Raw genomic sequence first — 57,671 nt, 5'->3', positions numbered from 1 at the left:
CCAATATTGCATCAGTCAAAATTGAGGGCCGTCAGCGTAGCCCTGCCTATGTTGAACAAGTAACTAAAGTATGGCGTCAAGCAATCGATCGCTATAAAGCAAATCCACAATCATTCCAGGCGGAAAAAAGCTGGATGGATACGCTGGGTTCTGTTTCAGAAGGAACACAAACCACGTTAGGTGCTTACCACCGTAAATGGCAATAACATAATACTAAGTCTACCGTTATGTTAATTATCAAGAAATATTGATTATAAAACATATCACATCTTGATTTTTTATGTACTCTACAACTTAGGTTATGCCATTTTTATTAAATGAAAACAGATTTAAGATAAATAAATTATAGTGAGCAAAACTATGAAATATGCATTAGGACCAGTGCTTTATTATTGGCCTAAAACTGAAACCGAAGCCTTTTATCACGCAGCAAAAGAGAGTGAAGCTGACATTATTTATATGGGTGAAACGGTTTGTACAAAACGCCGAGAAATGAAAGTTCCCAATTGGCTAGAATTAGCTAAAGAAATCGCTAAATCTGGCAAGCAAGTGGTGCTTTCAACATTGGCTTTGCTTGAAGCCCCGTCAGAATTAAACGATTTACGACAACTAGTCAATAATGGAGACTTTTTGGTGGAAGCCAATGATTTAGCGGCCATCAATATTGCTCAAGAAAATAAATTACCATTCGTTGCTGGCCCTGCTATTAACTGCTATAACGCCTTGACTTTAAAATTATTACAAAAGCAAGGTATGGTACGTTGGTGTATGCCGGTTGAACTTTCACGTGATTGGCTAAATAATGTTCTTAAACAATTTGAGAGTTTAAATATTGAAAAAAACTTTGAAGTGGAAGTCTTTAGTTATGGTTATTTACCTTTAGCTTATTCCGCACGTTGTTTTACCGCTCGTTCAGAAGATAGACCAAAAGATAAATGTGAAACTTGCTGCATCAAATATCCTGTTGGTCGTGAAGTGTTTTCTCAAGAAAAGCAAAAAGTTTTTGTACTAAACGGTATCCAAACACAAAGCGGCTATTGTTATAATTTAGGTAATAATTTAAAAGAGATGAAAGGATTAGTTGATATTGTGCGAATATCGCCATTAGGACTTGAAACACTCGATATTGTAAAACAATTTAAAGCCAATGAAGATGGCTCTAATCCACTGCATATTGAACATAAACGCGACTGTAATGGTTACTGGAATGGTATTGCTGGACTCGAACTTAGCCAATAAAGATTTTACACCAAAGCAGTTTAGGGCTGATTTTCCAGCACTAAATAGTAATAGTGTATATCTTGATTCCGCGGCAACTGCTCTTAAACCTCAGGTAATGGTGGATGCCACAGTAGCCTATTATGCACACAACACTGCGACCGCCAAACGCAGTTTGCACCACGATGCGTTGCAAGTAACAGTGGCTATCGATAAAGCACGACAACATGTTGCTAATTTGCTTCATGCAAGCAATAACACTGAAATTATCTGGACTCGTGGTGCTACCGAATCAATTAATTTAATTGCTCAAAGTTATGCTCGCGGTGTATTACAACCTAATGATGAGATTATTGTCAGCGAATTAGAGCATCACAGTAATTTAATACCTTGGTTAATTGTGGCTAAACAAACTGGGGCTAAAATCATTAAATGGTCTGCCAATATAGATGAATTATTATCACTAATATCATCAAAAACTAAAATTGTAGCAATAACCCATATGTCAAATGTAACTGGATTTTGCCCAAATTTAGCTACAATTAGCCAAATAGTTCATCAATATAATGCTATTTTAGTAGTAGATGGCGCTCAAGGAATTGTCCATCATGATATTGATGTAACAACACTTGATATCGACTTTTATGCTTTTTCAGCTCATAAATTGTATGGTCCTACGGGACTGGGTGTTTTATATGGTAAACAAACATTACTTGAGCAAATGTCAGTTTGGCATGGCGGTGGAAAAATGCTAAAAAGCACCTCATTTGATGATTTTATTCAAGAAGATATACCTTATAAATTTGAAGCAGGCACACCCAATATAGCTGGCATTGTTGGCTTTAATGCAACACTTGATTGGTTAAACAATTGGGATATGAAGAAAGCAGAAAATTACACAGAACAATTAGCCCATTATACTAAATCACAGCTAAGCAAGCTGTCGAATCTACAATTTTACAGTGTTGAAAACAGCCCAATCATCACATTTAATATTAATCATATTCATCATAATGATGTAGCGATTTTACTGAGCGAGCAAAATATTGCGATTCGTACTGGCGAACTGTGCGCTCAACCTTTAATGAATAAATTGGGTTGTCATGGGGTTATTCGTCTATCATTAATGCCATATAATAATGAGCAAGATGTAGATGCTTTTATTTTGGCATTACAAAATGCAATTGAAATTTTAGCCTAATTTTATACTGAAACGTATAGTTAACCTGAAACTTTTTTACAAATAGTTAATTATTTATAGGTCAATATTATGCTATCACAGCAAGACTTAACCAAATTATTTTTACAGCAACATAATTGGCAAGATCGCTACCGCCAGTTAATTGTATTAGCAAAACAATTGCCGCCAATGCCTGAAGATTTAAAAACGGATGAAAACCAAGTCAATGGTTGTGAAAATCGCGTTTGGCTAACTTATCAAAAGCAAAACGATAATACCTTTATATTTCAAGGTGACAGTGAAGGACGCATCGTTAAAGGGTTACTGGCAATTTTAATTATTATTGCTAACCACAAAACAGCAAAAGAAATTGCCGCAATTGATTTTCAATCTTTATTAAACCAGTTAAAAATTACTGATGAGCTAAGTCAATCGCGTTTACAAGGCTTGACTAAACTAATTGAGTATATTCAATCCGTTGTATAAAAAAAGGGGGTTATCTTCCCCCCTGTTTTACTAAGATTATTGCTAACTGATAACGTTGTTGATTAATTTTCAATATAGGTAAAAAGTGTGATCACTTTTTTAACGCCATCGACTTTACTAGCAAGCTGTGCAGCAGCTTTACCATCTTCTGGTGTCACAATACCAATCAAAAATACTTCCCTATTTTCAGTTACGACTTTAATGTTGCGTGCTTTGGTTTTCGCATTCAATATTAGCTGAGATTTAACTTTTGTTGTGATCCATGTATCATTGGTGATAGTGCCTGCACTAACGGGTTGACCAACTCGAATTTGATTGTAGACTTTTTTTACACCTTCAACTTCATAAGCTAGGCTTTCGGCCTTTTCAATTTGCTCACGACTGGCTTGACCCGTTAAGATAATATCACCGCTATACGTACTGGAAACGATACGTGCTCCAATAAATTGAGGACCATTATTTTTAATTTTCATCCCCATACGTGAATTTAAGGTAGTATCGTCAACTTGTGTGCCCGCAGTACGAGGGTCGGTAGCAACTTTTGCAGTAGCTGTAGCACCTGCGCCAATTACTGCGGCGGTAATACAGCCTTGTAACATTAATGCGCCTGTTATTAACATAGCTATTAAGGCAGCTCTCTTCATTATTACTCCTTACAATTTATAACATTGTAATCAAATACTAAAAATCGTTGTTATTATGCCTTTTTGATAATGATTTGCAAAACAATTTTGTGTTTTACACTATGATAAAAACCAATAACAATAATCGAACATAAATTATTTAAAAATTGTGTTATTTTATCACTAATAACGGTTACTTTTTTTGATACAATCTAATGTCATCAATATGGTGGAATATATGTAATTATCGGAATTAAAATATGAATCAAGATAGTATTGATTGGCTATATGGATTGTCCGCGCCAATGGTTGCTTTAAGCAAAGATAATGGTGCAAGTTATACTTCAGCATACTTTATTCCCGAACGGGATTTTGTAGATTTGAACGAAAGTTGGGGGGATTAATTCTCGCGAAACTCTACTTAATTGTGTTTTTGATATGGTTGATGATGGACATGCGACACTATTATCTCACTATTATTCAAGATACTGTCGATCTTCCGAAGCTGATTGGCGTAATTACTGCCAAGATCAAAACGATTATCAAAAAGTCCTAATGAAATTTGTTGAACAAACTTTTTGTGTATGCGGTATTGGTGGCATTCGTAGTTGGGATTATGCACGTATGGGATATATACTACGAAATGGCACAACCAACAAATATATTACCGAAGAGGAAGCGCTATGGATTCTTACAAGAATTGCTTCACGTTCTCAATATTTTTATAAATCTTGGCATAACTACTTTGCTGCTTGGTCAGTTGGATTTCAATTTTGGGAATCAATTAACAATAAAGAAGATCTTGAAGCTTTACGTTGTGAATTAACCAGAGCATCGCAAACGCGCACCATGAAAATATTAATTAACGACGAAGATTCACCTTGCAATCGCCTACCTTGGTACATTGATATTGAAGAACTCGAAAAACCTGAATCATTAAGGGAGTATGATTGGTCATGAGTACAAATTTTTGGGAATTATTAGGCATCGAACAAACTACAGATACCGCGCTTATTCGTCAAGCATATCGTGAAAAGCTACCCTCATATCATCCAGAAACGGATCCTGATGGATTTAAAGCATTGCGCGAAGCTTACGAATCAGCAATAAGTTATGCAAAGTCGCCTGAAACAGCTGTTGATACAACAACTCAACAATCGGAAAAAGAATCAGTACCACAACTAACAGAAGAACAAATTCAAGCAAATGAAATTTACAACGCTTACCAAGCTCTATTAGAAGATCCTCAACGCTGTTATAAAGTAGATGAATGGCAAAAATTTATTGGTTCATTTTATGATTACCCAATGTCGGTTATTGATTCAGTCAAGTGGCGATTACTAACTTTAAGCTATGAAACAACAAATATCTCAGAATCATGTGTCAAAATTCTAGCTGATAATTTACGTTGGCGTCAGCAATTAATGACACAGTTCACCGATGACTTTCAAATATATGATAGTTATTTAAATCACATCGATCATGGTGATTTATTTGATTACACGTGTTTGCCTACAACCAACAAAGCATTACAAAATGCTACCATTGATTATATTTATTCTATTAAATGGATATATTGGGAACGTAGACCTGACGACGTTTATATATTCCTATCACAAGATACTGTCTTTTATCTTCCTGATGATAAAAAACTTATGCTTGAATTTGCTTTTTGGCATAGTGAAGCAAATATGAAAAATCAATTTATCTTGGATTATGCTTTAAAATGCATTGCTGAAAATGATCAAGGTGAACAAACTATTATCGATTGGAAATATATTGCTGCCATTCAATATACTTTGCTTGAAGACAAACATAATGCATTACAATTTTGGTTAGATCTATATTATTCTGGGCATTATCAAGAAAAAGCAGAAAGTTGGATAGCAGGTTGGTGCGTCTATTTTGAAAAAGATTACTTCCCTTTATTAATTATGGCGTTAAATAACAGCCACTGTATTGACACCGATAAAACAGAAATTTATCTACACACCATTCCGCAATTAACCACAACCACAACAGCACGATTAGCAGGAATAGATGATATCGACAGCTATCCAAAAGAAATTGTTGATTTTGTCAATTGGAGTCTAAGCGTAAACTGGAGTTACCGACAAGTTCTATCGATATTATTACGCGATGACGGTTCACATCGATTATATCGATTATATCGGCATGCTGTGATGTTGCGCCATGGTAACGAAATTCTGTTACAAGAAATTTTAGATGAGCAAAGTAATGATCCATTTGAACAATTTATTTTGCATCATTTAAAACGCCAAGCACGACAACATCTTACATGGCTTAAACAACTCTCACCAATACAAGAGTTTAAAGCATGGCTATTTGATGATGATAAAAATGCCCTGTTACCAAAAAAATTCGATCCAGATGAAGAAGGTGAGCTGGTTTTATATGGTCGTTTATGGTTAGATAGATTTCAAGAGCTCCCTGAGGTTGCTAAATTACATTTATATCATAGTTTTCATTATTCAAATATGGAAATGTTTGATTGGGCTATGTATTTAGAATTCATGAAATATTACTTATTGCCCGAACCACCAAATGCATCAACAAAAATGAATAATAAAAATGCGTATTGGCAATGGTTTCATCATTGTTTATTAGTTTTAGCTATCGTTAACCAACCGATTAATGTCGCTATATATCTACAGCAAGAAAATAATAATTTTACTATTAAGGATGATGACAAACTTAAACCGTTAATAGAAATATTTAAACATGGTAATTGGCAAAATGAAACTGAACTTTACAACCTAATTGATAATGACAGCAAGCTCATTAATTGTATTTTAAACAATTATCCAGATTCAATGGAATGGTTTATTGATGATCCTGACTATATCGATTTTAATAATTTCGAACAAAAAATAGAACAATTATGGACACCAAAATTAGCTAAAAAAAATCCAGTTTATGTGATATTGCTATATCTGATTGTATTAAACAAACCCGAGCAAAAAGCCAAATTAGATCAAACGTTACAAAAACTGGTTGGTGATAATAAAGATCTGAAAAAGATAGCAAATGGTTTAAAAAATAATTGGAGTTTTCCTTTATCGGTTAACAAAAATAGATACCACTATACTAAACAAGTAGACGAAATCACATCACTTGCTGAACGCTTATCTAATCAATACAGCGTATGCGATGATGATGAACTAAAAATGTTAGATGAATTTAAAAATGATAGCGATAACGATTTAGTATTACGACTCTGTGCGGCATTACTTTTGGCAAAAAATACTGAAAATCAAAAATGGCTTGAGTCACAATCTCTACCTCAAAATAAATGGTGGCAATTTTGGCGTTGGAATGGACGTACCAATATACAGGGCTTTATAGTACAGTTAATTTTATCGATTACGATGCTTATGTTTTTAGATAAAAATAATTTTGATAATATAACAAATTATGTCATTTTGATATTAGTAGCAATTAATACACTTTTTGCTATCAAACGACGTATCAACGACACAGATAAAGGACAACCTTTATATTTTGTTGCAACAATATTTTTGCTACCACTATTGTTATCACCATGTTGGCTTTCAGAATTAAAAAAAATCAATCGCTATGGACCACCAATAGAAAAAAAGACTAAGGAAAAGTAAATTACACAAAAAGCCCCCTTTTGATTCGTATAAAAGGGGGAAAAGTGATCTAATAAAAATCTATAATGGTTAACGATTGAGTTCTTGTAGATTTGCTTCAATTTCACAGCGCATTTCATCAATTTCTTCTGAATTTTGCTGATTTAATACCTCAATAAAAGCTTCAATGTACGACCCAATTAATGCTCTTTCATCACCTAATGATTGTGCCCATGCTCGCTCTAACCTAGCTAATAAGGTCCGATTTGGCATCTCATCACGAGGATGAACTTTGAGTGATTTTAATCGTTCATGGCTCTCTTGTTTTTGTTTATCAGTTAAACCTATTGGACTATGATCAATGACTTTTCCATGTTTAATACCTGTTTCAAGAACAACTACATCAACTTCTAACAAACCATTCAAATCATAACTAAAACGAACATCAATACCTTGTGTTTTCTCCATCGGAGTTACAGGCACTTCAAACTCATCTATCAGCACATTATTTTCTACGCGTGGACTTTCACCTTGATAAACCGCAATGCCAATAATCTTCTGTTGTGGATGCACCGTATAAAAAGTTTTTACTTTCGAGGTCGGAACAATGGTATTTCGCTCAATAATCGGTGCAAATAATCCACCAACATTACCTGAACTACTTTCAATACCTAACGTATAAGGACATACATCAGTTAAAATAACTTCTTCTATATCAGCATTACGTAACCGACAAGCAGCTTGAACAGCAGCGCCTTGTGCCACAATCGTGGTAGGATTAATATGACGATAAGGCAATTTGCCAAATAATTTCGTTACCAGCTCACGCACCACACCGAGTTGTGATGAGCCACCGACTAACACAATATGTTCAAGCTGGTTAGGCTTTAAGCGCGCATCATTTAAGGCTTGTTCAATAGGCGAACGTAAACGATTAAGAAGTGGTAACCATAGCGTTTTGGCTCGATTTTCATTTAAGGAAAACTCCCACTGCTTATCTTGCCAAAACCAAGTTAATTTGTGTAATTCATCACCACTTAACTTACACTTTAATTGCTCCGCTAAATCTAATAAACGTGCATAGTCATCAACGGGTATATCCTGTTGTTTAAGATTCCAATCACTTAAACAGGCTTTAACCAGTTCATCGGTAAAATCTTCACCACCTAAATAGTTATCTCCGGCAGATGCATGTACTTCAATAATTGGCAAAGCATATTCCAGTACGGTCACATCAAAGGTACCGCCACCTAAGTCAAAAACTAAAGTATTACCTGATTGCTCTTCATGTAATCCATATGCCATAGCTGCTGCAGTTGGTTCATTTATTAAACGTACAGCATTTAAACCAGCTAATTCCGCAGCAAAACGTGTTTGTTTGCGTTGTTCATCATTAAAATAAGCAGGAACAGAAATCACTACATCGTGTATTTCTTGTTTTAAAAACGCTTCGGCATCGGCCTTAAGAGATTTTAACACCATGGCAGAAAGTTCGGTTGGCGTAAATTTCTTGTCACCTAATTCAAATACTTTATTAGAGCCAAGAAAGCGTTTGAATGCAGCTGCACTTCGACTTGGATGCGTTGTTAAGCGAGACAATGCAGCACGCCCAACTAAAATAGAATCATCATCATCAACACTTACTACTGATGGAGTGACAACTTCGCCGATTGAGTTGGGGATAAGTATTGGCTTACCATCTTGCCAGACACAAATTAAACTATTAGTAGTACCTAAATCAATTCCTATGGGGTGATGCATAATTGGTTTGTTCTCTTCTTATTATTAAAGTTAATATCAACAATATTATATAGTTAATACTGCTCAAGGTACAATTTTATCAAACACTAAAATATTCAATTTGCCTTAACTCATTATTTTATATATGTCTAAAAATTAGACCACCAAAAATTATAATTACTATCTGTATCGATTATTCTCAATAAATAACCATTAAACCAATCGTCATTTAAAAATTGACACTAATAATTATCTTTATTTTGCATATCAATAATTTGACTAATTAATTGACCGTTAGCTAATCTGGTTGTGATAAGCTCACCAACGTTTACTTGTTCAACACGACGTACCACCGTATTTTGTTGATTGGTCGTTACAGAATATCCTCTTTCTAATGTCGCAAGTGGACTAACACTATTAAGTTGCGAGGTTTGTAAGACAAATTGATGTCGTGACTGGGTTATTTTTTGCTGAATTAAATTAATAAGTTGCTGACGTTTCTGGCGAATCATCTGACTCAAGTAGGTAATATTATTTTGTGGAGATAGCCGTAACAGTTGTTTATCTAAAAAGTTATGGCGATTTGACTGTTTGAGTAAATATTGCTGCATATTTTCATATAAAGCATGCTGGTAAGATAGTAATCGATTTAATTTTTTTGCTAGTTTGGCTTGTGGATGTTGGGTTTGCAATTGGTGACGCCACTTATTGAGCATTTCACGACGTCGAGTCAAATAATAATCCATTGCCATAGATAAATGCTGTTCTTGAACTTGAATCCGTCTAATCTGATCTAAGCAATCGCGACTAACTAATTCCGCAGCCGCGGATGGAGTAGCTGCTCTGACATCAGCGACAAAATCAGCTATGGTAAAATCAATTTCATGCCCCACTGCACTGACAATTGGCAATTGGCTAGCAAAAATCGCTCTTGCGACTACTTCTTCATTAAATGACCATAAATCTTCGAGTGAACCACCACCTCGACCAACAATTAACACATCACATTCTTGACGAGTATTAGCAATTTGAATCATTTTAGCGATCTGCGCAGCAGCTTCTGTGCCTTGTACTTGAGTTGGATAGATAATTAAATGCAAACTTGGATCTCGACGTTTTAAGATCTGACAAATATCATGTAATGCCGCCCCAGTTGAAGAAGTAATAATGCCAACAGTACGAATATTTTCAGGCAATGATTGTTTATAAGTAGATTCAAATAATCCCTCTTCAAATAATTTTTGCTTTAATTGTTCAAACTTTTGTTGCAACAACCCTGCACCAGCAGGTTGGATTTTATCAATAACAAGTTGATATTCACCCCGTGCTTCATAAAGCGTAACCGTTGCTCTAACCAATACTTGCTGGCCATTTTGTGGTGTAAAACCAGCGCGAAAATTACTATTGCGAAACATGGCACAACGAACTTGAGCTGTATCATCTTTTAAGGTGAAATACCAATGTCCAGAAGCGGGGCGAGAAAAATTAGAAATTTCGCCCATCAGCCAAATTTGACCAATAGCATCAGCAAGAATATCTTTCACCATTTGGTTAAGATCTTTAACCGATAGAATTGAACTATTGTGCTGCATACTATTCCTCTATTATTATACTGTTACCTATTTAAGCTAAATCAAATTGAGCCCAAATTGGCGCATGATCAGACGGTTTTTCCATAGCGCGGATATCATAATCAATGCCAGTTTGTTGGCAATGCGCCATCAACTTTTCACTTGCTAAAATCAAATCAATTCTTAATCCAGTATGGGTATCAAAGCCTTTAGAACGATAATCAAACCAGGAATATTCCTGTTTTGTTGGATGCTCATTACGATAAGTATCAACAAACCCAAGTGACATTAAATTGTTCATCCACTCTCGCTCTTCAGGTAAAAATGAACATTTACCAGTACGCAACCAACGTTTACGGCTATCGTCCGAAATACCGATATCTAAATCGGTTGGACTAATATTCATATCGCCCATAATCAAGCAAAGCTGATCACTTAATTGATGTTGCTTTAAATAATCAATCAAATCTTGATAAAATTTACGTTTCGCAGGGTATTTGATTTCATGATGCAAACTTTCACCCTGCGGAAAATAACCATTAATTATGGTTAACTCACCTTGCTTGGTTGGCAACTGAGCGATAATTAATCGGCATTGTGCATCATCGCTATCAGTAGGAAAACCACATTGTACTGAAAGTGGCTTTTGCTTAGTTAACAGAGCCACACCATAATGCCCTTTTTGTCCATGATAATTTAAGTAATAACCAAACTGCTCAAGCTCCTCAACTGGAAACTGATCATTATGAACTTTGGTTTCTTGCAGACCTATCACATCTGGTTGGTGCTTATCGATAATGGCGGCTAATTGATGGATTCGAGCCCGAAGACTATTAATATTAAAAGAAATAACTTTCATGATGAATTTATTGTATTGGAATTAAGGTTGCAATAGTCCCATCCTACCAAAAATACGTTATACTGTTAAGCTATTACAGAAACAGTTATCATTTGTGAGAAAAGGAATAACCGAATATGTCTACGGAATTACTTGCCTTGCGCGATAAAATTGATGAAGTCGATAAATCAATTTTATCTTTAATTAATAAACGATTAGCTTTAGTCGCCGAAGTTGGCGATGTAAAAAGCAAACACGGTATTCCTATTTACGATCCTAAGCGTGAAGCAGAAATGTTAGCCCAAAGACGAAAAGAGGCTGAAAATATTGGTGTATCATCTGCTTTAATTGAAGATATATTACGCCGTTTAATGCGTGAATCATACATAAGTGAAAATGACAAAGGTTTTAAAAAGGTCTATACCGGTTCAGGTTCTATCGTTATCGTTGGAGGTAATGGACAAATGGGTAGATTGTTTGCTCGTTTGTTCACCCTGTCTGGTTACCATGTTAAAACTTTAGGTTCTAAAACTATGCATCAAGCAGCCGAAATAGTTGCTGATGCAGCGGCTGTGATTGTGACCGTACCGATTAACAAAACTTGCGAAATCATCGATCAATTGCCGCCATTGCCTAAGGATTGTATCTTAACCGATTTTACCTCAATAAAAGTTAAACCGCTTGAAGCTATGCTCAAAAAGCATCCTGGTCCTGTCGTTGGACTGCACCCAATGTTTGGTCCTGATGTACCAAATTTAGCAAAACAGATTATTGTCTATTGTGAAGGGCGTGAGCCAGATAAATATCAATGGTTAATTGAACAAATGCGCATTTGGGGGGCCAATTTATGTGCAATTGATGCCAAAGAGCATGATAAATGTATGTCATTTATTCAAGCTTTACGCCATTTTACCTCTTTTTCATATGGCGTAAATTTACAGCGAGAACAAGCCGATTTAGAACAACTGATTGCGTTATCCTCCCCTATTTATCGATTAGAATTAATGATGGTAGGTCGATTGTTTGCACAAGATCCGGTGCTTTATGCCGATATTATTATGGCATCTGATGATAACATTGAACTAATCAAACGTTATTATCAATGTTTCGGAGAAATGGTGAAATTAATTGAGCAACGCGACAAAGTAAAATTTATTGAGAATTTTAATAATGTCACCGAGTGGTTTGGTAATTATGCTCAGCGCTTTATTAAAGAAAGTCAGGTTTTACTAAAATTTGCTAATGATAATCGGGAATGATTTTATACTGAAACGTATAGTTAACCTCAAACTTTTTTACAAAAAAGCTTATAAACAATACGTCTAGTTAAAATAATTTTTAAATTACGATTTTATACTTAAGAAGTAGGCCAACAATAAAATTTAGTGTGAGGGAATAAAATGTCTAATCGAAAATATTTTGGCACTGATGGGATTCGAGGCAAAGTTGGAGAGTACCCTATCACACCAGATTTTGCGCTTAAACTAGGGTGGGCAGCAGGTCGTATACTTGCTAAAGATGGGGTAAAAAAAGTATTAATTGGTAAAGATACCCGTATTTCTGGTTATATGCTTGAATCAGCACTTGAAGCGGGATTTGCTTCGGCGGGTGTTGCTACTGCGTTTACTGGTCCCATGCCAACTCCAGCTATTGCGTATTTAACACGAACATTTAGAGCTGATGCTGGCGTTGTTATTTCAGCATCACATAATCCATTTTATGATAATGGTATTAAATTTTTTTCGACCGAAGGCAAGAAACTCGATGATGCAATCGAATTAGAAATTGAAGCTCAGCTTGAAAAAGAGATCGACTGCGTTGAATCCATACAACTCGGACGTGCAAGCCGAATTACCGATGCGGCAGGTCGTTACATTGAATTCTGTAAAAGCACCTTTGATCATGATTTGAGTTTAGCCAGTTTAAAAATAGTCGTCGATTGTGCTAACGGCGCCACTTATCACATCGCTCCTAAAGTTTTACGTGAACTTGGTGCAGATGTGATAAAGATAGGCTGTGACCCCAATGGCGTTAACATCAATGATAATTGTGGTGCAACAGATATTAGAGCATTGGCCAAATGCGTTATTGATGAAAAAGCCGATTTAGGATTTGCCTTAGATGGCGATGGTGATCGCATTATCATGGTTGATCATAAAGGGCGTAAAATTGATGGTGATTTAATTATTTATATTATTGCTCGTGAAGCATTAAGACAAGGTCAATTAAAAGGTGGCGTTGTTGGCACATTAATGAGTAATATGGGACTTGAAATCGCACTTAAAAATTTGGGTATTCAATTTGTACGCGCTAAAGTTGGTGATCGTTATGTACTTGAAAAAATGCTTGAAAAAAATTGGCGCTTAGGTGCTGAAAACTCTGGTCACGTTTTATTATTAGATAAAACTACCACTGGTGATGGTATTATTGCGGGTTTACAAGTATTAGCCGCAATGGTACGCAATAACATGTCATTAGCTGATTTATGTAGTGGCATGACCATGATGCCACAAGTATTAATCAATGTTCGATTTGCTGAAAAACACGATCCATTAACAAACCTTGATGTCAAATTAGCCATTGAACAAGCCGAAAAACAACTTGGTATTCATGGACGTGTTTTAATTCGTAAATCAGGAACAGAACCACTTATTCGCGTCATGGTTGAAGGTAGTGATGCTGCTGAAGTACAAAAACTGGCAGAACAAATCGCTGAAGCAGTTAACGCATCAAATTAGCTTATTTTATCCCTATTAATTTGGCGATTAATAGGGGATTATTTCTACTAAAGTGACATTATAAAGTTGCTATTCTTTACACAAATTTAGTAAAAAGTGTCTAAATTCTTAATTTTGTTAATCAAAGGTTGACTTATTATAGGCAATTAGGTTTAAAATAGTAGCTTCGAATTATTACAGCGATTGCTTATATCTTTATTAAAAGAGATGTAAGCAGTATTTTTAAATTTTAGGAATAAGGTAAGAGGGTTTTATGTCAGTTTCCTCTCCAGCTTCACCACAAGCTTATATCAAGCATCATCTTGAGAACTTGCAAGTAGGTTCTGGTTTTTGGACCTTTAATCTGGACTCGTTGTTCTTTTCAATTGTACTTGGTGTTATCTTTTTATGGATATTTCATCGCGTAGCTAAAAAAGCTACCAGTGGTGTACCAAGTAAATTGCAATGTGCAGTAGAAATGCTCTTTGAATTTGTTAATAACACCGTTAAAGACATGTTCACTGGTCAAAATAAACTCATTGCGCCGTTAGCCTTAACTGTGTTTACTTGGGTATTTTTGATGAACTTAATGGATCTCATTCCAGTAGACTTTTTACCTTACGCTGCACAATATTTAGGTCTTTCACATTTAAGAGTCGTCCCTTCTGCAGATGTCAGTATCACAATGTCAATGTCATTAGGCGTATTTATTCTTATCGTAATCTATTCAATTAAATACAAAGGTATTTCTGGATTTATTAAAGAATATACACTTCATCCTTTTAATCATTGGGCATTTGCGCCAATCAATTTAATCCTTGAACTTGTTAGCTTATTAGCTAAACCAGTTTCTTTAGGACTTCGACTTTTCGGTAATATGTATGCAGGTGAACTTATCTTTATCTTAATTGCTGCACTATTACCTTGGTGGTCACAATGGGTACTCTCATTACCTTGGGCCATATTCCATATTTTAATTATTACGTTACAAGCTTTTATTTTTATGGTGTTGACGATCGTCTATTTAGCAATGGCATCGGCAACGGAAGATCACTAATTTCAATATTTTTTTGATAATAAACTGGAGTATATAATGGATAGTATGTTATTTGTAGCCGCGGGCATAATGATGGGATTAGCTGCAATTGGTGGTGCAGTTGGTATTGGATTACTAGGTGGTAAATTCCTAGAAGGTGCCGCTCGTCAACCTGAATTAATGCCTATGTTACGTACCCAATTCTTTATCGTTATGGGCTTAGTTGATGCAATTCCAATGATCTGTGTGGGTATTGCACTTTATGTTATTTTTGCTGTTGCCGGTTAATAAACTTTTAAGAGGAATCGTCTCATGAATATGAACGCAACTCTCCTCGGCCAAGCAATTACATTTGTATTGTTTGTTTGGTTCTGTATGAAGTTTATTTGGCCACCTGTTATTAATGCGATTGAAAAACGCCAAAAAGAGATAGCAGACGGTCTCGCTTCAGCAGAAACAGCAAAAAAAGATTTGGAATTAGCCAAAGCAAATACATCTGACATAATGCAACAGGCTAAGGTAGAGGCTAATGCAATTATTGAGCAAGCAAACAAACGCAAAGCTATCATTCTTGAAGAAGCACAACAAGAAGCGATCCGCGAAAAAGAACGTATTGTTGCTCAAGGACTTGCCGAAGTAGAAGCTGAACGCAAACGCGCTAGAGAAGAGCTTAAACAACAAGTCGCTACACTCGCTATTGCCGGTGCAGAAAAAATTATTGAACGTTCTGTTAATGAAGCCGCAAATAGCGACATCATTGATAAACTCGTAGCTGAATTATAAGGAGAATAGAGCAATGGCTGACTTAATTACAATTGCTCGTCCTTATGCTAAAGCCGCTTTTGATTTTGCGGTAGAAAGAAACAGCATCGAATCATGGCATAAAATGTTGGTATTAACTTCTCAAGTAAGCAAAGATGCACAAGTAAGAAGTATTCTAACATCTGATATGAAAACTGATTCGGTGGCTAATTTACTCATCAACATCTGTAAAGATGTATTAGATGAGTTTAGCACTAATTTTATTAAAGTTATGGCTGAAAACAAACGATTATCACTTCTTCCTGAAGTTTTAACTTTGTTTGAACAATATTGTTTAGATAAAGATGCTCAAGCAGATGTTGATGTCATTTCGGCTAATGAGCTAACTAGCGAACAACTTAATAAAATTTCTATCGCTGTCGAAAAACGTTTATCACGAAAAGTAAAACTAAAATGTCATATAGATAAATCGCTCATTTCTGGTTTTATTATTCGTACGGGCGATATGGTTATTGATAGTAGTATCAGAGGGCGTTTAAATCGTTTAAATGACGCTCTACAGTCTTAAGGGGACTGATAATGCAGCTAAATTCAACTGAAATAAGTGAACTAATTAAAGAGCGGATAGCTCAGTTCAATATTGTGAGTGATGCTCACAATGAAGGAACCATCATCTCAGTAAGTGATGGTATTCTTCGAATTCACGGATTAACCGATGTAATGCAAGGCGAAATGATTGCATTACCTGGTAATCGATATGCAATGGCATTAAACCTAGAACGAGACTCAGTCGGTGCGGTGGTTATGGGACCATACGAAGACTTATCGGAAGGGATGAAAGTACAATGTACTGGCCGTATTTTACAGGTACCCGTTGGTGATGGCTTATTAGGTCGTGTTATCAATACACTTGGTGAACCTATCGATGGCAAAGGCTCAATTCAACATGACGGATTTTCGCCGGTTGAAGTTGTCGCACCTGGCGTTATCGAGCGTCAATCAGTCGATCAAGCATTACAAACAGGTTATAAAGCCGTCGACTCAATGATTCCAATTGGTCGTGGTCAGCGTGAACTTATTATCGGTGACCGTCAAACAGGTAAAACAGCATTAGCAATCGATGCAATCATTAACCAACGCGATTCGGGTGTAAAATGTATCTATGTAGCAATTGGTCAAAAACAGTCAACTATTGCAAACGTAGTACGTAAACTTGAAGAACATGGTGCATTAAAAAATACTATCGTTGTTGTAGCTTCAGCATCTGAATCAGCTGCATTACAATATTTAGCACCTTACGCGGGTTGTGCCATGGGTGAATACTTCCGCGATCGTGGTCAAGATGCATTAATTGTTTATGATGATCTATCTAAACAAGCGGTTGCTTACCGTCAAATTTCGTTATTACTTCGTCGCCCACCTGGACGTGAAGCATATCCTGGTGATGTATTCTATCTTCACTCTCGTTTACTTGAACGCGCTGCTCGTGTTAACGAAGCTTATGTTGAAGAATTTACCAAAGGCGAAGTAAAAGGTAAAACAGGTTCATTAACGGCATTACCAATTATCGAAACACAAGCTGGTGACGTATCGGCATTCGTACCAACAAACGTAATTTCAATTACTGATGGTCAGATCTTCCTGGAAACGAGCCTATTTAACTCAGGTATTCGCCCTGCCGTTAACCCGGGTATTTCAGTTTCTCGTGTTGGTGGTGCAGCACAAACCAAAATAATGAAAAAATTATCAGGTGGTATTCGTACGGCGCTTGCACAATATCGTGAATTAGCTGCGTTCTCACAATTTGCTTCTGACTTAGATGAAGCAACAAGAAACCAATTAAGTCATGGTGAAAAAGTAACTGAATTATTGAAACAAAAGCAATACTCTCCTATGACTGTTGCTGAGCAATCAATTGTACTTTACGCTGCTGAACGTGGTTATCTTGAAGATGTAGAACTTGCTAAAGTATTACCATTTGAAACGGCACTCCTTGCTTATGCCCATAGTCAATATGCTGATTTTGTCAAACAAATCGACGAAACGGGTAATTACAATGATGAGATTGAAAGTAAGTTAAAAGAATTACTTGAAAGCTTTAAATCAACTCAAACTTGGTAAGGGTGAGGTAAAAAATGGCTAATGCAAAAGAGATTAGAACAAAAATTGCCAGTATCCAAAGTACGCAAAAGATCACTAAAGCGATGGAAATGGTTGCCAATTCTAAAATGCGTAAAACACAAGATAGAATGGCAGCAAGTCGTCCATATGCTGAAATGATTCGTGAAGTAATTGGACATTTAGCGTTAGCTCAGATAGGCGCCAAGCATCCTTATTTAGAAGAAAGAGATGTAAAGCGAGTTGGCTATCTTATCATTTCAACCGATCGTGGTTTATGCGGTGGTTTAAATATCAATCTTTTCAAAACTGTCATTGCTGATATGTCAGCATGGCAGGAAAAAAATGTTGAAGCTGATGTTGCTTTAATTGGTTCTCGGGGTGTTTCATTTTTCTCATCAGTAAAAACAAACATCTTAACACAAGTCACGAATTTAGGTGATGAACCAACTTTATCCGATTTAATTGGGCCGGTAAAAACAATGCTTGAGGCATATGACAAAGGTAATATTGATAAATTATATATTGTTACTAATAAATTTATTAATACTATGTCGCAAAAACCAACAATACAGCAATTATTACCATTACCACCTTCAGAAGATAAAGCACTTAAAGCTTCATCGTGGGATTATATTTATGAGCCAGATGCTAAATCACTATTAGATGTGATTTTACGTCGTTATATTGAATCACAAGTCTATCAAGCTGTGGTTGACAATCTAGCGAGTGAACAAGCGGCAAGAATGGTGGCCATGAAAGCAGCAACAGATAACGGTGCAAACCTAATTAATGAATTACAAATTGTGTATAACAAAGCACGTCAAGGTGCTATCACAAATGAATTGATTGATATTGTATCCGGTGCAGCCGCTGTTTCAGGTTAGTGCTAAATATTGGCTTATAGTTAAGAAAAAGACGTAGAGGATTAAAAATGGCTACTGGAAAGATTGTCCAGATCATCGGTGCGGTGGTTGATGTCGAATTCCCAGAAGATGCAGTACCGAAGGTATATGATGCATTAGAAGTGGAAACTGGCACTGAAAAATTAGTTCTGGAAGTTCAGCAACAATTAGGTGGTGGCGTTGTCTGTTGTATCGCAATGGGCTCATCTGATGGTTTAAGACGTGGACTTAAAGTAGTAAATACAGGTCACGGTATTGAAGTACCCGTAGGTACTAAAACACTTGGTCGTATTATGAACGTACTAGGTGATCCTGTTGATAAAGCAGGTCCAATTGGTGAGGAAGAGCGTTGGGCAATTCACCGCGCAGCACCAACTTATGAAGAACTCGCTAACTCAACTGAGTTACTTGAAACAGGTATAAAAGTTATCGACTTAATTTGTCCATTTGCTAAAGGTGGTAAAGTTGGTCTATTCGGTGGTGCAGGTGTGGGTAAAACCGTTAATATGATGGAATTAATCCGTAACATCGCTATTGAACACTCTGGTTACTCAGTATTTACTGGGGTGGGTGAACGTACCCGTGAAGGTAATGACTTCTATCATGAGATGAAAGAATCAAACGTACTTGATAAAGTATCGTTAGTATATGGTCAGATGAATGAGCCACCAGGAAACCGTCTACGCGTAGCGTTAACTGGTTTAACCATGGCTGAAAAATTCCGTGACGAAGGTAAAGACGTATTATTATTCATCGATAATATTTACCGTTACACCTTAGCGGGTACTGAAGTATCTGCATTATTAGGTCGTATGCCATCTGCGGTAGGTTACCAACCAACATTAGCAGAAGAGATGGGCTTATTACAAGAACGTATCACTTCAACTAAAACAGGTTCAATCACCTCAATTCAGGCGGTATATGTACCTGCCGATGACTTGACTGACCCGTCGCCAGCAACCACCTTTGCTCACTTAGATGCAACAATCGTATTGAGTCGTCAAATCGCCTCATTAGGTATCTATCCTGCGGTGGATCCATTAGATTCAACCAGCCGTCAATTAGATCCACTTGTTGTTGGTCAAGAACACTATGATTGTGCTCGTGGCGTTCAGTCAATTTTACAACGCTATCAAGAATTAAAAGATATTATTGCAATTCTTGGTATGGATGAATTATCAGAAGATGATAAATTAACCGTTGCTCGTGCACGTAAAATTCAACGATTCTTATCTCAACCATTCTTCGTTGCAGAAGTATTTACAGGATCTCCTGGTAAATATGTACCATTGAAAGATACCATCAGTGCTTTTAAAGGAATTATGAACGGTGACTACGACCACATTCCTGAACAAGCATTCTATATGGTTGGTTCAATCGACGAAGCAATTGAGAAAGCTAAATCTCTCTAAGAGATTCATTGAACGGAGATAGTATTATGGCACTAACTTCCTATCAATTAGAAGTTGTTAGTGCTGAATCTCACCTGTTTTCGGGTGATGTTCAGCGAATCAGAGTCACAGGTCAAGAAGGTGAACTTGGGATCTACCCAGGTCACACTCCTCTACTTACAATGATTAAACCGGGTATGGTAGGTATTGTAAAAGCGGATGGTGAAGAAGAGTTTATCTACCTTTCTGGTGGCGTCTTAGAAGTTCAACCTAATATCGTCACAATCTTAGCCGACACGGCAATTCGTGGTGAAGATTTAGACGAAGCCAGAGCACAAGAAGCAGTCAGACAAGCAAAAGAACATATTAATCATCCAAGTGATGATATGACATTTGCTCAAGCATCGGCTGAACTATCAAAAGCTTTGGCAAAAATTCGTGTTATTGAATTAACTCGTCGCATGGGTCAATAAAAAATACGTTAATTACTAGATAAACCCATAAAAGGTTACAACTTAATAAATTGTAACCTTTTAATTTTTACTTAACTGCTTTTTTAACTCCTTATTTGAAAAAAATTCTATCTAAAAATCACGATTTTTTATCTTAAAAATATTCCTTAACATTTTTTTAAAATCTATTTGGATTTTATAAAATTATTTAGCTGTAAAAATGCACAACCTAATCGTAGCTAGATTTATTTATAACAATCAGCGATAATCTGACTAATTATATTAATATTAATGTAACTATGTTTACTATTTATCATTCAAATCAAGTCGATTTACTCAAGTCCCTAGTCAGTGAATTAATGCGCAGAGACCCCATAGAACAGGTTTTTACGCCCGATATGATAATTGTACAAAGCCAAGGTATGGCGCAGTGGTTACAAATTGAATTGGCCAACGACCTTGGTATTCTTGCCAATGTTGATTTTCCCTTTCCTAGCCAATTTATTTGGCAAATATATCAAAGCCTTTTACCGGATTCACCAACTGAAAATAACTATGACGTTGAATCAATGACTTGGCGTTTATACTATTTATTGCCTAAGATCATTGAACGACCTGAATTTGAGACAATCAAACATTATCTAAATATTGATAAAGAAGAACGCAAAAACTATCAATTAGCAACGCGGATAGCACGATTATTTGACCAATATTTGGTATATCGTCCTGATTGGTTAGCAAAATGGGAAGCCAATCAAACCGTAAGTGAATTAAATCATCATCCTGATGAAATTTGGCAAGCAGAATTATGGCGGCAACTTATTTCAATCAGCCTACCCTATCACCGAGCCAATATTTATCAGCAAATATTAGATATTTTGTTAGATAAAGACTTTGATCGTTTACGGTTAAATTCTTTACCTAAACGAGTTTATATTTTTGGGATCACTTCTCTTCCACCTATTTATCTGTCATTACTCTCAGCACTTGGTCAACACATCAATGTACATTTGATGTTTAACAATCCTTGTAAATGGTACTGGGGCGATATTGTTGAAAAACAACTATCCGATATTTTAAATACTCCCGATAAAATCCCTAATCCACTATTAACTTCATGGGGAAAACTAGGTCGCGACAATTTATTTTTATTGCAAGAATTTAATAGCAAACAGGATATTGAGGCATTTGTTGATCAAGAACGGACATGTCTATTGCACGCAATTCAGCAAGATATTTTAGAGCTGTATCAAAATGATTTGAATGATAAACAAATTGATGATTCAGATAAATCTATCTCATTCCATGCTTGCCATAGTGAACAACGGGAAGTCGAAGTATTATACGATTATCTATTATCTGTTTTTGATGAAAACCCTGATCTTGAACTACGCGATTGTATTGTTATGGTTTCAGATATTGATCGCTATGTGCCTTATATTCGTGCTGTTTTTGGTAATGCCAGTAATGAGCGCTATTTACCTTTTACCATTTCTGATCAAAAAGCTCGCAATATTGATCCCATCGTACAAGGTTTTTTTGCTATTTTAAACTTCCCAAACAGTCGATTCACCGCAGAAGAGTTATTTAATTTACTGGAAATTCCAGCCGTAGCTGAAAAATTTTCCATAAATGAATCACAATTAATATTACTGCGAACTTGGATTATTGAGTCTGGTATCCGCTTTGGTCTTGAAAGTGCACACAGCTGGTTATTTGGTCTTGAACGGTTATTGCTGGGTTATACCATGAATAGTGAACAAGGCGGATGGTTACAAATTTTACCTTATGATGGTGCAACAGGATTAGATGCGGAACTTATTGGTCAATTAGCTGAGTTTATTAAAGTTGTCCGTAAATGGTTTACGATTTTAAATGAAGAAAAATCATTGTCTGATTGGCAAGGTTGTTGCCTTGAATTAATTAATGATTTTTTTATGCACAATCAGCAACGCGATGCTATTTTATTAATGATAGAAGATGAATGGCAACAATTAATTAATAGTGGTTTAACAGCTCAGTTTACCGACCTTATTTCAATCACGGTTTTGCATGATGCAATGCAGGCACGTTTAGAACAAAATCACTTAGCACACCGTTTTTTAGTGGGTAAAATCAATTTTTGTACTATGATGCCTATGCGATCCATTCCATTTAAAGTAGTTTGTTTGCTAGGCATGAATGATGGTGACTACCCAAGAACATCATTACCGCTGGATTTTGATTTAATCGCCAAATACCCAAGACGAGGCGATCGTAGCCGTCGAACCGATGATCGCTATCTATTTTTAGAAGCTATTTTATCCACACAATATCAGCTATATATCAGTTATGTCGGGCGGGATATAAAAGATAATAGCGAACGTTACCCGTCAGTACTGGTTGATGAACTTTGGGAATATATTGTTCAATATTATGGTAAATCAACCAAAAATTTAGAAAAAAATCTCAATTTTTTAAGAGTGTTGCATACCAGAACGCCATTTAATCCTGTAAATTTTTTACAAGAGCCGAAAAGTTATGCTGATGAGTGGTTACCTGCAGCCCTGAAAAAAGGAGAAAGCCAAACATTTATTAGTCAAATACCTGCTATAAGTGTTGATTATATTAATCTTGATGAGTTAAAACGATTCTTTCAGCACTCTATTCGGTTATTTTTACAAAAACGATTTAATTTTTATGTCAGTTATCTTGATGATACTTTACCTGATGCCGAAAACTTTAATCTTGATAGCTTAAAACGTTATCAACTTAATGTACAAATTTTAAATCATTTAATTACTCAAACCGCCCAAGATTCAGAGGCTCTGTATCAACAATTAAGATTAACGGGTGAATTACCTGATGGCGCTTTTGGTGAGATCATTTATGATGAACAAACTGAAGCAATGCAATCTTTAGCAGATAAAATCCGTCAAGAACGGTTAGAGATGACCAGCGAGGAAGTCAATTTAACAATTGACACAAATAAGCAATATTACCCACTTCAGGGGTGGTTAACACATGTACAAGCCGATGGCATTTTAACTTGGCGCCCATCAAAGCTCTCAATTCGTGATGGTATCTCATTATGGATAGATCATTTGGTTTATTGTATTTTATACCCTGAGAAAGTTGATAACCAAAGCCGTATTTACGGTCGTGATGAACAAGAATGGCGATTTTCGCATTTAGAAGCCAACGAGGCATTAACTTACTTAACCTCATTAGTTGAAGGATTTTTGCAAGGTATCAATCAACCTTTATTAATGCCAATCCAAAGTGCATGGAGTTGGTTAACTTCGGCTTATAATAAAAAAACTGGTGAAATTGTTGCTAGTGATAGAGCTAAAAGTCAGCTTATAAATACTTGGCAAGGTGGCGCATTTCAATCACCCGAGTGCGACAGTTACTATGAACGTTTGTATCCTGAATTAACCGATGAACTGATAGAACAGATCATCCATTTTGCTAAGCAATTTTTACTACCAATTTTATTACATCAAGTAACAGTAGAATAGGAGGCATTATGTTTATAGATACGCATTGCCATTTCAATTTCCCTGCTTTTGTTACAGATTTAGACAACTCAATAAGTCGTATTCAACAAGCTAAAATTGCCAGTTTAATTATACCTGCTGTATCAGCAGATCATTTCAGTCAAATTCTGAAACTAACTGAACAGTATGATGAACTTTATGCTGCTCTGGGCTTACACCCTATCTATCAACATTCCCACGCTGATCTTGAAAAATTATCGGATATCGTTAGTACTTATCCTAATAAGTTAGTTGCCATTGGCGAAATCGGCTTAGACCGTTATGACATTTCCGTTGATTGGCAACAGCAACTTACTTTTTTTCGAGCTCAACTGGCTTTAGCTAAGCGTTATGAATTACCTGTTTTAATTCATTCTCGCAAAACTCATGATGTTATCTATCATGAATTACATCAAGCTAATTTACCTTGTCGTGGGGTGATCCATGGTTTTTCTGGAAGCTATCAACAAGCAATGCAATTTATTAAATTAGGCTATTATATTGGTGTAGGTGGCGTAATAAGTTACGCTAGAGCAAATAAAACTCGCCATACCATTGCAAAGTTACCTCTCGAAAGCCTAGTATTAGAAACCGATGCCCCTGATATGCCTTTAAGTGGTCGACAAGGGCAAATAAATCGTCCAGAAAACATTGTCGATATTTTTAATATTTTTTGTCAATTACGTACTGAAGATTCTAAACAAATCGATAGAACGATTCTAACAAATACCTTGACGCTATTTAATAGAATTAATAAAATGAAAATACAAAACCAAATACACTAATAACCATTTAATTATTAATAGTTTAATAAGCCACAAGGTGGTGCTTTATGTCTCAGCGTCATAGTCAGCTTTTTGTGCAATCCATTATTTCACTTACTCGATTATTTCCGTTATGGGCAATTCTTTGTGCAATAATCGCCTATTTTTCACCGTATACATTCGTTCCAATACGACCACATACATCACACTTATTGATGTTTGTAATGTTTACTATGGGAGTAACGTTAAGTATTAATGACTTTAAAAGAGTTGTAACTAAACCTAAAGCAGTCATAATTTGTACCCTACTGCATTACATTGTTATGCCACTTACCGCTTTAATCTTATCTAAATTATTTACTATGCGACCAGAGTTATTAGTAGGGATGGTTCTAGTTGGTAGTGTAGCGAGTGGAACTGCCTCCAACGTGATGATTTATCTAGCTAAAGGTGATGTAGCATTGTCAGTGACCATTTCGTCGGTTTCAACCCTTGTTGGTGTAGTGGTTACCCCGATTCTTACGCTTTTACTCGTTGGTACAACTGTTGAAGTTCCTGTTTGGGATATGTTAGTGCATATTATCCAAATTGTTCTAATTCCTATTATTCTAGGCTTGATTGTCCACCACTTCTTACATTCAATTGTAAAAAAATGCGAACGATTTTTACCATTGATGTCAATGATCTGTATTTTATTAATTATATGTATTGTTGTCGCTGGTAGTCATGATCTAATTGGCCAAGTTGGTATAACAGTTATTTTTGCTGTGATTATTCATAATGGCATTGGTTTACTAGGTGGTTATTGGGGAGGAAAATTATTTGGCTTCGATGAATCAACTTGTCGAACTATGTCATTAGAGGTAGGTATGCAAAACTCCGCATTAGCCGCTACTTTAGGCACTACTTATTTTTCAGCCCTATCAGCACTACCTGCTGCCGTATTTTCTGTTTGGCACAATATTTCAGGTTCGATTTTGGCTGGTTATTGGCAAGGAAAACCCGTTAAAAATAAGAAAAAATCTAACAATTAATCGTGAATATTGTAAAATAGAATTCATTCACTCTCTTACTCATTAATCATATGTAGGAGAGTGTGACCTTAGGATTTACTATGATCCTTCTCTCCCCAGCATATCAATCAATTTTAGGCTGAAAAAATGAATAGCGAATTACAGTTACCGCCCTTTGTTTATCGAATATTACCTTGGATTGCCGCATTTGCATTTTTTATGCAATCACTTGATACCTCAATTTTAAATACTGCTCTGCCAACTATGGCTAAAGACCTTAATGAATCACCTTTGAACATGCAATCAGCAGTTATATGTTATGCGCTAACATTGGCATTATTTATTCCAGTAAGTGGTTTTTTATCGGATAAATTCGGCACACGAAATATTTTTGTGATGGCCGTATCACTTTTTACCTTAGGATCATTGCTTTGTGCTTTGTCCAATTCATTAGTTTTTTTAGATATATCAAGGGTGATTCAAGGTATTGGTGGTTCAATGATGGTACCTGTTTCACGCTTGGTTTTGATTAAAGCATTCAAACGTAATGAGTTCTTAGCAGCGTTAAACACAGCAACAATTCCGGGGTTAATCGGCCCAGTACTAGGGCCGGTTTTAGGTGGCTACCTTGTTGATATGGTTAGTTGGCACTGGATCTTTTTTATTAATTTACCCATTGGTATTATTGGGGTAATGATTAGCTTAAGATATATGCCGAACATAAAAGGCGAACATATGCCTTTTGATTCATTTGGATTTATATTTATCGTTATTACTTTTATTAGTGCAACCCTTAGTGTTGAATGTTTAAATCAAGGTCAACAATATTATTTACCTCTGACTCTCGCTGTCATTAGCCTTGCTTTTTTATTTATTTATCGCAACTATGCAAAAAAGAAACAAGCCCCCTTATTTCCACTCTCTTTATTTGATATACGAACATTTAAAATAGGAATTATTGGTAATTTAGTTTGTCGATTAGGTATTTCTGGTGTGCCTTTTCTTATTCCTTTATTTCTACAAGTTGGATTCGGTTATTCGGCAATTTTTGCTGGTATGATGCTAATGCCAATGGCAATCGCATCAATCTGTACAAGGTTCTTTATTACTCGGATTCTTGGTCGTTTAGGCTATCGTTTCGTGCTAATAGCAAATACTATTTTGGCAGGAATTTTAATCCTTTTAATGTCGTTATTAAACTTAAGTACCCCACTTTTGATATTAGGGATTTTGCTATTTTGTATTGGTGGCGTCAATTCAATGCAATTTACTTCAATGAACAGTATAACGTTAGCAAATTTACAAGGAGAAAGCACAAGTAGTGGCAATAGTTTGATGGCCGTCAATCAACAGTTAGCGATCAGTTTTGGTACTGGTTTTGGTGCTTTATTGGTAAGATTATTTGGTTACACAACAACAACTATTCACGCTTTTCAACTAACCTTTGTTATACTGGGTATTGTGACCATGCTATCAAGCATGATTTTTGCTCAATTGAAAAAACAAGATGGTGAGAATTTAACGGCTCGGCATTAAGCGACAAGGAGATAACAATTATGTTTCAATATCAAATCATTCCAGTAACGGATTTTCAAGAAAACTGCAGTATTATTTGGTGTGATGAAACAAATGAGGCTGCCTTTATTGATCCCGGTGGAGAGCCAGAATTACTCAAAAAAGCAGTTGAAAAACTTGGGGTTAATATTAAACAAATTTTATTAACACACGGGCATTTAGATCATGTTGGCGTAGCTGCTGAATTAGCTAAACACTATGATGTCAAAATCATTGGTCCTAGCCAAGAAGATGAGTTCTTATTTACAGCCTTACCACAACAATCTATGCAATTTGGTTTTCCTTATACCGAAAGTTTTTTACCTGATCGTTGGTTAAAAGAGAACGATAAAATTCAGATTGGCAATATCTCGCTTGATGTCCTGTTTTGCCCTGGTCACACTCCTGGGCATATTGTATTTATCAATGTAAAAGATAAAATTGCTTTTGTTGGGGATGTACTTTTCAAAAACAGTATTGGACGAACAGACTTTCCTCGCGGGAATCATGCTGATCTCATCTCATCAATTACCCATAAACTATTTCCTCTTGGCGATGACTTTATATTTGTTCCCGGTCATGGTCCAATGTCAAGTTTTGGAAATGAACGAATGACCAATCCTTTCTTAGTTTAATAAAAAATGTTGAAAACAATAATGTAAACTTTTTAATATCAAAATAGTTTACATTATAAATTTTTGTATTATTATGGCACTACTGTTTATTTTTTAATGGTAGAAAATAATGAAACAACAATTAACAACATATTACCCTACATTCATTAACACGCTGTTCAATTTATCATCTTGGCAACGCAAATTATGTGCAACCACCAGTGCAGCACTATTGCTAGGCCTTGCTGCGAATATCAGCATTCCCACTTACCCAGTACCTTTTAGCTTACAATCTTTAGGTGTTTTACTGATTGGTGCTTGTCTAGGTCGTAAACTAGGTGCATTAGCGATTCTCCAATATCTGTTTTTAGGTGCGCTCGGTTTACCAATGTTTGCTAATGGTAGTGGTGGATTTATGGCGCTAATATCGCCTTCAGCTGGTTACTTATATGGGTATGCATTCAGTGCTTATATCGCCGGATTTGCTGCTGAAAAAGGTTATGATCGTCGCTTTCTTTTAGGATTAATCGCCTTTGCTTGCGCTCATCAATTAATCTTTGTATTTGGTGTAACTTATTTAATGGGTTATTTTCATATTTCACTTACCGAAGCATTACAAGTGGGTTATTTACCTTTCGTTGGTGTTGATGTGCTCAAGTTTATCATTGCGACTTGTGTTATGTTTTCATTATGGCGTTATCACGCGAAAAAACATCAATAAAGATGCAAATTGGCGATATCATTTTTCAATCTCAGAATGAGGAAAGCGAATTTAATAAGGCAATTACTCATTCTGGTTCCCTGCCTAGTTCAAACGATATAATCAATCAAATAAGCCATGTCGGCTTATATATCGGCAATGATCTGGTGATTGAGGCGACCCAAAAGCATGGAGTAATCAAGCAACCACTTAAATCTTTTTTAGACTCCGCCCAATATAATGTGGTTGCAACGATTGGCAATAAAACTATCATTAAAAATGCATTAATTCGTGTTCAAGACTGTTTAGGATTGCCCTATAACCACAGTTTTCGTTCAGATGCTAAAGGGTTTTACTGTAGTCAACTTATTACTTATGCTTTTAAGTATGAATCAGGTAAAGACTACTTTAAACTCTATCCTATGAATTTTAAGAATTTAACCACTGACCAGATTCTCCCCTATTGGATCAATTATTATCGAGAATTAAAACAACCGATCCCTCAAGGAGAGCTCGGCTCACATCCACAACAGCTATTAAGACAAAAAGAACTATTTAAGACAATCCTGACACTTAAATAATATTAAATAACGATAATAAGTTAAAAATTGAACAAAAAAGAAATTTCAGATAATTAACTATTGACATAACGACATTAAATCTATAATATGCGCGCTACATTTCGGTTCCTCCATAGTTCAGTCGGTAGAACGGCGGACTGTTAATCCGTATGTCACAGGTTCAAGTCCTGTTGGAGGAGCCAACTTCTCACATTATTTTATCTGCCATAAAAACGCCAAATTTCAATTATCATTTACTATTATTCTAACTTTACATTATTAATAAATTTCTTAAAAAATCATAAATAAAAATTACTTACCCCATACCATAATTACATTTATTCAATATGTTAAAAAATAAAATTATCAATCACGCTTCTTTGTTATCTTAAATGAATACAGTGATTGGGAAAGAACGTGTCTTTCAAGCATCTTGAACAAAAATGCTAGTTAGTCTATAAAAATAATTTCTAATTTAATGTTAAAAAATAGATGGATCTCAATAATTTATGTTTTTATCAGTTTTGTGCTCAATATGGCAATCTTTTTATTTAATCTAACCCAAATACTTTTATTCAGATCACAGAGCGAATCTTAGATATAACCATTACATTTTACGAAGAGAAACACAGTAGTTATCGTTAGCATATAGTAAACGATCATCGGCACCTGAAATATTTTTTGAGCCTTTATCTAAATCCCCTATCCAACCTAATATTTGTGGACGATATTGTGATGGCATTGTTTTTCCTAATTATTCCTTTTTCTCTTTCTTTGTTTTTATTTCTTGGGGGATCTAGTTATTGCACATGATATTTTTGCTTAATCTCACTCAGATGCTCGGGCGACAGGGCGTTAAACGCTTCCACCATCCATTCCGGCCAGCCTTGATCTTGGATGATATCCTTTTTAAAAGGTGTTTCTTGCTCCCACGTATATTTTCCGTCATTTAAACTGATTAAATCGTTAAAGCACATAAAATTATTGACCCATCCCCAAACCTGATAACTACCAATACCATTACGCAGTGGATCTAATAGCACATGGTCAATAGTTTTATGCGTGCCCGGCTCACACACCATTAAAATAGTAGTATTGAGTGAATAGGTGGAAAAGTTATGCACCACAACCCCATGTAAATCGACCCAATCATACTCTTTTATTCGTTTTTTATTAGGCTGTAAAAAATGAATAGGATTTTTAAATGAAGTAAAATTAAAGAAATAACTTTCATTAATATACACTTTATTGGTTTTACGATTAAAGATTATTGGGCATCCCCGCCGTGTAAAAAGATTTTGGTATAATTCGGGAATCATTACATATAAAATCAGAATAGAACAAACTAAACCAGCTAATAATAAAAAGTAAATAGCCTTATTCTTACAACTTGGAAGTGAATAAGTTAATGATGGTATCAAAAAAAAACTCCCAATTATACAAATTAAGCTTATACATAAATAAAAAATCTGATCAGAAGATGTTTTACGAAGGAAAGCGCAATAGTTATCGTTAGCATACAGTAAACGATCATCGGCACCTGAAATATTTTTTGAGCCTTTATCTAAATCCCCTATCCAGCCTAATATTTGTGGGCGATATTGTGATGGCATTGTTATTCCTAATTATTCCTTTTTCTTTATTTTTATTTCTTGAGTAATCTAGTTATTGCACATGATATTTTTGCTTAATCTCAGTAAGGTGTTCGGGCGACAGGGCGTTAAATGCTTCCACCATCCATTCCGGCCAACCTTGATCTTGGATGATATCCTTTTTAAAAGGTGTTTCTTGCTCCCATGTATATTTTCCATCATTTAAACTGATTAGATCGTTAAAGCACATAAAATTATTGACCCATCCCCAGACTTGATAACTACCAATACCATTACGTTGTGGATCTAATAGCACATGGTCAATAGTTTTATGCATGCCCGGCTCACACACCATTAAAATAGTAGTATTGAGTGAATATGTGGAAAAGTTATGCACCACAACCCCATGTAAATCGGCCCAATCATACTCTTTTATTCGTTTTTTGTTAGGCTGTAAAAAATGAATCGGATTTTTAAACGAAGTAAAATTAAAGAAATAACTTTCATTAATATACACTTTATTGGTTTTACGATTAAAGATTATTGGGCATCCCCGCCGTGTAAAAAGATTTTGATAAATTTCGGGTATAGATATATATATAGCAAGAAAGCAAGCAATTAGTCCGATAATAATAAGAAGTGAAATTAAATTTTCATTTTTATCTAGTATGTCAGATAGTAATGAAAAACCTAAATAAATTGTCGGTATTAATCCAATAAAAACTATAGTAAAAATGCATAAATAAAAAACTTGATCAGAATATGTTTTACGAAGAAAAGCACAATAATTATCGTTGGCATATAGTAAACGATCATCGGCACCTGAAATATTTTTTGAGCCTTTATCTAAATCCCCTATCCAGCCTAATATTTGTGGACGATATTGTGATGGCATTGTTATTCCTAATTTTTCCTTTTGCTTTGTTTTTATTTCTTGAGAAATCTAGTTATTGCACATGATATTTTTGCTTAATCTCAGTAAGGTGTTCGGGCGACAGGGCGTTAAACGCTTCCACCATCCATTCCGGCCAGCCTTGATCTTGGATGATGTCCTTTTTAAAAGGTGTTTCTTGCTCCCACGTATATTTTCCGTCGTTTAAACTGATTAAATCGTTAAAGCACATAAAATTATTAACCCATCCCCAGACCTGATAACTACCAATACCATTACGCAGTGGATCTAATAGCACATGGTCAATAGTTTTATGTGTGCCCGGCTCACACACCATTAAAATAGTAGTATTGAGTGAATAGGTGGAAAAGTTATGCACCACAACCCCATGTAAATCGGCCCAATCATACTCTTTTATTCGTTTTTTATTAGGCTGTAAAAAATGAATCGGATTTTTAAACGAAGTAAAATTAAAGAAATAACTTTCATTAATATACACTTTATTGGTTTTACGATTAAAGATTATTGGACTACCTTTTCGTGTAAAAAGATTTTGGTATAATTCGGGAATCATTAGATATATGGTAAGAAAGGAAGCAATTTGTCCAATAATAACAATAAGTAATATAAAATTTTCCTTTTTAGAAATTAAATCAAAAATTAACAAAAAGCATATGTAGATTGCTGGAATTAAACACACAATGATAATTGTAGAAATACATAAATAAAAAATCTGATCAGAAGATGTTTTGCGAAGGAAAGCGCAATAGTTATCGTTAGCATACAGTAAACGATCATCGGCTCCTGAAATATTTTTTGAGCCTTTATCTAAATCCCCTATCCAGCCTAATATTTGTGGACGATATTGTGATGGCATTGTTGCTCCTTTTCGTTAATTAATTTTGTTAGACTTTTTGGTAATGACTAATGGAACTGCTTCACGGTTATTATACTCAATGATTATATGGTATTTTTTAATACTATTAGCGCCAATTGTGCCTGCAATCCATTTATTAATAATTAACCCATCACTGTCAATACTATCACCTTGTTTAACCATAATATTTTTAATATCACTAAATTTTGGTTTGCTTTCGATCACTTTTGTTCCATTCTCTAGAGTTTGCGTTAATTGAAATTCAGCTGGCTCATCGATATAACGCTCCCCAGTTGAGGAAGGAAACTTGCTTATCAATGACGGCAGTTCATATTTATTGAAATACATTTTTTTATCGGTACAAATATATTTGTCGGTTCCAGGACCATTTTTAATCTCTAAAACTTCAATACCGTTGGTTGTTACGCGACATTTTAAATCGATATATTTATCGGTTATCACACTGGATTGGTTATCAAGATGTTCCTAGTTATAAAGATATAAACGAATGGAAGCCGTTAGCACTTCGTTAGGATTGGCTTTGGCAAAATCGGGAATATCCACATAAAAATAGATATGTTCCTGAAACATATTGGCAGAATCACCAATTGACACAACAGGGGCACCATTATAAAGTGGTTTCTTACGAATAAAGGTCTGAATGCCATAGATCATAACGGTATAGTCATTGAGTGCTAAACCAAAACCACTGTGTGAATAGCGATCTTCTTCATGATAAGCGTCATAACCTAAATATTCTAATTCTGCTTGTTTGCCAAAATAGCAGCGATTTAACCAATGCTGAATAGGCGTGAATTTATCATACTTTTTACTGAAGAGAATTAATAAATTTCCAATCACCATTACTACAATACCTATAACAATAGTGATGGGTGTTCCAATTAGTAAAACTATAGCACCAGCTCCTAAAAGGATAGCTCCCACCATTCTAAATTTAAAATAAATATTATCCTCCATATCCACCATATCAAACGAACTTTTTAACTCACCAATGGCTTCAAGAACGGTGATTGCTGCTGTTACTCTGGAAACTGTTTTATTAATTAGAGTATTTAATTTTAATTGACTACGAATGGCTTGCTTATTGGTATTAATAGCATTTTCTAATTGCTTATTGAGTTTAATATTTTGATATTGACTGGTTAAATCAACACTCATTAAAGCTAGTGATACCACATCTTTTATTAGTTGTACTTTTACTTTTTGTTCGCCACTGCCCTCTTTAGCAACTCCCCACTCTTTGAGAGTGTCTTTTATATTCATCAAAGTGACAACACATGATATTGCATCCACTGCCAGATTAATGGCAAAAGTTATTTTTCCAATTTTGATTTCGCTATTAACGCCTTCTAACTCAATTTTATTAATGACAGTTTCTAAATCAATTTTATTTTTGTTTGAAAGATCTCCTATCTTTTCTATTTTTTGGTTGATTTTTGTGGTTTTATTGCTAGTATTTTTGCTACTACCTTGATTTATTTTTTCATTGATTGACGTTTTATTTTTGGTTGCATTCTCAAGCTGTGCTTGAAGATTTTTTTGTTTATAAATTAGCTTAAAATAGTCTTTATACGCATTTTCAATAAATTTTTTTAATTCGTAGGGGTTTAATATCCCATTGGTTTTCTTAATAAACTCGACAAATAAACTTCTTGTTACTTTGTCTGGAAAACAGAGCGTAAATTTAGCTTTTCTGGTTTTAGTTGTACCTGTTTTGGTTACCTCTTCATCAATGTCAAAATTTTGCAAAAATTCCTGTTCGTGTGGATGATAAAGACCTCGATTAAAAAAACTTCGCTGCATTTGAGTAAATAAACTTTGGATTTTAGCGATATTCTCAGGTTTTATCTGTATATTAATTTCAACGGGCATCGCCCCGATTCTGGCTAGTTGATCAAAAGCGTTAAGTCGCATCCACTGTGATTTTATAGGTATATGTAATTGGTCTTTAATTAGTACAGCCTGCTTTTTAAGAGCGGTATTATTTAATAAATCATTTCTATTAGCGCTCTGCCCTAAGTTTGACACATTTGGTTGAGCCATTTCTGACATTTGTTGATTAACCTTTTCAAGCTCTTTATTTAATGTTTGAATTTCAGCGTTGTACTTTCTTTTTGCCTTTATCAATTCTTGAATTTCAGTTTGATTATGGACTGGAATACTCTTTTTTTTGCTTTCCAGTTGTTCTATTTTTTGCTGATTGATTTTAATTTCAGCTTCTAACTGTGCTTTATTTTGTTCTAATATATATTGTTTTCTTTTTAGTGCGTCTTTGTTTACTTCTTCAATTACTTTATTTACAACAGGTGCAAAACTCAAAACATTTGATATTATATCGCTAGGTTTGAGCAGTCGGTTATCCGTCAGTTCAACATACACTTCTTCATCACGATCAATACCTTTAGGATTATTATAGTCAATAATGTAATAGATACTTTCTGGATTGCTAAGCAGCTCATCCCACAAGGCGCTATCATTGGCAAATTTTATTTCTGAATGGGTTGAATCTAATAGTATTTGCGTAACTTCTGTTACATGCGCCATCAAGGCTGTTTCAACCGAAAAATCAAATTCACGTTGCCAAAAATGGACTAGGTTAAAGTTGCTTGGTTTTGATTCACCATAGTCCGATATAAACTCTTGCTTACCAAACAACCAGCGAACATAAGTATAATAATCTTGTGACCATTCTCGACAATAATTAACGACTTCGTTATAAGCTGACTCTAATTCGCTAGTAAAAATCTGAATTTTACCTTGATCAACACAATCATCAAAATCGTCTAATGCTTGCTTTTTGTCGGATGATAGATTGCCTATTATAGCTCGCATTGCTGCTGATACGGTAATACCGTTATAGACAAGATGATCATTACCAGAATTTACAACTTTTTCAATTTCTTCCTCTACTTTAGCAATTTCACGATCATAAAACGTTACAATTGACTGACGGTACTGAGTCATCAATTCAAATATCATCCGTTTTTTTAACATTCCAGCTTCATAATATTTAAAGCGTTGTTGCAAATCTGGATTGATTGTTTTGAGCATATTTTTGGCACGTTGTTCATAAATTTTGGTTTCTTTATCGATGTCATCCAAATTATCAATACTTTCTTCAGCAAGTTTTAATTCGTCATCGGTCAGCGGTTTTTCATTGAATATATGCAAATGCGAAAGCCGCTGAGAGTTTAGCTCTTCAGCAATACCAAAGGTGTCTTCCACAACGACACCACATGAGGAATCTGATAATTGATTGACATGGTAGGCAAATAAACGTTTTTGATTATAAAGACTGACAAATGGATGTGCCGATTTGAAGTTTGTCAAAGGGTCTTTTTTTATTCTAAATTCAAGTACGTTACTGACACTTTCGGTATCATCCGCTTTACCAAAAATATCCGCAAAAGGTACTGCTCGATTGTTAGTTGCATGATCGGGATCGTCTTTCAATTTGGTTATATCAATATGGGTAAAACGAGACAGCGCCAGTTTGTCTTGTTCTTTAATATATTGATTAATTGTTTCGCTAGACCAAGGTTGTGATACATACGCTACCCATGCATTGGTATAGACTCGATCATCTAAATTAATAAATGAAGCTGGAATGGAGTGACAGGCATTGTAACACGCTTTTGATAATGGTCTTGGTTCTGTACCACTTAAACTATAAGCATCTTTTAAACGTAATGCACCATCAATACACTCATAAGCTTCAAGCATTCGTGTATTAATATCATCCCCTTTTTGTTGCATCACATAAACATAACCATTGCGCAGGGTACGCAAAATATAACCATAATCTTTTAACTGTTCGTCAGGCATGCGATTTTTAAAGTTTATTTTTTGTGCATAATTAGCTAACGATTGATAATCAAGATCACTTTTTGCGCCGTCAAACGGAGCTAACTTAATTACCGCCTGACGCAGTAAAAACACCGGAATCCCTTTCCGCTCACATACAGGACATTTACCAGCAGCTTGTTTTTTATTTTGATTGGCGGTATTTATTTCTTTTTGCATGTTGGCTATTCCTTATTATTTTATTATTTTATTATTTTATTATTTTATTTATCTAATTTACTTAATGTTTGTACTTTCAATAATAATATTGGCATTATTAATTTGTGTTGATAGTGTTCCAGGTGTTTTTTTAGCAAGCTCAGTTAACATTAAAACTTTTGGATTTTGGGTAAAGGCTTGATGGTACCTTAAACCACAAATTCCCCAAAATAAGATATCACCAGCATCAACTAAACCTAATTGCTCGGCTTGCTCAACCAATTGTGTCGCCTCAGTGATAACATCTTTTGATAATGGTAAAGATTGTTGCTCTTCAAATTGTAATCGGTTATTTGCCCAAGCATTAACCAAAGTACGAATTATTCGAATATTTTTAATAGGCAGATTGTCATCAACATCCCAACTCTTTTCTGGCATAGTTTCTTTATTAGCAGTAAATTGAATAAATTTACCATTATGAATTGAAGGATAATAATAGTTGTAAATTTGAGAAAATTGCGCTTTTAACCACGCTTTATTTTGATTTGAACCCACTTCATCTAAAAATTGCATCCGAAAAGGCTCAAAAAATGGGTAATACGATCCTTTCAAAGTTCGACCAATTGAATTACCAATATCGATTAATTGTTTTGCCAACGCTGATGGTTTTTGGTCACTAACCAGATAAGCACAGATATAACGTTGTGACCAAAAACGCTCTAATGTGGCTTGTCGGCTAATGTCATCAATAATGACATCATCGGTCAATATACTTGGCTCTGCCAATTGAATCAATGTCGGGCAAACACTCGGATCGTAATCTAGATCAGTACGTAATACTGTTGTTAGTTTTTTTTCACCAAAAGCTTTATTTTCACCAAATTGTTGAGTTAGTTTTTCAAGTGATAACGGATTTGCCCAATGAAGTACAACCCTATTATCAATTAAAAGATAACGATATCGACTAAAATTATCGTACCTATTTAGTTCATTGAACATTTTTAACCTTTTTTCGTACAGCGTTTATCATTAATTTCACTCATTTTTAGTAAAATAGTTCTTTTTTGTTAACGCTCGTTTTTCATCGCGTTACATTTTAAGTAGACATTATCGACGATCCCCAACTCAATGACGTTTTCGTTAATTTTAATAAATGAATCAGTTAGATCTAACATTGGGTTGACCGATAACTTTTTGTAGCTGAAAGTGGAAATAATTGAATAATTGCAAGATTGATTTAATTGTTCGTCTATTGCAACTGGAAAAATAGAAATTAATCTATTGGCTATGATATCAATTTCAAGCGAATCACGATTTTTTAAAACCGTTTTAGAAAGTGCATTAACACTGGCTGATATTGTTTTTAAAAAAGATGTTTCCATTACTTCCTTACATATCCTGACAAGCTAAATTTTATTTATTATTTTTTAAAATGAAATATTTCCAATATTAACTTTAATATAAGTACATTACATTTTGTATAAAGGATATAATTTATTTGTATGATTTTCAATCTGTTATTATGTTTTTTTTAACTTGATTATGTGTTATTTTTTATCAGGTTATAGTCAAATAACCATTATTAGCATGATTAAAATTACTCTGTTAGCAAGCTAAATAATCGATACAAAATGTCAATTACCTGTAACACTTATTTATTTAATTTTAAGGTTAGAAATTAGCATTTATTAAAAATAATGTGCAGACTATTTTATATGAAAAGGATGATGTTAGTTACTTTTCTTATTTTAAAATCATCTAATTAAAGATGACTATAATGGTATTAATTGAATTTATCATTGCAAATGATAATTATTGAAATACAAATATTTTGTTTTTATAACTGTTATTGCTTAATATATTGTTGAGTATTTTTGAGATAATTAATACTAAGTTTATTGTCAATTAATATAATAATTTTAATACATTAGGAATTAGGAACCCATGCATATACATTTTATAGTCCACGAAGAATTTGAAGCACCAGGAGCCTATGAACAGTGGGCAAAAATACATCAACATACTATTAGTTATTCTCGCGTTTATCTTGGTGAATCACTACCTGATAATATCAATGACATTGACTTTTTGATTATCATGGGTGGGCCGCAATCACCGGCAACGACGAAGCAAGAATGTGCACATTTTGATTCATTAGCTGAACAAGCAGTAATTTTGTCAGCCATTGAAGCAGGGAAAGTCGTTATCGGTGTTTGCTTAGGTTCACAATTGATTGGTGAGGCATTAGGTGCGACTCATGAACACAGCCCAGAAAAAGAAATTGGCAAATTCCCAATTATATTAACTGAAGTTGGAAAACATCACTCTTTATTTACGCATTTTGGTGATGAATTAGCGGTAGGTCATTGGCACAATGATATGCCGGGATTAACAAAAGATGCACAAATAATTGCATATAGTGAAGGCTGTCCGCGGCAAATTATTGCTTATGGTAAATTTGTTTATGGTTTTCAGTGTCATTTAGAATTAACACATGAAGTCATTGAAAAACTCATTCCTCATTCGCTAAATGATCTGAATCAAGCTGCAAATTATCGTTTTGTTGATACACCCGAAATGTTACGGGAACATGATTATAGCCAAATGAATTTAAAGCTTTTTGTTTTTCTTGATAAGTTAAGCATTAATTATTTATCACTTATAAAAAATAATCAACTCAGTGGTTAGGATGGAGTTGTATGCAAAACACTATTGTAGAAAAACCTAAAAAACGCAGTCAGTTAAGATTAAAATTAGGTAAAGAGTATTTTATTGTTAAGCGTAAATTAGATTGGTGGCGCAACCGCCACGCCTATTGCGTAATAGATAAGAATAATAATACTTGTTGCTATTCTCATAAAAAACATCAATCTGTATTGTTAAGACAACTAAAAGATGTTGATATGTATTTGCAATATAACAAAATCACTAATCTTCGCTTAGCGATTGAACAGATTAACGGTTCGATAATTAAGCCCAATCAACGATTTTCAATTTGGCAAAAAGTGGGGCGGCCGTCTAAAGAACGTGGTTTTTTAGAAGGTCTCTCACTACATAATGGTCAAATCGGTAAAGATATTGGTGGTGGCTTATGTCAACTTGGCAATTTAATTTACTGGATTGCACTGCACTCTGATTTAACAATTATTGAACGGTGGCGACATAGTTTTGATGTTTTTCCTGATGTTAATCGTACTATTCCATTTGCTTGTGGTGCAACATTATCTTATAACTATATAGATTTACAATTGCTCAATAAAACAAATACAACATACCGACTTAACCTTTGGTTAGATGATGAATACTTACATGGTGAACTGCTAGCCAATACACCGCTATCTTATCACTATGAAATATTCGAAACTGATCACGTCATTGAGCAACAATGGTGGGGTGGATACACGAGGCACAATAAGATATGGCAACGTAAAACGCATTTGCTTGATAATCAGATAGAGGAAAACCTTATTAGTGAAAATCATGCAATTATGATGTATACACCTTATTTAACTCAGCAAAACTAACCGTAAAAATCGTACAGCAATTACATTAATTAGATAGTCATCAACTATCTAAATAATAGTTTGTGGACACTAGTAATAGCTCGTATACTTTTAACATAAAAAGTAAAAAACCAATAAATGAAAGGAGCAATTTCATGGCTTATACATTACCCCCTCTACCTTATGCTTATGATGCTTTAGAGCCTTATATTGATACTGAAACCATGCATCTTCATCATGATAAACATCATCAAACTTATGTAAATAACGCTAACGCATTATTAGAATCATTACCTGCTGAAGTTAAAGACTTTTGTCCTGAAACATTACTAAAAAACCTAGATAAAGTCCCATCAGACAAAGTTACTGGCATCAAAAACAATGTTGGTGGTCATGTTAATCACACTCTTTTCTGGGAATTGTTAAAAATTGGAACTGAACTTAAAGGTGAGTTGAAAGCTGCCATAGAAAAAGATTTTGGTTCGATTGATGCATTTAAAGAGAAATTTTCTGCTGCAGCTGCAACCCGTTTTGGTTCAGGTTGGGCATGGTTAGTACTTAAAAATGGTAAGCTTGAAGTTGTTTCCACCGCTAACCAAGATTCACCAATTATGGGTGAAAAATTTGCTGGTGTATCTGGCACACCAATTTTGGCTCTTGACGTTTGGGAACATGCTTACTATTTGAAATATCAGAATCGTCGTGCTGACTACATTGGGGCATTTTGGAATGTCATTAATTGGGATAAAGTCGCCGAGTTATACGCAGAAGCTAAAAAATAATTTAAATAACTTTATCCAAACTACCTGATAATGACGCCTTGTGCGTCATTACCGTTTTAGAGTAATTATTCTTTACCATTGTGGCTATATTACGTTATTACGTTTAAATTATTTTGTAAAATTTGAACCATTTTTTTATCAATGTTCACCTCTTTTTGATAATGTTACTTTATCCCTCACTTTGTTGGATAAAATTATTGAATCACAATGAACCAAGCCTAAATTGGTAATTGCTAAATTATACTTAAATCCGCTACAATGAATGCTTATTTAAAAATCATAAACTGAGCATCCAATTTAAAACATGTTTGAAATTAATCCGGTTAAATCAAAGATCGCTGAACTTACCGAACGCACTGCTGTGATTCGGGGGTATCTTTGACTATGATCTAAAAAAAGAACGACTAGAAGAAGTCAACGCCGAATTAGAGCAATCTGAAGTCTGGACTGATCCTGAAAAAGCACAAGCTTTAGGTAAAGAACGAGTAGCACTTGAAGATATCATCAATACCATTAATTCATTAGAGCAAGGACTTGACGATGTCGAAGGTTTACTTGAGCTTGCTATTGAAGCCGAAGATCAAGATACCTTCAATGAAACCAATCTAGAACTTGAACAATTAGAAAAAAAACTAGCAGGCCTTGAGTTCCGCCGTATGTTTTCTGGCGATTACGATAGTGCTGACTGTTATTTAGATATTCAATCAGGTTCAGGCGGTACTGAAGCGCAAGATTGGGCAGAAATGCTACTCAGAATGTATTTGCGTTGGGCCGAATCAAAAGGTTTTACCACCGAAGTTATGGAAGTATCAGATGGTGATGTTGCTGGTATAAAATCAGCAACAATTAAGGTATCTGGCGACTATGCTTATGGTTGGTTGCGCACCGAAACAGGAGTTCATAGGTTAGTACGTAAAAGTCCATTTGATTCAGGTAACCGTCGTCATACATCATTTGCATCTGTCTTTGTCTACCCTGAAATTGATGATAATATTGATATCGATATTAACCCTGCCGATCTTCGTATTGATGTTTATCGTGCATCCGGTGCGGGTGGTCAGCATGTTAATAGAACTGAATCAGCGGTACGTATTACCCATATTCCAACAGGCATTGTAACGCAATGTCAAAATAACCGTTCTCAGCACAGTAATAAAGATCAAGCCATGAAGCAGTTGAAAGCTAAATTGTATGAGCTTGAAATGCAGAAAAAGAATGCTGAAAAACAGCAGATGGAAGACAATAAATCCGATATTGGTTGGGGCAGTCAAATTCGTTCGTATGTCCTTGATGACTCAAGGATTAAAGATTTACGTACTGGTGTAGAAACACGCAATACTCAAGCCGTTTTAGACGGTGATTTAGATCAATTTATTGAAGAAAGCTTAAAAGCAGGTTTATAACCCTGCTTGGTGATAAATAAAAGGTAAAATTATGTCAACACAGCAAGAGCAACAAAATCATATTGAAGAGTTAAATAACGAGCTTACAATACGTCGTGAAAAGCTTGCACATATCCGCGAGCAAGGTATTGCTTTCCCTAATGACTTTCGCCGTGACGCAATTTCAAGCGATCTTCATAAATTATATGACGATAAAACTAACGAAGAGTTAATTGAAAATAAAATTACCGTTACTGTTGCTGGTCGAATGATGATGCGCCGTATTATGGGGAAAGCATCGTTTGTTTCATTGCAAGATGTTGCTGGACAAATCCAACTTTATGTTACTCGTGATGATCTACCTGAAAATTTTTATAATGAACAATTTAAAAAGTGGGATCTTGGGGATATCATTGGAGCTAAGGGGTATTTGTTTAAAACAAAAACTGGCGAACTGTCAATCCACTGTGAAGAAATTCGTCTGTTAACTAAAGCACTACGCCCATTACCTGACAAATTCCATGGTCTTGCTGATCAAGAAATGCGTTATCGTCAACGTTACCTAGATCTTATCACTAACCAAGAGTCGCGTAATACCTTTATTGCTCGTTCAAAAGTGGTAACAGAAATTCGTAACTTTATGCTTGAAAACCACTTTATGGAAGTTGAAACTCCAATGATGCAAGTGATCCCTGGTGGCGCTTCGGCTAAACCATTTATCACGCACCATAATGCGCTCGATCTTGATATGTATTTGCGTATTGCTCCTGAACTTTATTTAAAACGTTTGGTAGTGGGTGGTTTTGAACGTGTGTTTGAGATTAACCGAAACTTTCGTAATGAAGGAGTATCGCCAAGACATAATCCAGAATTCACCATGATGGAAATGTATATGGCTTATGCGGATTATAAAGATCTGATTGTTTTAACTGAGTCGTTATTCCGTCGTTTAGCCATTGCGGTAACAGGTAATCCTGTTGTGCAATATGGCGATCATACTTTTGATTTTGGAAAACCTTTCATCAAAATGACCATGCGCGAAGCTATTTGTCATTATCGACCAGAAACCAATAATGCCGATTTAGATGATTTTGATAAAGCGTGTGCTATTGCAAAAGCTGTTGGTATCAAAGTTGAAAAAGGTTGGGGTCTTGGTCGTGTTGTTACAGAAATCTTCGAAGAGGTTGCAGAAGCTAACTTAATTCAACCAACATTTATCACTGAATACCCAGCGGAAGTATCACCACTTGCTCGTCGTAACGATGAAAATCCATTTGTTACCGACCGTTTTGAGTTCTTTATTGGTGGACGAGAAATTGGTAACGGATTCTCAGAACTTAATGATGCTGAAGATCAAGCACAACGTTTTGCTGATCAAGTATCACAAAAAGATGCTGGAGATGATGAAGCGATGTTCTATGATGATGATTATATCACTGCTCTTGAACATGGTTTACCGCCAACAGCAGGACTTGGTATTGGTATCGATCGCACAGTAATGTTATTTACTAACAGTCATACCATTCGTGACGTAATTTTATTCCCGACCATGCGTCCAATAAAATAAAATTTCTTACCATAATAAACCTCACTTATTATTAGATAGGTGAGGTTTTATACTCAAACGTATAGTTAACCTCAAACTTTTTTACAATACTTCTTTTATTATAATAAAAAACAATTGATATTAACTTTATTCAGGTATTTCTATCTCATTAAAACATTTAAAATAAAATAATTAAGTAAAAATCTTTTATTCATTGCAATTAAATTAAAATACTATCATTCATACCAACTCTAAACTTCACAAAGAACACTTATAGGCTTTCTAAATATTACTCTAAAATCTGATTAGTTAATGGTTAGAGATATAATAACTAGAGTGGTGTTAATCAGTCTATTGAGACAACAATAGCTAACTTCCCTAATCAATATTGATTAAGTCTTTTAATGATAATAAAAGAAAAAATTAAGCTAAAACCTTTACTGAAAACTCAAACTATTACAAAGAACGTCATCACTTACATCAAGTCACGATCGAGTTAAAAACATTTAATAAAATAGTCAGTTATGAGAATAAGAAACCGTTAATGATATTCATCATTAACGGCCTATTAATTTAGATTAACTAATATTGGTCGGTTTAGTGTGATGAGGTAATATTAAATTTAATACAATAGCTAAAATACCACACAAGCTAATTCCTTGTAGTGCATAAGAGCCAAAATCAAAAATCATTCCACCAATACCAAATACTAATACCAATGAAACAATACACATATTACGAGAAACGGATAGATCCACTTTATGTTTGACTAAAATATTGATGCCAACCGATGCAATTGACCCAAACAGTAGTACCATAATGCCCCCCATAACTACCGTTGGAATGGAGCTTAAAAAAGCGCCAATTTTTCCAACAAAAGACATTAAAATCGCCCAAATTGCAGCCCACGTCATCACTCTTGTTTTAAAATTACGCGTTAACGTTACTGCACCAATTACTTCAGCGTAAGTAATACAAGGTGGCCCCCCCAAAAGTCCAGCAGTTGAGGTTGCGAGTCCGTCACCTAACAAAGTACGTTGTAAACCAGGTTCACGGGTATAATCTTTACCTGTAACAGAACTAATTGCCATAATATCACCTACATGTTCAATGGTTGGTGCAATAACAATTGGAATCATATATAAAATAGCTTGCCATTGAAATGTTGGAAACGTGAAATCAGGAACTTTAAACCATGGAGCATCAATAACAGATTGAAAATTGACAATACCAAATAAACACGAAAGCGTATATCCTACGATGATCCCAGCAATGATGGGTACTAATTTAAAAAAACCTTTTGCCCAAATCGCCATAGCTAAAGTGGTAATGAGTGATGCCATTGAAATAATAATTAATTGATAGTTTTCAGCTGGTAAACCACTATCTTTACCCATTGCCATGCCGACTGCGACCGGCGCTAGGGATAAACCAATAACCATAATAATGGGCCCCGTCACTACGGGTGGTAAAATTCGGTTAATTACATTATTTCCATTAATTTTTACTAAAAAAGCAAAAAACATAAACACAAAACCTGCAGCAACTAAACCGCCTAACGTTGCAGGTATTCCCCACTGCGCTACACCAAATGAAATTGGTGCAATAAAGGCAAAGGAAGAAGCTAAAAATACTGGCACTTTTCCTTTAGTGGTAAGTTGAAACAATAGCGTACCAACACCAGCTGTAAACAGTGCCACATTTGGGTTTAATCCAGTTAATAAAGGAACTAAAACTAATGCACCAAATGCGACAAATAACATTTGAGCTCCGGTAAAAATGTCCTGCCATGAGTGTTTAGACTGGAGGGCTTGATGCTTTACTTCATCTGTTGTGATTTTTGCCACGTTGACAATCTCCTTTTCAACTTAATATGTAGCTCATAAATAATTTAATAATTAATAGGCATAAAAAAACCGGATAAACCGGTCTAAAATTTGAGATTTTATTTGGTGCCAAATATTTTATCGCCAGCATCACCAAGCCCTGGTAAGATGTAGCCTTTATCATTCAGCCTTTCATCAATTGAAGCGGTATAAAGTTCGACATCAGGATGCGCCTGCTCAAGTGTTTTAATACCTTCTGGAGCAGCAACTAAAACTAATACTTTGATATTTTTACAGCCCGCTTTCTTAAGCAGATCAATAGTTGCAACCATTGAACCACCTGTTGCAAGCATTGGATCAACAACCAAAGCCATTCGTTCTTCAATATCAGAAGTTAATTTTTGGAAATAAGGGACTGGTTCTAATGTTTCTTCATTACGATAAAAACCAACGACGCTAATTCTTGCACTCGGTACATGTTCCAATACACCATCCATCATACCTAAGCCTGCTCGCAAAATTGGCACTACAGTAATTTTTTTACCTTTAATGCGTTCTACTTGAACAGGACCACACCAACCTTCAATGGTTACAGTTTCTGTTGGAAGATTCGCCGTTGCTTCATAAGTTAATAAGCTGCCTACTTCACTGGCAAGGTCACGGAAATCTTTTGTACTAATATCATGTTCACGCATTAAGCCAATTTTATGACGTACAAGAGGATGTTTTACTTCAACAATTTTCATGGGGGCCTCAGTGTTATTCTTTGGAAGATATAATTAGTAGATATAAATAACCACTGAGCGATAATTCTAACATAAATCTGACTTTATGAAAACCTGAAATCAATACGAGAGCTGTTAGCATAACCATTGCCAATAAAATAAAAAATTAATTTTAATGATAAAAAATCACTTCTATTTTAAATTTTTTGTTAAAAAATAAAATTTAAAGGATTTTTTCTAATTAAATTAAAAAGGAATATAAAAAAATAGATTGGTTTATTAATTGTATTACAAAGGATTAAGTAAATTTTAATGGATGAACAGAATGTATATTTTATTTTCTATCATTGTTACTTTTTCACAGTAATGCTTGATATTTCTTTGAGACTTAACTCAATTGTGACTATGATATACTCCCCCACTTTAGCGGTTTCAGTACGACGCTTAATATGATATAGATAAATCAGGTTGGTGGTTATTGCTGAAGTTAGTTCCATTTGGCGGTATTATATTACTCATCTTTTTCTTAAAAGACTTTATATCAAGTTTCAATCAATATGGTCATTATTTAAATAATTTTCATGTGACCTCATTTTTATTTTTGAAGATATAATGAGTAGGTATAAATAACCACTGAGCAATTATACGAATATAAATTCTTACTATATGTAAACCTGAAATCAATAAGAAATCTGATGGTATAACCATTGAAATTAAAATAAAAAAACTGATTTTAATGATAAAAATCAGTTTTATTTTTATTTTTTTTTTATTAAAATACCTACTCCTGAAAGGGTTTTTTTCTAATTAAATTAAAAAGGAATATTTAAGGATGGATTGGTTTATTGATTGTATTACAAAAAATTATGTAAATTTCAGCGGAAGAGCACGTCGAAAAGAGTATTGGATGTATACTTTATTTAATTGTATTATTTGCTTTGTTGTCATGCTGCTTGATGGTGCGTTAGGACTTAATTATATATTGAGTTTAATATATCTATTGGGAATATTGCTTCCTTCTTTAGCTGTTACCGTACGACGCCTACATGATACAGGCAAATCAGGCTGGTGGTTATTGCTGCAGTTTGTTCCATTTGGCAGTCTTATATTATTCATCTTTTGTTTAATAGATTCGACACCAGGAACTAATCAATATGGCGAAAATCCTAAAGGGTTTTAATGTGTCAATGACCTCATTACTAGATGTAATGAGGTTAACTAAATTTCAGTGTTATCTACTATGTTATTAAATACTTTCGCCATCTAAAAACTCAACAGGTAAATCAATTACATTCTGATCAATCTGTTTACCATTAATACATTTCAATAACATTTCGGCTGATTTCTGGCCAATTTCAATTCTCGGTGTCAAAATAGAAGCTAATTTTGGCGTGACGACTTGCCCAACATCATGCCCATGAAAACCAGCAATAGCTAATTGTTCGGGGACTTTAATGTCTAACCGTTGGCATTCAAACAATACCCCAAGCGCTAAATCATCGTTAGTACTAAAAACACCATCAATTTGAGGATACTCCTTCAAGGCCTGATGAAGTAAGTGCTTACCTAATGAATAAGATGAAGATTCTTTTGTCGCAAAAGTTTTGGTAGACAGTCCTGCGTCTCGCATGGCTTGTTCATAACCTTGCTGGCGTATAATACTTCTATCATCCTGACGCGCACTAAAATAAGCGATATGTTTATGACCTTTCTTAATCATGCGATTAACCATATTTTTAGTTACTTCATAATTATCAAAACCAACAGCCATATCAATACAAGGCGAAACACTATCCATAATTTCAACTACAGGTACACCTGATATTTCAATCATCTTTCGTGTTGCAGCGGTATGAGTTCGTTCAGTTAGTATCAATCCATCAATATTATAAGCAAGTAACGATCGCAAGCGCATTTCTTCTTTTTCAGGATTATATCCTGTGTGTGCAATCATGGTTTGATAACCATGTTTATCTGTTACAAGTTCGATGCCTTTCAATACATCAGCAAATACCTGATTGGTCAATGATGGTAATAAGACACCAATCGCATTACTTTTTGCATTAGACAGCATATCTGGCGCTTTATTAGGGATATAGCCAAGTTCATCTATTGCTGCTGATATTTGTAACTGAAGTGGTTTTGATACAAGATTAGGATCACGTAAAAAACGGCTTACTGTCATTTTACTAATACCAATAAAATCAGCTATTTCCTGCAAACCTGTGCGACGTTTTTTTATACTAACCATCTTTTTTTATACTACTCATTAATATTTTCCAAAAGCACAGGTTGCCAATTTATTGGTGTTTTTCCTTGTTGCCGAATAAGATCGTTCGCTTTTGAAAAATGCTTACAACCAAAAAAACCACGATGTGCAGACAATGGCGATGGATGAACGGAAGTTAATACATGATGTTTTTGACGATCAATAAACTGACCTTTTTTCTGCGCAGGTGATCCCCATAACAAAAAAACCACCCCTTCAAGATATTTATCGATTGCAGCGATTACGTGATCGGTAAATGTTTCCCAACCTATTTTCGCGTGTGAATGAGCCTGGCCGGCCTCAACAGTTAATACATTGTTCAACAATAATACGCCTTGCGTTGCCCAAGAGGCAAGGTAACCATGAGAAGGAATTTTAAATCCTTCAATATCAGTTGAGAGTTCTTTATAAATATTTAATAAAGAAGGTGGTGGTTTTATACCTGGTAACACTGAAAATGAAAGACCATGCGCTTGATTAGGGCCATGATAAGGATCTTGCCCTAAAATCACCACTTTAATTTCATTAAATGGAGTAAAACGAAAAGCATTAAAAACATCGTGCTGAGGAGGATAAATAATCTTCCTTTCAGCACGTTGTGATGCGACGAATTGCATTATCTGTTGAAAATAAGGTTTTTCTTTCTCGGATCCAATGACATCATGCCATGTTAATTGATTAGTCATACAATACCTATATTATTTTATGGCTCAACAACATAATTTACTGGTTGCAATAATTATACCTAAAAATAATAATAAGCCTATTGCTAATCAATTTTATGCAATTTAAATAAAGACTCTTAAATATTCTGTTAAACATAAAATCGCCATAGATTGTCCGTATGGCATCGATGTTAGTGGAATATTTTTATAATACTCCAGATCGTTACCCATTGCTGTTCCAAATGAAACATTTAAGAGTGTACCTTCATCATTAATGTTTGCCATTACACCTTTAATTGCTTTTTCAGCAATAACTTTGTAATCATCAGATATATAACGTTTTCTTATTGATTTTAATATCCCATAGGCAAAACCTGCAGTTGCTGATGTTTCCAAATACGAGGTAGCATCATCAATAATGGTATGCCATAAACCACTTTCATCTTGATATTTGGCTAATGCTTCAACTTGAGCATTTAAAACTTCAATCAACATTTTACCAATAGGATCATGTTCCTGAAGATCAAGTAATTCAATAAATTCAGGAATCACTATGGTTAACCAGCTGTTTCCTCTGGCCCATCTTGCTTTAGCAAAATTATGATTACCTTCAAAAGTCCAACCATGGAACCAAAGACCTGTTTGACGATCCATTAAATATTGAATGTGAATTAATATTTGATAAATTGCTTCTTGAATGTATTGAGGTTTATTGAGTAATTTACCAATTTTGGCAATAGGTAATACGCTCATCATCAATGTATCATCCCAAAGTTGTTGATGATTTTCATTGTTATAAACGATATGTTGTAAACCTTTAAATTTAGTTCGAGGCATCTCATACATTACCCAATCTGCCCAGCGTTCTAAATATGGTAGAAAAACTGGATTTTTAGTTTCTTCATAACGGTAAGCTAATGTTAGAAATGGGCATACAGTATTTACATTTTTAGTTGGTGTACCCTCAGATAAACGTCGCTTAAACCAATTATCAATAATGTCTAACGTAGTCTTATCGCCAGTCTGTTGATAAAATTGGTACATGCCATAAAGACCAATACCATGAGTCCATTCCCATCCATCCCAACCTTTAGTATCAATAATTCGTCCATCGTCCAAGCGCAATAAAAATTCACCTGTTTCATCCTTTATATTAATTAAATTATTTATAATGTTGTGAATTAATTCTTGCAACTCAGTTCTAGAAATTAAGTACTCAGGTTTACAGAGCAATTTACTATGTTTTACAGGAAATATTTGCATCTCTTCTCATCCTTTGATTAAATTTATATAAAAACAACTAACACTCATTTATTTAGCTTTATAACCAATATTATTATTGCCCCAAAGTTTGGCAACTGGCATTCCAGTCAACATTTCAACAATAGGTTTACCTTTATCACTAATTCTTTTCTCTGAATTTGTTCCAATTCCTTTTATATTATTAATTTCATCAATTAATATTTTGTGAGTTTTCAAATTAAGTTTAAATTTTAATGAAATCAAAAAACCTAAAGTTAAAACAAAGATAGTTCCAACGACTAATAAGATTAAAATAGCTTGTGATACCGCTGGTGGTTGCTCATTTTGCCCTTTAACAAACCCTGAGTATTGTAAACAAATACCAATTAACATTACCGCCCCTGCTTGAGAAGCTTTCCGTGTAAAAGTCATTACACCGGCAAAAATTCCTTCGCGACGTTTACCAGTAATAATTTCATCCACATCAGATATATAAGTATAGATATTCCAAGGGACATAGTTGATACCTCCGCGCCCCAATCCAGCTATCGCTGATACAATAACCAATAGTGTATGAATATTACTTAAGTTGTAATACCAAATCACACCATAAGCTAAGCAACTAATACCAAAAATGGTGATAACACCGCGATATGCAGGTGCTGGTCCATATTTAATACATAACGGCATCATACCTAATACCGCAACAAACTGTGTTATAGACATAGTACCAACTAGCATAGATGCAACTGTCGGTTCTTGTAATAACACAAAAATTACATAGTAAGTAAATACTGCATTAAAAACATCTTGTGCAATATACCCACCTAAATACATACCTAAATGCTGTCTAAAAATTTTGATTTTAAATGTAGATAGGAGTTCAATAATTAAATGACGAATACTTTCTTTAAATGATAATGAAGCGGCTTCTTGTTCAGCTTGTAAAGCTTCTTTAGATTTAAGCTCTTTTGGTCTTTCCCAAGTAAATAAGTACACCATACAAAGAGCAAAAGAGCATAAAACAGAAAATACTAAACTGGCGTAAAAAAACGATATAGCATTATCTTTCCCAAAATAAGTAAGTAATACTCCCGGTAAAAAGCCCGCCAAAATTGCAGACAATTGCGCCATAGATATACGTGCTCCAGAAAATTTTGTCTTTTGCTTAAAATCATCGGTCATTTCTGGAACAAGCGTTTCGTAAGGAACAAGTACCATGGTGTAAACCATATCAAAGAAGAGATAAGTTAATAAGTAATAGATATAGCTCATACCTGGAGCCCACATTACGCTATAACTAAAAATGAGAGGGATACCGAGTAGTATAAAAAATTTACGGCGACCAAAACGCTGACCTAAGCGAGTTCGACCAAAATTATCCGTTAAATATCCCATTAACGGACTAATTACGGCATCAAGTACTCTAGCTGCAGCAAAAATAAATGTTGCTTCAATAGGGGTTAAATCACAGAAATTTGTATAAAAATATAATAACCATACCGCAGTTAATGCAGTAGTTCCTGCACCTAAAAAATCACCGCCACCATAAGCTAAGTAATTTTTTAATCCTATTACTCTATTTTTCATATTTACCCCACACATTTTTCCAACTTATCCCAAAAAAGAAGTATTACTTCTAGATTGATCCTAGTTGTAGTCTATGGTGAGAGAATTTCTTAAACTTTAACGTGAATGCCAACTTTTTATAAAAGTGGCAAAAATTTAAAAGTCGGCGTGATTTTTATCACAAATATCTTATTTTCTTCAAAATCTTTTTATTTTTAAAAAAAATTTATGAAACAATAATTTAAATTTTATTTTAATTAAGTTGTGGGTATTTATATGACTGTTCCAAAAGTTGCTATTCTATTAGCAGAGGGTTTTGAGGAAGCTGAAGCAATCATTATTTATAATGCGCTTTGTCGTCTCAAAATTGAAGTTCATTTATTAGCATGCCAAAATCAGATTATAGTCACTAGTTATCATAATATTGAGATGAAAGCACATGCGTTACTTATGGAAAAACAATCAACGCTCTATGATGCGATCATTTTGCCTGGAGGACCTGACGGAACGATCAATTTAGGTAAGAATCCAGATGTAATTCAATTTATTCAATCACACGATGCTGCTGGTAAATGGATCTGTCCAATCTGCTCTGCTGCCGTAAAAGTATTAAATAAAAACAATTTACTCAAAGGCAGAAAGTACGTATGTTCCGGTGATTTGTATAAAAATGCTCATGACGGTGTTTTTGTTGATCAAGATGTCGTTTTAGATAAAAATCTTTTTAGTGGTAAAGGTCTCGGTATGGCATTTAAATTTGCTTTTACACTTGGAGAATTGCTTAATATGGATAAAAAAGAGGTTAAATTTCAAGCTGAACATATTTATATCTCTTATTGATCATATTAATTTTTGGAGTTTTAATTGTTGCTGTATATTTTAAATTTCCTCAAAAAAGATCCATCTAAATTAAACAATAAATTTTAAAATATTTAAACAGTTGCTTGTAAGTATTGCAATTACAGTGAAAAAGCTAAACAAAGGTATTACTTATTGAATTGATAGTTCTTTTTGACTTTAATCAAATTTTGAAAGTGCTATATTAACCTATAATTAATAAGGGCAATAAGGCCCATTAGGAGGATTTAAAAATGATTACAGGTATCCAAATTACTAAAGCTGACAATGCTGCACTACTTAACTCTTTTTGGTTATTAGATGATTCAACAAAAGAAGCGCGTTGTGTAGCTGCTAAATCTGTTTATAAAGAAGATCAAATTATTCCAACTGCTGAATTAGGTCAATTTGAATATCGCGAAGTACCTTTAGATGTAGCACCAACAATCAAAGTTGAAGGTGGTCAACATTTAAATGTTAATGTTCTTCGTCGTGAAACCTTGGAAGATGCAGTAAAACATCCAGAAAAATATCCACAATTAACTATTCGTGTTTCTGGTTATGCAGTACGTTTTAATTCTTTAACAGCAGAACAACAACGTGATGTTATTGCACGTACTTTTACAACAAAAATGTAATTAGTTTTAATATTATTTGTGCCTAATAATAATTAACATAAAAAGGATAATGAAAATTATCCTTTTTTTATTGAAATGATCATTTACTTATACAATTATTAAATAACTTAATAGTGCTAGTTTTAAGTCAAGAATAAAAAATCCCCATTATCTGATCAAAGCGAATTGATAAAATTAAACACTAAAAATCAAAGTTGTTAAAAAATCATCGCAATAAATTATATTTTAATCTAATGAATTAATTAATGCTGATATGTCAGCTCGCTCCATATAATTAACATTTACATAGGCAAAATGAATTTTTTTATCCTGACCAATTAAATAAGTTGCAGGTATAGGTAATTTATAACTATCATCACCATTAAAATCAGGTAAATAAGCCCCCAAACACTTGTATAGTTCTCTAACATTTTCTGGTAATGTAAAAACTAAACCAAATTTATTAGCGACCTGATTTTCAACATCAGATAATATATTAATTGATAGCGATTTTTCTTTTTTTAATTGTGCACTAATTTCAGATTTTTGTGGCGAAATGGCAATAAAATGCATATTTTTTTCTTGTTGGATCAATTTTAAATTATTTTCGAAATGTTCTAATTCTTTGACACAAAATGGGCACCAACTACCACGGAAAAAACTAATTACGACTGGTTTATTTTCAAGTAATTTATATAAATTAATCGGCTGATTCTCTGTTGATAGTAATGAAAAATTTGGTGCAATATCTCCATATTGCAAAGCATGACTATCTAATTTTTTACTTAACATATCTGATAATGAACTTTCCATGATATTTAACATATCTTGAGGTAATTGTTCAATCATACCTTGTTTTAATAATTCTAATTCTTCAATTGTTTTCATTAAGTAATATCCTTTGTTAATACATTTTCATAAATTTGACTCAATACTTTTTTAAATATAGCAACATCATTATCAGATAAATTATTCGTTATTTTTTCTATCCATAAACTATGCTGTTTCAATGTTTCCGTTAATAAGACAGTACCTGCAGAAGTTAAAGAAACCAAAGTAATTCTTTTATCTTTTTGATCGTTTCTTTTTGATATTAACTTCTTATTAAATAATGAACTAATGAGAGTAGTTGTAGAAGCTTTAGTTATTCCTAGATATTTTGCAATTTCTTGTAAAGATAATTCTTGATATTCTTGTAATAAAACTAAAATAATTAACCGACTCTCTGAAAGGTGAAATTGTTGCAGTCGCTTAGAACATTCAATATCAATCAAACTAGACACTGATAACAAAGTAAAAGCATGTCCGAATTTTTTCTAAATTAATAGTATTTTCTTTTTTCAAAATATTACAAAAAGATAAATATCGATTTTCTAGTTGCATATATAAATTTCACAAATTAGTTAGTACCCTTACTATTTTTATATGCCAAATAAAGTATGGTTTAATGTCAAACATTTGTTTTAAATATTGGATGTGCAGGAAAGGAAAGAAGATAAAAATTACAATATGAATAAGACAATAACAAAATCGAGCCTTAATGGCTCGATTGCATTATTATTGATTGATATTAACCAAAAAACTTTTTCACTTTATCAAAAAAGCTTTTTTCTTTCGGGCTATGTTTAGAGCTTTTGTCCGCTTTAAAACTTTCACCTAACTCTTTCAGTAGCTCTTTTTGTTTACTGGTTAAATTAACTGGTGTTTCAACTACGACATGACAGTAAAGATCACCAACCGAACTACCACGCAATGATTTAATACCTTTACCACGTAATCGGAACATTCTGCCTGTTTGCGTTTCGGCTGGAATGGTTAAACTTACTTTTCCGTTAAGGGTTGGAACCTCAACTTCACCACCCAGTGATGCTAAAACAATGTTAATCGGTATTTCGCAATGTAAATTAGTGCCATCACGTTCAAAAATCGCATGCTGTTTGATCTGTACTTGAACATATAAATCACCTGCTGGAGCACCATTTAAACCGGCTTCACCTTCACCAGCAAGTCGAATTCGGTTTCCAGTATCAACACCCGCTGGAATAGTTACTGATAGTGTTTTATTTTTTTGTACACGACCTTCACCATGGCACTTCTTACATGGATTTTTAACAACTTTACCACGACCATGACAGGTTGGACATTCTTGTTGTACAGCAAAAAATCCTTGGCGCATTTGTACAACACCAGAACCATGACAGGTATCACAAGTAACGACATCCGATGATTTTTCAGTACCTTGTCCATGACAAGTATCACATGTGACCCAAGTTGGTACTTTAATTTCTTTGCTGACACCGTTAGCCGCTTCTTCTAGCGTTAGCGTAATATTATATTGCAGATCAGCGCCTCGTGATGCCGTTTGACCACGTCCACGCCCTCCTCCAAAGAAGTCACTGAATAGATCATCAAATGCACCACCACCAAAACCACCGAAACCGCCAAAACCACCTGCTCCAGCGCCGCCACCTTGTTCAAATGCTGCATGGCCATATTGATCATAAGCAGCTTTCTTTTGGGCATCGGTCAAAATCTCATATGCTTCTTTGACTTCTTTAAATTTTGCTTCAGCTTCGGCTTTATTATCCTGATTTTTATCAGGATGATATTTCATGGCAAGGCGTTTATAGGCTTTTTTTATTTCACTTTCTGTGGCTGTTTTGCTTACGCCTAATATTTCATAATAGTCTTTCTTCGCCATAATTAACCTTTATTTTTATCATAACATAAACAACTAAACGGGCTTGAGTTACCTCGCGCCCGTTTAATGTGTTACATGTTTAAAACTCGTTGAAATAACTCATTAAAAAACATCTTTATCAATGCTTATTATTTTTTCTCGTCATCAACTTCTTTAAAATCAGCATCAACAACATCATCATCTTGCGCCGCAGAACCGCTGTTAGCTTGGTTTGCAGATTGACCAGCTTGAGCTTGTTGTTGTTCTAATTCAAGTAATTTTTTAGATGCTTCCATCAACGCATTGATTTTTGCTTCAATTTCAGCTTTATCTTCACCGCGAGCAGCAACTTCTAAAGCGCTTACCGCATCTTCAATCGCTTTTTTATCATCTGCTGATAGTTGATCACCAGCTTCTGTCACTTTTTTACGAGTTGAGTGAACAAGATGATCCGCTTGGTTACGCACTTGAGCTAACTCTTCAAACTTACGGTCAGCATCGGCATTTGCTTCAGCATCATTTACCATTTTTTGGATCTCTTCTTCACTTAAACCAGAAGAAGCCTTAATAGTAATGTTTTGTTCACGACCTGTATTTTTGTCTTTCGCTGAGACATGTAAAATACCGTCAGCGTCGATATCAAAAGTTACTTCAATTTGTGGCATACCACGAGGTGCAGCTTGAATACCATCAAGGTTAAATTGACCTAATGATTTATTATCACTAGCACGTTTACGTTCACCTTGTAACACATGGATAGTTACTGCTGATTGGTTATCTTCAGCTGTTGAGAACACTTGACTATGTTTAGTTGGGATAGTTGTGTTTTTCTCAATTAAGGTAGTCATTACACCACCCATAGTTTCAATACCAAGTGATAATGGTGTTACATCAAGTAATAATACATCTTTAACATCACCACCAAGCACACCACCTTGTACTGCAGCACCAACAGCTACTGCTTCATCAGGGTTTACATCTTTACGTGGCTCTTTACCAAAGAAGTCAGCAACCGCTTTTTGCACCATTGGCATACGAGTTTGACCGCCGACTAAAATTACATCTTTAATATCAGATACAGAAAGACCAGCATCTTGTAAAGCAGTTTTAACTGGTTCCATTGAACGTTTAACTAAATCTTCTACTAAAGATTCAAGTTTTGCACGTGTTACTTTGATATTTAAATGTTTTGGTCCAGTTGCATCAGCAGTGATATATGGTAAGTTGATATCAGTTTGTTGTGCTGATGATAATTCAATTTTCGCTTTTT

The 57,671-nt window shown here is 34.6% G+C and carries 55 protein-coding genes and 1 tRNA gene (2 of these 56 running past the window's edge); 34 read left to right on the top strand and 22 right to left on the bottom strand.

Annotated features, from left to right (window positions below; translation table 11 throughout):
* The 4 genes from ubiU to csdE form a co-directional block, all read left to right on the top strand.
* Positions 1–206, top strand: partial view of a ubiquinone anaerobic biosynthesis protein UbiU gene (ubiU, locus tag A9G17_RS07790; RefSeq protein ID WP_065603214.1) — the 3' portion only. It extends 790 nt beyond the left edge of the window; the window shows 206 of its 996 coding nt (coding positions 791–996); the start codon falls outside the window, past its left edge; its stop codon occupies positions 204–206.
* A gap of 154 nt (positions 207–360) precedes the next feature.
* Positions 361–1,239, top strand: coding sequence for a U32 family peptidase (locus A9G17_RS07785; protein WP_065738232.1), 879 nt, complete (start codon positions 361–363; stop codon positions 1,237–1,239).
* On the top strand, positions 1,196–2,419 hold the full coding sequence (csdA, locus tag A9G17_RS07780) for a cysteine desulfurase CsdA (protein WP_256114187.1): 1,224 nt from the start codon (positions 1,196–1,198) through the stop codon (positions 2,417–2,419). The genes A9G17_RS07785 and csdA overlap by 44 nt, the downstream gene beginning before the upstream one ends.
* A 69-nt stretch (positions 2,420–2,488) precedes the next feature.
* Positions 2,489–2,884 carry a cysteine desulfurase sulfur acceptor subunit CsdE gene (csdE, locus tag A9G17_RS07775; protein ID WP_065738230.1) on the top strand — a complete coding sequence of 132 codons (396 nt, stop codon included), beginning with the start codon at positions 2,489–2,491 and terminating at the stop codon, positions 2,882–2,884.
* A gap of 62 nt (positions 2,885–2,946) precedes the next feature.
* Here csdE and dolP read toward each other — a convergent pair whose 3' ends face one another.
* Entirely contained in the window at positions 2,947–3,528 is a 582-nt protein-coding gene (gene dolP / locus A9G17_RS07770; RefSeq protein ID WP_065738229.1) for a division/outer membrane stress-associated lipid-binding lipoprotein, read from the bottom strand.
* Between the two features lie 239 nt (positions 3,529–3,767).
* On the opposite strand from dolP, the gene A9G17_RS13080 reads away from it, so the two are divergent.
* Genes A9G17_RS13080 through A9G17_RS07760 form a run of 3 tightly spaced genes read left to right on the top strand, consistent with a single transcriptional unit; the run spans position 3,768 to position 7,142 of the window.
* A complete protein-coding gene (locus A9G17_RS13080) occupies positions 3,768–3,911 on the top strand; it encodes a hypothetical protein (RefSeq protein ID WP_176714261.1) in 144 nt (47 codons plus the stop codon).
* Positions 3,912–3,945: 34 nt separating this feature from the next.
* Positions 3,946–4,467 (top strand): DUF1266 domain-containing protein, encoded by a 522-nt coding sequence (locus tag A9G17_RS07765; RefSeq protein ID WP_065738228.1) that lies wholly within the window; start codon positions 3,946–3,948, stop codon positions 4,465–4,467.
* Positions 4,464–7,142, top strand: a complete 2,679-nt coding sequence (locus tag A9G17_RS07760) for a hypothetical protein (RefSeq protein ID WP_065738227.1) — start codon at positions 4,464–4,466, stop codon at positions 7,140–7,142. The genes A9G17_RS07765 and A9G17_RS07760 overlap by 4 nt, the downstream gene beginning before the upstream one ends.
* Before the next feature lie 69 nt (positions 7,143–7,211).
* On the opposite strand, the gene A9G17_RS07755 is transcribed toward A9G17_RS07760, so the two are convergent.
* The 3 genes from A9G17_RS07755 to xthA all read right to left on the bottom strand — a co-directional run bounded on the left by A9G17_RS07755 (position 7,212) and on the right by xthA (position 11,291).
* Positions 7,212–8,882 carry a molecular chaperone HscC gene (locus A9G17_RS07755; RefSeq protein ID WP_065738226.1) on the bottom strand — a complete coding sequence of 557 codons (1,671 nt, stop codon included), beginning with the start codon at positions 8,880–8,882 and terminating at the stop codon, positions 7,212–7,214.
* A gap of 221 nt (positions 8,883–9,103) precedes the next feature.
* On the bottom strand, positions 9,104–10,453 hold the full coding sequence (xseA, locus tag A9G17_RS07750) for an exodeoxyribonuclease VII large subunit (RefSeq protein ID WP_065738225.1): 1,350 nt from the start codon (positions 10,451–10,453) through the stop codon (positions 9,104–9,106).
* Between the two features lie 31 nt (positions 10,454–10,484).
* A complete protein-coding gene (xthA, locus tag A9G17_RS07745; RefSeq protein WP_065738224.1) occupies positions 10,485–11,291 on the bottom strand; it encodes an exodeoxyribonuclease III in 807 nt (268 codons plus the stop codon).
* 116 nt (positions 11,292–11,407) lie between these two features.
* Between xthA and tyrA the strand changes: the two genes are divergently transcribed.
* The 18 genes from tyrA to A9G17_RS07655 all read left to right on the top strand — a co-directional run bounded on the left by tyrA (position 11,408) and on the right by A9G17_RS07655 (position 29,577).
* Entirely contained in the window at positions 11,408–12,529 is a 1,122-nt protein-coding gene (gene tyrA / locus A9G17_RS07740; protein WP_065738223.1) for a bifunctional chorismate mutase/prephenate dehydrogenase, read from the top strand.
* Positions 12,530–12,670: 141 nt separating this feature from the next.
* Positions 12,671–14,008: a phosphoglucosamine mutase gene (gene glmM, locus A9G17_RS07735; RefSeq protein WP_065738222.1), complete on the top strand. Its 1,338-nt coding sequence runs from the start codon at positions 12,671–12,673 to the stop codon at positions 14,006–14,008.
* 253 nt (positions 14,009–14,261) lie between these two features.
* Positions 14,262–15,044 carry a F0F1 ATP synthase subunit A gene (gene atpB, locus A9G17_RS07730; protein ID WP_065738221.1) on the top strand — a complete coding sequence of 261 codons (783 nt, stop codon included), beginning with the start codon at positions 14,262–14,264 and terminating at the stop codon, positions 15,042–15,044.
* Between the two features lie 36 nt (positions 15,045–15,080).
* Positions 15,081–15,311 carry a F0F1 ATP synthase subunit C gene (atpE, locus tag A9G17_RS07725; RefSeq protein WP_034901511.1) on the top strand — a complete coding sequence of 77 codons (231 nt, stop codon included), beginning with the start codon at positions 15,081–15,083 and terminating at the stop codon, positions 15,309–15,311.
* Positions 15,312–15,335: 24 nt separating this feature from the next.
* Positions 15,336–15,806, top strand: a complete 471-nt coding sequence (atpF, locus tag A9G17_RS07720) for a F0F1 ATP synthase subunit B (RefSeq protein ID WP_065603189.1) — start codon at positions 15,336–15,338, stop codon at positions 15,804–15,806.
* A gap of 13 nt (positions 15,807–15,819) precedes the next feature.
* The gene (gene atpH / locus A9G17_RS07715; protein ID WP_025314344.1) at positions 15,820–16,353 is read left to right on the top strand and encodes a F0F1 ATP synthase subunit delta; all 534 of its coding nucleotides are present in this window, start codon (positions 15,820–15,822) and stop codon (positions 16,351–16,353) included.
* A gap of 11 nt (positions 16,354–16,364) precedes the next feature.
* Positions 16,365–17,906, top strand: coding sequence for a F0F1 ATP synthase subunit alpha (atpA, locus tag A9G17_RS07710; RefSeq protein WP_065738220.1), 1,542 nt, complete (start codon positions 16,365–16,367; stop codon positions 17,904–17,906).
* 14 nt (positions 17,907–17,920) lie between these two features.
* Positions 17,921–18,790: a F0F1 ATP synthase subunit gamma gene (gene atpG, locus A9G17_RS07705; RefSeq protein WP_025314342.1), complete on the top strand. Its 870-nt coding sequence runs from the start codon at positions 17,921–17,923 to the stop codon at positions 18,788–18,790.
* Between the two features lie 47 nt (positions 18,791–18,837).
* Positions 18,838–20,220 (top strand): F0F1 ATP synthase subunit beta, encoded by a 1,383-nt coding sequence (atpD, locus tag A9G17_RS07700; protein WP_025314341.1) that lies wholly within the window; start codon positions 18,838–18,840, stop codon positions 20,218–20,220.
* 26 nt (positions 20,221–20,246) lie between these two features.
* A complete protein-coding gene (locus tag A9G17_RS07695; protein WP_039128292.1) occupies positions 20,247–20,672 on the top strand; it encodes a F0F1 ATP synthase subunit epsilon in 426 nt (141 codons plus the stop codon).
* A 278-nt stretch (positions 20,673–20,950) separates the two neighbouring features.
* Positions 20,951–24,151 carry an exodeoxyribonuclease V subunit gamma gene (gene recC, locus A9G17_RS07690; RefSeq protein ID WP_065738219.1) on the top strand — a complete coding sequence of 1,067 codons (3,201 nt, stop codon included), beginning with the start codon at positions 20,951–20,953 and terminating at the stop codon, positions 24,149–24,151.
* An 8-nt stretch (positions 24,152–24,159) separates the two neighbouring features.
* Positions 24,160–24,954 (top strand): TatD family hydrolase, encoded by a 795-nt coding sequence (locus tag A9G17_RS07685; protein WP_065738218.1) that lies wholly within the window; start codon positions 24,160–24,162, stop codon positions 24,952–24,954.
* A gap of 47 nt (positions 24,955–25,001) precedes the next feature.
* The gene (gene panS / locus A9G17_RS07680) at positions 25,002–25,967 is read left to right on the top strand and encodes a ketopantoate/pantoate/pantothenate transporter PanS (protein ID WP_065738217.1); all 966 of its coding nucleotides are present in this window, start codon (positions 25,002–25,004) and stop codon (positions 25,965–25,967) included.
* A 126-nt stretch (positions 25,968–26,093) separates the two neighbouring features.
* The gene (locus A9G17_RS07675; RefSeq protein WP_065738216.1) at positions 26,094–27,482 is read left to right on the top strand and encodes an MFS transporter; all 1,389 of its coding nucleotides are present in this window, start codon (positions 26,094–26,096) and stop codon (positions 27,480–27,482) included.
* Between the two features lie 20 nt (positions 27,483–27,502).
* Positions 27,503–28,135, top strand: coding sequence for an MBL fold metallo-hydrolase (locus tag A9G17_RS07670; protein ID WP_065738215.1), 633 nt, complete (start codon positions 27,503–27,505; stop codon positions 28,133–28,135).
* Positions 28,136–28,244: 109 nt separating this feature from the next.
* A complete protein-coding gene (locus tag A9G17_RS07665; protein WP_065738214.1) occupies positions 28,245–28,835 on the top strand; it encodes a biotin transporter BioY in 591 nt (196 codons plus the stop codon).
* Positions 28,805–29,395, top strand: a complete 591-nt coding sequence (locus A9G17_RS07660) for a YiiX/YebB-like N1pC/P60 family cysteine hydrolase (RefSeq protein ID WP_081301717.1) — start codon at positions 28,805–28,807, stop codon at positions 29,393–29,395. The genes A9G17_RS07665 and A9G17_RS07660 overlap by 31 nt, the downstream gene beginning before the upstream one ends.
* A 106-nt stretch (positions 29,396–29,501) precedes the next feature.
* Positions 29,502–29,577: transfer RNA gene (locus A9G17_RS07655), tRNA-Asn, on the top strand.
* A 404-nt stretch (positions 29,578–29,981) separates the two neighbouring features.
* On the opposite strand, the gene A9G17_RS13235 is transcribed toward A9G17_RS07655, so the two are convergent.
* From A9G17_RS13235 to A9G17_RS07620, 8 genes are all read right to left on the bottom strand, one after another.
* Positions 29,982–30,116 (bottom strand): hypothetical protein, encoded by a 135-nt coding sequence (locus A9G17_RS13235; RefSeq protein ID WP_256114184.1) that lies wholly within the window; start codon positions 30,114–30,116, stop codon positions 29,982–29,984.
* A gap of 58 nt (positions 30,117–30,174) precedes the next feature.
* Complete coding sequence (locus tag A9G17_RS07650) at positions 30,175–30,987, bottom strand: DUF6708 domain-containing protein (RefSeq protein ID WP_065738212.1); 813 nt, start codon at positions 30,985–30,987, stop codon at positions 30,175–30,177.
* A gap of 52 nt (positions 30,988–31,039) precedes the next feature.
* The gene (locus A9G17_RS07645; RefSeq protein ID WP_065738211.1) at positions 31,040–31,861 is read right to left on the bottom strand and encodes a DUF6708 domain-containing protein; all 822 of its coding nucleotides are present in this window, start codon (positions 31,859–31,861) and stop codon (positions 31,040–31,042) included.
* Between the two features lie 52 nt (positions 31,862–31,913).
* Positions 31,914–32,735 carry a DUF6708 domain-containing protein gene (locus A9G17_RS07640; protein ID WP_065738210.1) on the bottom strand — a complete coding sequence of 274 codons (822 nt, stop codon included), beginning with the start codon at positions 32,733–32,735 and terminating at the stop codon, positions 31,914–31,916.
* 15 nt (positions 32,736–32,750) lie between these two features.
* The gene (locus tag A9G17_RS07635; protein ID WP_065738209.1) at positions 32,751–33,197 is read right to left on the bottom strand and encodes a hypothetical protein; all 447 of its coding nucleotides are present in this window, start codon (positions 33,195–33,197) and stop codon (positions 32,751–32,753) included.
* 24 nt (positions 33,198–33,221) lie between these two features.
* Entirely contained in the window at positions 33,222–36,779 is a 3,558-nt protein-coding gene (locus A9G17_RS07630) for a toxin VasX (RefSeq protein WP_065738208.1), read from the bottom strand.
* A 57-nt stretch (positions 36,780–36,836) separates the two neighbouring features.
* Complete coding sequence (locus tag A9G17_RS07625; protein ID WP_065738207.1) at positions 36,837–37,757, bottom strand: hypothetical protein; 921 nt, start codon at positions 37,755–37,757, stop codon at positions 36,837–36,839.
* Between the two features lie 68 nt (positions 37,758–37,825).
* Positions 37,826–38,140 (bottom strand): hypothetical protein, encoded by a 315-nt coding sequence (locus tag A9G17_RS07620; RefSeq protein ID WP_065738206.1) that lies wholly within the window; start codon positions 38,138–38,140, stop codon positions 37,826–37,828.
* Positions 38,141–38,702: 562 nt separating this feature from the next.
* On the opposite strand from A9G17_RS07620, the gene A9G17_RS07615 reads away from it, so the two are divergent.
* From A9G17_RS07615 to lysS, 5 genes are all read left to right on the top strand, one after another.
* Complete coding sequence (locus A9G17_RS07615; RefSeq protein WP_065738205.1) at positions 38,703–39,446, top strand: type 1 glutamine amidotransferase; 744 nt, start codon at positions 38,703–38,705, stop codon at positions 39,444–39,446.
* Positions 39,447–39,457: 11 nt separating this feature from the next.
* A complete protein-coding gene (locus tag A9G17_RS07610) occupies positions 39,458–40,282 on the top strand; it encodes a VanW family protein (RefSeq protein WP_065738204.1) in 825 nt (274 codons plus the stop codon).
* 134 nt (positions 40,283–40,416) lie between these two features.
* On the top strand, positions 40,417–41,043 hold the full coding sequence (locus A9G17_RS07605; protein ID WP_065738203.1) for a Fe-Mn family superoxide dismutase: 627 nt from the start codon (positions 40,417–40,419) through the stop codon (positions 41,041–41,043).
* Between the two features lie 304 nt (positions 41,044–41,347).
* A protein-coding gene (prfB, locus tag A9G17_RS07600) for a peptide chain release factor 2 (protein WP_141677571.1) occupies positions 41,348–42,446 on the top strand; the annotation gives its coding sequence in 2 pieces (ribosomal slippage) (positions 41,348–41,422 and positions 41,424–42,446; 1,098 coding nt in all).
* 31 nt (positions 42,447–42,477) lie between these two features.
* The gene (lysS, locus tag A9G17_RS07595; protein ID WP_065738202.1) at positions 42,478–43,992 is read left to right on the top strand and encodes a lysine--tRNA ligase; all 1,515 of its coding nucleotides are present in this window, start codon (positions 42,478–42,480) and stop codon (positions 43,990–43,992) included.
* 557 nt (positions 43,993–44,549) lie between these two features.
* Here the strand turns inward: lysS and A9G17_RS07590 are convergent.
* Entirely contained in the window at positions 44,550–45,734 is a 1,185-nt protein-coding gene (locus tag A9G17_RS07590; protein ID WP_081301792.1) for a uracil-xanthine permease family protein, read from the bottom strand.
* Positions 45,735–45,916: 182 nt separating this feature from the next.
* On the bottom strand, positions 45,917–46,543 hold the full coding sequence (gene upp / locus A9G17_RS07585; protein WP_025314320.1) for a uracil phosphoribosyltransferase: 627 nt from the start codon (positions 46,541–46,543) through the stop codon (positions 45,917–45,919).
* Between the two features lie 457 nt (positions 46,544–47,000).
* Between upp and A9G17_RS13450 the strand changes: the two genes are divergently transcribed.
* Together A9G17_RS13450 and A9G17_RS07580 are read left to right on the top strand one after the other, a co-directional pair.
* Positions 47,001–47,135, top strand: a complete 135-nt coding sequence (locus tag A9G17_RS13450; protein ID WP_442903398.1) for a hypothetical protein — start codon at positions 47,001–47,003, stop codon at positions 47,133–47,135.
* 219 nt (positions 47,136–47,354) lie between these two features.
* Positions 47,355–47,702, top strand: coding sequence for a DUF805 domain-containing protein (locus A9G17_RS07580; RefSeq protein ID WP_065738201.1), 348 nt, complete (start codon positions 47,355–47,357; stop codon positions 47,700–47,702).
* Between the two features lie 66 nt (positions 47,703–47,768).
* Here the strand turns inward: A9G17_RS07580 and gntR are convergent, their stop codons facing one another.
* From gntR to A9G17_RS07560, 4 genes are all read right to left on the bottom strand, one after another.
* A complete protein-coding gene (gntR, locus tag A9G17_RS07575; protein WP_065739120.1) occupies positions 47,769–48,764 on the bottom strand; it encodes a gluconate operon transcriptional repressor GntR in 996 nt (331 codons plus the stop codon).
* Positions 48,765–48,784: 20 nt separating this feature from the next.
* Positions 48,785–49,477 (bottom strand): uracil-DNA glycosylase, encoded by a 693-nt coding sequence (ung, locus tag A9G17_RS07570; protein ID WP_065738200.1) that lies wholly within the window; start codon positions 49,475–49,477, stop codon positions 48,785–48,787.
* Positions 49,478–49,579: 102 nt separating this feature from the next.
* Positions 49,580–50,719 carry a beta-galactosidase BglB gene (bglB, locus tag A9G17_RS07565; protein ID WP_065738199.1) on the bottom strand — a complete coding sequence of 380 codons (1,140 nt, stop codon included), beginning with the start codon at positions 50,717–50,719 and terminating at the stop codon, positions 49,580–49,582.
* Positions 50,720–50,767: 48 nt separating this feature from the next.
* Positions 50,768–52,288, bottom strand: coding sequence for an MFS transporter (locus A9G17_RS07560; protein ID WP_065738198.1), 1,521 nt, complete (start codon positions 52,286–52,288; stop codon positions 50,768–50,770).
* 255 nt (positions 52,289–52,543) lie between these two features.
* On the opposite strand from A9G17_RS07560, the gene A9G17_RS07555 reads away from it, so the two are divergent.
* Together A9G17_RS07555 and grcA are read left to right on the top strand one after the other, a co-directional pair.
* The gene (locus A9G17_RS07555) at positions 52,544–53,107 is read left to right on the top strand and encodes a DJ-1/PfpI family protein (protein WP_065738197.1); all 564 of its coding nucleotides are present in this window, start codon (positions 52,544–52,546) and stop codon (positions 53,105–53,107) included.
* A 251-nt stretch (positions 53,108–53,358) separates the two neighbouring features.
* Positions 53,359–53,742, top strand: coding sequence for an autonomous glycyl radical cofactor GrcA (gene grcA / locus A9G17_RS07550; RefSeq protein WP_025314317.1), 384 nt, complete (start codon positions 53,359–53,361; stop codon positions 53,740–53,742).
* Between the two features lie 225 nt (positions 53,743–53,967).
* On the opposite strand, the gene A9G17_RS07545 is transcribed toward grcA, so the two are convergent.
* The 4 genes from A9G17_RS07545 to dnaK all read right to left on the bottom strand — a co-directional run.
* A complete protein-coding gene (locus A9G17_RS07545; protein WP_065738196.1) occupies positions 53,968–54,609 on the bottom strand; it encodes a peroxiredoxin-like family protein in 642 nt (213 codons plus the stop codon).
* Positions 54,609–54,995 carry a MarR family winged helix-turn-helix transcriptional regulator gene (locus tag A9G17_RS07540; protein WP_065738195.1) on the bottom strand — a complete coding sequence of 129 codons (387 nt, stop codon included), beginning with the start codon at positions 54,993–54,995 and terminating at the stop codon, positions 54,609–54,611. The genes A9G17_RS07545 and A9G17_RS07540 overlap by 1 nt, the downstream gene beginning before the upstream one ends.
* Positions 54,996–55,291: 296 nt before the next feature.
* Positions 55,292–56,422 (bottom strand): molecular chaperone DnaJ, encoded by a 1,131-nt coding sequence (dnaJ, locus tag A9G17_RS07535; protein ID WP_065738194.1) that lies wholly within the window; start codon positions 56,420–56,422, stop codon positions 55,292–55,294.
* Between the two features lie 128 nt (positions 56,423–56,550).
* Positions 56,551–57,671 carry the 3' portion of a molecular chaperone DnaK gene (gene dnaK / locus A9G17_RS07530; RefSeq protein ID WP_065738193.1) on the bottom strand. 799 nt of this gene lie beyond the right edge of the window, so the window shows 1,121 of its 1,920 coding nt (coding positions 800–1,920); its start codon lies off the right edge, out of view; it ends in the stop codon at positions 56,551–56,553.

The sequence above is a fragment of the Gilliamella sp. wkB7 genome, from assembly GCF_001693435.1.
Taxonomy (GTDB): domain Bacteria; phylum Pseudomonadota; class Gammaproteobacteria; order Enterobacterales; family Orbaceae; genus Gilliamella; species Gilliamella apicola_N.
Note: the sequence above shows the minus strand (reverse complement) of the source record. Positions and strands in the feature narration are given on the sequence as shown.

What these genes read in the sequence shown, in the direction of transcription:
- A9G17_RS07785 (WP_065738232.1), top strand. Translation starts at nt 361, where the DNA reads ATGAAATATGCATTAGGACCAGTGCTTTATTATTGGCCTAAAACTGAA.
- csdA (WP_256114187.1), top strand. Translation starts at nt 1,196, where the DNA reads ATGGTTACTGGAATGGTATTGCTGGACTCGAACTTAGCCAATAAAGAT.
- csdE (WP_065738230.1), top strand. Translation starts at nt 2,489, where the DNA reads ATGCTATCACAGCAAGACTTAACCAAATTATTTTTACAGCAACATAAT.
- dolP (WP_065738229.1), bottom strand. Translation starts at nt 3,528, where the DNA reads ATGAAGAGAGCTGCCTTAATAGCTATGTTAATAACAGGCGCATTAATG.
- A9G17_RS13080 (WP_176714261.1), top strand. Translation starts at nt 3,768, where the DNA reads ATGAATCAAGATAGTATTGATTGGCTATATGGATTGTCCGCGCCAATG.
- A9G17_RS07765 (WP_065738228.1), top strand. Translation starts at nt 3,946, where the DNA reads ATGGTTGATGATGGACATGCGACACTATTATCTCACTATTATTCAAGA.
- A9G17_RS07760 (WP_065738227.1), top strand. Translation starts at nt 4,464, where the DNA reads ATGAGTACAAATTTTTGGGAATTATTAGGCATCGAACAAACTACAGAT.
- A9G17_RS07755 (WP_065738226.1), bottom strand. Translation starts at nt 8,882, where the DNA reads ATGCATCACCCCATAGGAATTGATTTAGGTACTACTAATAGTTTAATT.
- xseA (WP_065738225.1), bottom strand. Translation starts at nt 10,453, where the DNA reads ATGCAGCACAATAGTTCAATTCTATCGGTTAAAGATCTTAACCAAATG.
- xthA (WP_065738224.1), bottom strand. Translation starts at nt 11,291, where the DNA reads ATGAAAGTTATTTCTTTTAATATTAATAGTCTTCGGGCTCGAATCCAT.
- tyrA (WP_065738223.1), top strand. Translation starts at nt 11,408, where the DNA reads ATGTCTACGGAATTACTTGCCTTGCGCGATAAAATTGATGAAGTCGAT.
- glmM (WP_065738222.1), top strand. Translation starts at nt 12,671, where the DNA reads ATGTCTAATCGAAAATATTTTGGCACTGATGGGATTCGAGGCAAAGTT.
- atpB (WP_065738221.1), top strand. Translation starts at nt 14,262, where the DNA reads ATGTCAGTTTCCTCTCCAGCTTCACCACAAGCTTATATCAAGCATCAT.
- atpE (WP_034901511.1), top strand. Translation starts at nt 15,081, where the DNA reads ATGGATAGTATGTTATTTGTAGCCGCGGGCATAATGATGGGATTAGCT.
- atpF (WP_065603189.1), top strand. Translation starts at nt 15,336, where the DNA reads ATGAATATGAACGCAACTCTCCTCGGCCAAGCAATTACATTTGTATTG.
- atpH (WP_025314344.1), top strand. Translation starts at nt 15,820, where the DNA reads ATGGCTGACTTAATTACAATTGCTCGTCCTTATGCTAAAGCCGCTTTT.
- atpA (WP_065738220.1), top strand. Translation starts at nt 16,365, where the DNA reads ATGCAGCTAAATTCAACTGAAATAAGTGAACTAATTAAAGAGCGGATA.
- atpG (WP_025314342.1), top strand. Translation starts at nt 17,921, where the DNA reads ATGGCTAATGCAAAAGAGATTAGAACAAAAATTGCCAGTATCCAAAGT.
- atpD (WP_025314341.1), top strand. Translation starts at nt 18,838, where the DNA reads ATGGCTACTGGAAAGATTGTCCAGATCATCGGTGCGGTGGTTGATGTC.
- A9G17_RS07695 (WP_039128292.1), top strand. Translation starts at nt 20,247, where the DNA reads ATGGCACTAACTTCCTATCAATTAGAAGTTGTTAGTGCTGAATCTCAC.
- recC (WP_065738219.1), top strand. Translation starts at nt 20,951, where the DNA reads ATGTTTACTATTTATCATTCAAATCAAGTCGATTTACTCAAGTCCCTA.
- A9G17_RS07685 (WP_065738218.1), top strand. Translation starts at nt 24,160, where the DNA reads ATGTTTATAGATACGCATTGCCATTTCAATTTCCCTGCTTTTGTTACA.
- panS (WP_065738217.1), top strand. Translation starts at nt 25,002, where the DNA reads ATGTCTCAGCGTCATAGTCAGCTTTTTGTGCAATCCATTATTTCACTT.
- A9G17_RS07675 (WP_065738216.1), top strand. Translation starts at nt 26,094, where the DNA reads ATGAATAGCGAATTACAGTTACCGCCCTTTGTTTATCGAATATTACCT.
- A9G17_RS07670 (WP_065738215.1), top strand. Translation starts at nt 27,503, where the DNA reads ATGTTTCAATATCAAATCATTCCAGTAACGGATTTTCAAGAAAACTGC.
- A9G17_RS07665 (WP_065738214.1), top strand. Translation starts at nt 28,245, where the DNA reads ATGAAACAACAATTAACAACATATTACCCTACATTCATTAACACGCTG.
- A9G17_RS07660 (WP_081301717.1), top strand. Translation starts at nt 28,805, where the DNA reads ATGGCGTTATCACGCGAAAAAACATCAATAAAGATGCAAATTGGCGAT.
- A9G17_RS13235 (WP_256114184.1), bottom strand. Translation starts at nt 30,116, where the DNA reads ATGCCATCACAATATCGTCCACAAATATTAGGTTGGATAGGGGATTTA.
- A9G17_RS07650 (WP_065738212.1), bottom strand. Translation starts at nt 30,987, where the DNA reads ATGCCATCACAATATCGCCCACAAATATTAGGCTGGATAGGGGATTTA.
- A9G17_RS07645 (WP_065738211.1), bottom strand. Translation starts at nt 31,861, where the DNA reads ATGCCATCACAATATCGTCCACAAATATTAGGCTGGATAGGGGATTTA.
- A9G17_RS07640 (WP_065738210.1), bottom strand. Translation starts at nt 32,735, where the DNA reads ATGCCATCACAATATCGTCCACAAATATTAGGCTGGATAGGGGATTTA.
- A9G17_RS07630 (WP_065738208.1), bottom strand. Translation starts at nt 36,779, where the DNA reads ATGCAAAAAGAAATAAATACCGCCAATCAAAATAAAAAACAAGCTGCT.
- A9G17_RS07625 (WP_065738207.1), bottom strand. Translation starts at nt 37,757, where the DNA reads ATGTTCAATGAACTAAATAGGTACGATAATTTTAGTCGATATCGTTAT.
- A9G17_RS07620 (WP_065738206.1), bottom strand. Translation starts at nt 38,140, where the DNA reads ATGGAAACATCTTTTTTAAAAACAATATCAGCCAGTGTTAATGCACTT.
- A9G17_RS07615 (WP_065738205.1), top strand. Translation starts at nt 38,703, where the DNA reads ATGCATATACATTTTATAGTCCACGAAGAATTTGAAGCACCAGGAGCC.
- A9G17_RS07610 (WP_065738204.1), top strand. Translation starts at nt 39,458, where the DNA reads ATGCAAAACACTATTGTAGAAAAACCTAAAAAACGCAGTCAGTTAAGA.
- A9G17_RS07605 (WP_065738203.1), top strand. Translation starts at nt 40,417, where the DNA reads ATGGCTTATACATTACCCCCTCTACCTTATGCTTATGATGCTTTAGAG.
- lysS (WP_065738202.1), top strand. Translation starts at nt 42,478, where the DNA reads ATGTCAACACAGCAAGAGCAACAAAATCATATTGAAGAGTTAAATAAC.
- A9G17_RS07590 (WP_081301792.1), bottom strand. Translation starts at nt 45,734, where the DNA reads ATGTTATTTGTCGCATTTGGTGCATTAGTTTTAGTTCCTTTATTAACT.
- upp (WP_025314320.1), bottom strand. Translation starts at nt 46,543, where the DNA reads ATGAAAATTGTTGAAGTAAAACATCCTCTTGTACGTCATAAAATTGGC.
- A9G17_RS07580 (WP_065738201.1), top strand. Translation starts at nt 47,355, where the DNA reads ATGGATTGGTTTATTGATTGTATTACAAAAAATTATGTAAATTTCAGC.
- ung (WP_065738200.1), bottom strand. Translation starts at nt 49,477, where the DNA reads ATGACTAATCAATTAACATGGCATGATGTCATTGGATCCGAGAAAGAA.
- bglB (WP_065738199.1), bottom strand. Translation starts at nt 50,719, where the DNA reads ATGCAAATATTTCCTGTAAAACATAGTAAATTGCTCTGTAAACCTGAG.
- A9G17_RS07560 (WP_065738198.1), bottom strand. Translation starts at nt 52,288, where the DNA reads ATGAAAAATAGAGTAATAGGATTAAAAAATTACTTAGCTTATGGTGGC.
- A9G17_RS07555 (WP_065738197.1), top strand. Translation starts at nt 52,544, where the DNA reads ATGACTGTTCCAAAAGTTGCTATTCTATTAGCAGAGGGTTTTGAGGAA.
- grcA (WP_025314317.1), top strand. Translation starts at nt 53,359, where the DNA reads ATGATTACAGGTATCCAAATTACTAAAGCTGACAATGCTGCACTACTT.
- A9G17_RS07545 (WP_065738196.1), bottom strand. Translation starts at nt 54,609, where the DNA reads ATGAAAACAATTGAAGAATTAGAATTATTAAAACAAGGTATGATTGAA.
- dnaJ (WP_065738194.1), bottom strand. Translation starts at nt 56,422, where the DNA reads ATGGCGAAGAAAGACTATTATGAAATATTAGGCGTAAGCAAAACAGCC.